The sequence below is a fragment of the Pseudomonas sp. W15Feb34 genome, assembly GCF_023127765.1.
Lineage (GTDB): Bacteria > Pseudomonadota > Gammaproteobacteria > Pseudomonadales > Pseudomonadaceae > Aquipseudomonas > Aquipseudomonas synxantha_A.
Genome location: NZ_SPKN01000044.1, coordinates 173,015 through 230,685, shown reverse-complemented (window position 1 = coordinate 230,685; position 57,671 = coordinate 173,015). Strand labels below are relative to the sequence as shown.

At 58.8% G+C, this 57,671-nt stretch carries 50 protein-coding genes and 2 tRNA genes (2 of these 52 running past the window's edge); 21 read left to right on the top strand and 31 right to left on the bottom strand.

The window, feature by feature from the left end; translation table 11 throughout:
* The 3 genes from E4O97_RS21005 to E4O97_RS20995 form a co-directional block, all read left to right on the top strand.
* Positions 1–1,504, top strand: partial view of an aminotransferase gene (locus E4O97_RS21005; protein WP_248162104.1) — the 3' portion only. 1,406 nt of this gene lie to the left of the window's left edge; 1,504 of the gene's 2,910 nt are visible here — the last part of the coding sequence; the start codon falls outside the window, past its left edge; its stop codon occupies positions 1,502–1,504.
* A gap of 120 nt (positions 1,505–1,624) precedes the next feature.
* Positions 1,625–2,731, top strand: coding sequence for an agmatine deiminase (aguA, locus tag E4O97_RS21000; protein ID WP_248162102.1), 1,107 nt, complete (start codon positions 1,625–1,627; stop codon positions 2,729–2,731).
* Positions 2,732–2,965: 234 nt separating this feature from the next.
* Positions 2,966–3,181, top strand: a complete 216-nt coding sequence (locus E4O97_RS20995) for a hypothetical protein (protein WP_032878386.1) — start codon at positions 2,966–2,968, stop codon at positions 3,179–3,181.
* Positions 3,182–3,214: 33 nt separating this feature from the next.
* Here the strand turns inward: E4O97_RS20995 and E4O97_RS20990 are convergent, their stop codons facing one another.
* On the bottom strand, positions 3,215–5,290 hold the full coding sequence (locus E4O97_RS20990; protein ID WP_248162100.1) for a TonB-dependent siderophore receptor: 2,076 nt from the start codon (positions 5,288–5,290) through the stop codon (positions 3,215–3,217).
* Between the two features lie 408 nt (positions 5,291–5,698).
* On the opposite strand from E4O97_RS20990, the gene E4O97_RS20985 reads away from it, so the two are divergent.
* Positions 5,699–6,985, top strand: a complete 1,287-nt coding sequence (locus tag E4O97_RS20985) for an OprD family porin (RefSeq protein ID WP_032878384.1) — start codon at positions 5,699–5,701, stop codon at positions 6,983–6,985.
* A gap of 91 nt (positions 6,986–7,076) precedes the next feature.
* Here the strand turns inward: E4O97_RS20985 and E4O97_RS20980 are convergent, their stop codons facing one another.
* The 12 genes from E4O97_RS20980 to E4O97_RS20925 form a co-directional block, all read right to left on the bottom strand.
* Positions 7,077–8,654 (bottom strand): M48 family metallopeptidase, encoded by a 1,578-nt coding sequence (locus E4O97_RS20980; protein ID WP_248128490.1) that lies wholly within the window; start codon positions 8,652–8,654, stop codon positions 7,077–7,079.
* 13 nt (positions 8,655–8,667) lie between these two features.
* Positions 8,668–9,033 (bottom strand): hypothetical protein, encoded by a 366-nt coding sequence (locus E4O97_RS20975; protein WP_032878382.1) that lies wholly within the window; start codon positions 9,031–9,033, stop codon positions 8,668–8,670.
* 37 nt (positions 9,034–9,070) lie between these two features.
* Positions 9,071–10,414: a CHASE2 domain-containing protein gene (locus E4O97_RS20970; RefSeq protein WP_248162099.1), complete on the bottom strand. Its 1,344-nt coding sequence runs from the start codon at positions 10,412–10,414 to the stop codon at positions 9,071–9,073.
* A gap of 198 nt (positions 10,415–10,612) precedes the next feature.
* Complete coding sequence (locus E4O97_RS20965; protein WP_216090607.1) at positions 10,613–10,897, bottom strand: DUF3077 domain-containing protein; 285 nt, start codon at positions 10,895–10,897, stop codon at positions 10,613–10,615.
* 657 nt (positions 10,898–11,554) lie between these two features.
* Entirely contained in the window at positions 11,555–13,054 is a 1,500-nt protein-coding gene (locus tag E4O97_RS20960; protein WP_148853106.1) for a hypothetical protein, read from the bottom strand.
* Positions 13,055–13,389: 335 nt separating this feature from the next.
* On the bottom strand, positions 13,390–14,547 hold the full coding sequence (locus E4O97_RS20955) for an AAA family ATPase (protein WP_216090608.1): 1,158 nt from the start codon (positions 14,545–14,547) through the stop codon (positions 13,390–13,392).
* Between the two features lie 190 nt (positions 14,548–14,737).
* A tRNA-Thr gene (locus tag E4O97_RS20950) sits at positions 14,738–14,813 on the bottom strand.
* 464 nt (positions 14,814–15,277) lie between these two features.
* Entirely contained in the window at positions 15,278–16,465 is a 1,188-nt protein-coding gene (locus E4O97_RS20945) for a methyltransferase (protein WP_216090609.1), read from the bottom strand.
* Entirely contained in the window at positions 16,446–17,135 is a 690-nt protein-coding gene (locus E4O97_RS20940) for an ABC transporter permease (protein ID WP_032803763.1), read from the bottom strand. The genes E4O97_RS20945 and E4O97_RS20940 overlap by 20 nt, the downstream gene beginning before the upstream one ends.
* Positions 17,136–17,173: 38 nt before the next feature.
* Entirely contained in the window at positions 17,174–17,869 is a 696-nt protein-coding gene (locus tag E4O97_RS20935) for an ABC transporter permease (RefSeq protein WP_005783890.1), read from the bottom strand.
* A gap of 74 nt (positions 17,870–17,943) precedes the next feature.
* The gene (locus tag E4O97_RS20930; protein WP_005783892.1) at positions 17,944–18,696 is read right to left on the bottom strand and encodes an ABC transporter substrate-binding protein; all 753 of its coding nucleotides are present in this window, start codon (positions 18,694–18,696) and stop codon (positions 17,944–17,946) included.
* 13 nt (positions 18,697–18,709) lie between these two features.
* Positions 18,710–19,483, bottom strand: coding sequence for an ABC transporter ATP-binding protein (locus tag E4O97_RS20925; protein ID WP_003187760.1), 774 nt, complete (start codon positions 19,481–19,483; stop codon positions 18,710–18,712).
* Between the two features lie 556 nt (positions 19,484–20,039).
* On the opposite strand from E4O97_RS20925, the gene gabP reads away from it, so the two are divergent.
* Entirely contained in the window at positions 20,040–21,431 is a 1,392-nt protein-coding gene (gene gabP, locus E4O97_RS20920; protein WP_103733963.1) for a GABA permease, read from the top strand.
* 949 nt (positions 21,432–22,380) lie between these two features.
* Here the strand turns inward: gabP and E4O97_RS20915 are convergent.
* Positions 22,381–22,794 (bottom strand): hypothetical protein, encoded by a 414-nt coding sequence (locus E4O97_RS20915; RefSeq protein WP_005783897.1) that lies wholly within the window; start codon positions 22,792–22,794, stop codon positions 22,381–22,383.
* Positions 22,795–22,951: 157 nt separating this feature from the next.
* On the opposite strand from E4O97_RS20915, the gene E4O97_RS20910 reads away from it, so the two are divergent.
* Both E4O97_RS20910 and E4O97_RS20905 read left to right on the top strand, forming a co-directional pair.
* Positions 22,952–23,917: an arsenic resistance protein gene (locus E4O97_RS20910; protein WP_216090611.1), complete on the top strand. Its 966-nt coding sequence runs from the start codon at positions 22,952–22,954 to the stop codon at positions 23,915–23,917.
* Positions 23,918–24,004: 87 nt separating this feature from the next.
* Positions 24,005–25,612, top strand: a complete 1,608-nt coding sequence (locus tag E4O97_RS20905; protein WP_248133520.1) for a hypothetical protein — start codon at positions 24,005–24,007, stop codon at positions 25,610–25,612.
* A gap of 22 nt (positions 25,613–25,634) precedes the next feature.
* Here the strand turns inward: E4O97_RS20905 and E4O97_RS20900 are convergent, their stop codons facing one another.
* From E4O97_RS20900 to E4O97_RS20870, 7 genes are all read right to left on the bottom strand, one after another.
* On the bottom strand, positions 25,635–26,795 hold the full coding sequence (locus tag E4O97_RS20900; protein ID WP_032878370.1) for a Fic family protein: 1,161 nt from the start codon (positions 26,793–26,795) through the stop codon (positions 25,635–25,637).
* 198 nt (positions 26,796–26,993) lie between these two features.
* Positions 26,994–27,665 carry a hypothetical protein gene (locus E4O97_RS20895; protein WP_005783902.1) on the bottom strand — a complete coding sequence of 224 codons (672 nt, stop codon included), beginning with the start codon at positions 27,663–27,665 and terminating at the stop codon, positions 26,994–26,996.
* Positions 27,666–27,751: 86 nt separating this feature from the next.
* Entirely contained in the window at positions 27,752–28,273 is a 522-nt protein-coding gene (locus E4O97_RS20890; RefSeq protein WP_248130075.1) for a TonB family protein, read from the bottom strand.
* 106 nt (positions 28,274–28,379) lie between these two features.
* Positions 28,380–28,455, bottom strand: a tRNA-Phe gene (locus E4O97_RS20885).
* A gap of 103 nt (positions 28,456–28,558) precedes the next feature.
* Entirely contained in the window at positions 28,559–28,831 is a 273-nt protein-coding gene (locus E4O97_RS20880) for an oxidative damage protection protein (RefSeq protein ID WP_005783905.1), read from the bottom strand.
* Positions 28,828–29,895 (bottom strand): A/G-specific adenine glycosylase, encoded by a 1,068-nt coding sequence (gene mutY / locus E4O97_RS20875; protein WP_248162098.1) that lies wholly within the window; start codon positions 29,893–29,895, stop codon positions 28,828–28,830. The genes E4O97_RS20880 and mutY overlap by 4 nt, the downstream gene beginning before the upstream one ends.
* Positions 29,892–32,108, bottom strand: a complete 2,217-nt coding sequence (locus E4O97_RS20870; RefSeq protein ID WP_248162097.1) for an AsmA family protein — start codon at positions 32,106–32,108, stop codon at positions 29,892–29,894. The genes mutY and E4O97_RS20870 overlap by 4 nt, the downstream gene beginning before the upstream one ends.
* Before the next feature lie 326 nt (positions 32,109–32,434).
* Here E4O97_RS20870 and E4O97_RS20865 point away from each other — a divergent pair, with 326 nt between their 5' ends.
* The 7 genes from E4O97_RS20865 (at position 32,435) to E4O97_RS20835 (ending at position 38,200) form a co-directional block, all read left to right on the top strand.
* On the top strand, positions 32,435–34,096 hold the full coding sequence (locus tag E4O97_RS20865) for an OFA family MFS transporter (protein ID WP_005783912.1): 1,662 nt from the start codon (positions 32,435–32,437) through the stop codon (positions 34,094–34,096).
* Between the two features lie 232 nt (positions 34,097–34,328).
* Complete coding sequence (gene hisB, locus E4O97_RS20860) at positions 34,329–34,925, top strand: imidazoleglycerol-phosphate dehydratase HisB (protein WP_003187781.1); 597 nt, start codon at positions 34,329–34,331, stop codon at positions 34,923–34,925.
* On the top strand, positions 34,925–35,563 hold the full coding sequence (gene hisH / locus E4O97_RS20855; protein WP_248162096.1) for an imidazole glycerol phosphate synthase subunit HisH: 639 nt from the start codon (positions 34,925–34,927) through the stop codon (positions 35,561–35,563). Before hisB ends, hisH begins: the two co-directional genes overlap by 1 nt.
* Positions 35,564–35,821, top strand: coding sequence for a DUF2164 domain-containing protein (locus E4O97_RS20850; RefSeq protein WP_032878360.1), 258 nt, complete (start codon positions 35,564–35,566; stop codon positions 35,819–35,821).
* Positions 35,822–35,860: 39 nt separating this feature from the next.
* Positions 35,861–36,598: a 1-(5-phosphoribosyl)-5-[(5-phosphoribosylamino)methylideneamino]imidazole-4-carboxamide isomerase gene (gene hisA, locus E4O97_RS20845; RefSeq protein WP_003171106.1), complete on the top strand. Its 738-nt coding sequence runs from the start codon at positions 35,861–35,863 to the stop codon at positions 36,596–36,598.
* A 9-nt stretch (positions 36,599–36,607) separates the two neighbouring features.
* Positions 36,608–37,378 carry an imidazole glycerol phosphate synthase subunit HisF gene (hisF, locus tag E4O97_RS20840; protein ID WP_003171107.1) on the top strand — a complete coding sequence of 257 codons (771 nt, stop codon included), beginning with the start codon at positions 36,608–36,610 and terminating at the stop codon, positions 37,376–37,378.
* Between the two features lie 66 nt (positions 37,379–37,444).
* A complete protein-coding gene (locus tag E4O97_RS20835; protein WP_248162082.1) occupies positions 37,445–38,200 on the top strand; it encodes an ABC transporter substrate-binding protein in 756 nt (251 codons plus the stop codon).
* A gap of 143 nt (positions 38,201–38,343) precedes the next feature.
* Here the strand turns inward: E4O97_RS20835 and E4O97_RS20830 are convergent, their stop codons facing one another.
* The 4 genes from E4O97_RS20830 to gpmI all read right to left on the bottom strand — a co-directional run bounded on the left by E4O97_RS20830 (position 38,344) and on the right by gpmI (position 43,537).
* Positions 38,344–39,117, bottom strand: a complete 774-nt coding sequence (locus tag E4O97_RS20830) for a divergent polysaccharide deacetylase family protein (protein WP_005783923.1) — start codon at positions 39,115–39,117, stop codon at positions 38,344–38,346.
* Between the two features lie 2 nt (positions 39,118–39,119).
* A complete protein-coding gene (locus E4O97_RS20825; protein WP_005783925.1) occupies positions 39,120–40,427 on the bottom strand; it encodes a S41 family peptidase in 1,308 nt (435 codons plus the stop codon).
* A gap of 30 nt (positions 40,428–40,457) precedes the next feature.
* The gene (locus E4O97_RS20820) at positions 40,458–41,753 is read right to left on the bottom strand and encodes a murein hydrolase activator EnvC (protein ID WP_005783927.1); all 1,296 of its coding nucleotides are present in this window, start codon (positions 41,751–41,753) and stop codon (positions 40,458–40,460) included.
* A gap of 257 nt (positions 41,754–42,010) precedes the next feature.
* On the bottom strand, positions 42,011–43,537 hold the full coding sequence (gpmI, locus tag E4O97_RS20815; protein WP_248162080.1) for a 2,3-bisphosphoglycerate-independent phosphoglycerate mutase: 1,527 nt from the start codon (positions 43,535–43,537) through the stop codon (positions 42,011–42,013).
* 151 nt (positions 43,538–43,688) lie between these two features.
* On the opposite strand from gpmI, the gene E4O97_RS20810 reads away from it, so the two are divergent.
* Genes E4O97_RS20810 through secB form a run of 3 tightly spaced genes read left to right on the top strand, consistent with a single transcriptional unit; the run spans position 43,689 to position 44,880 of the window.
* Positions 43,689–44,102 (top strand): rhodanese-like domain-containing protein, encoded by a 414-nt coding sequence (locus E4O97_RS20810; RefSeq protein ID WP_003187796.1) that lies wholly within the window; start codon positions 43,689–43,691, stop codon positions 44,100–44,102.
* Between the two features lies 1 nt (position 44,103).
* Positions 44,104–44,358 carry a glutaredoxin 3 gene (gene grxC, locus E4O97_RS20805; protein WP_248162078.1) on the top strand — a complete coding sequence of 85 codons (255 nt, stop codon included), beginning with the start codon at positions 44,104–44,106 and terminating at the stop codon, positions 44,356–44,358.
* A 42-nt stretch (positions 44,359–44,400) separates the two neighbouring features.
* Complete coding sequence (secB, locus tag E4O97_RS20800) at positions 44,401–44,880, top strand: protein-export chaperone SecB (RefSeq protein WP_005783933.1); 480 nt, start codon at positions 44,401–44,403, stop codon at positions 44,878–44,880.
* A 126-nt stretch (positions 44,881–45,006) separates the two neighbouring features.
* Here the strand turns inward: secB and E4O97_RS20795 are convergent, their stop codons facing one another.
* Positions 45,007–45,462 (bottom strand): tRNA (cytidine(34)-2'-O)-methyltransferase, encoded by a 456-nt coding sequence (locus tag E4O97_RS20795; protein WP_003171120.1) that lies wholly within the window; start codon positions 45,460–45,462, stop codon positions 45,007–45,009.
* Between E4O97_RS20795 and E4O97_RS20790 the strand changes: the two genes are divergently transcribed.
* Positions 45,461–45,901, top strand: coding sequence for a hypothetical protein (locus E4O97_RS20790; RefSeq protein ID WP_078820069.1), 441 nt, complete (start codon positions 45,461–45,463; stop codon positions 45,899–45,901). The genes E4O97_RS20795 and E4O97_RS20790 overlap by 2 nt on opposite strands.
* 449 nt (positions 45,902–46,350) lie before the next feature.
* On the opposite strand, the gene ntrC is transcribed toward E4O97_RS20790, so the two are convergent.
* From ntrC to glnA, 4 genes are all read right to left on the bottom strand, one after another.
* The gene (gene ntrC / locus E4O97_RS20785) at positions 46,351–47,787 is read right to left on the bottom strand and encodes a nitrogen regulation protein NR(I) (RefSeq protein WP_003187806.1); all 1,437 of its coding nucleotides are present in this window, start codon (positions 47,785–47,787) and stop codon (positions 46,351–46,353) included.
* Positions 47,784–48,869 carry a nitrogen regulation protein NR(II) gene (glnL, locus tag E4O97_RS20780; protein WP_005783937.1) on the bottom strand — a complete coding sequence of 362 codons (1,086 nt, stop codon included), beginning with the start codon at positions 48,867–48,869 and terminating at the stop codon, positions 47,784–47,786. Before glnL ends, ntrC begins: the two co-directional genes overlap by 4 nt.
* A 320-nt stretch (positions 48,870–49,189) precedes the next feature.
* Entirely contained in the window at positions 49,190–49,726 is a 537-nt protein-coding gene (locus tag E4O97_RS20775) for a chorismate mutase (RefSeq protein ID WP_248162076.1), read from the bottom strand.
* A gap of 205 nt (positions 49,727–49,931) precedes the next feature.
* Positions 49,932–51,338 carry a type I glutamate--ammonia ligase gene (gene glnA, locus E4O97_RS20770; protein WP_005783941.1) on the bottom strand — a complete coding sequence of 469 codons (1,407 nt, stop codon included), beginning with the start codon at positions 51,336–51,338 and terminating at the stop codon, positions 49,932–49,934.
* Between the two features lie 334 nt (positions 51,339–51,672).
* Between glnA and thiI the strand changes: the two genes are divergently transcribed.
* Positions 51,673–53,127, top strand: a complete 1,455-nt coding sequence (gene thiI / locus E4O97_RS20765; protein ID WP_005783943.1) for a tRNA uracil 4-sulfurtransferase ThiI — start codon at positions 51,673–51,675, stop codon at positions 53,125–53,127.
* A gap of 139 nt (positions 53,128–53,266) precedes the next feature.
* A complete protein-coding gene (gene typA / locus E4O97_RS20760) occupies positions 53,267–55,087 on the top strand; it encodes a translational GTPase TypA (protein WP_005783945.1) in 1,821 nt (606 codons plus the stop codon).
* Positions 55,088–55,280: 193 nt separating this feature from the next.
* Here the strand turns inward: typA and E4O97_RS20755 are convergent, their stop codons facing one another.
* Positions 55,281–55,715 carry a YkgJ family cysteine cluster protein gene (locus E4O97_RS20755; RefSeq protein ID WP_003187815.1) on the bottom strand — a complete coding sequence of 145 codons (435 nt, stop codon included), beginning with the start codon at positions 55,713–55,715 and terminating at the stop codon, positions 55,281–55,283.
* A gap of 237 nt (positions 55,716–55,952) precedes the next feature.
* Between E4O97_RS20755 and E4O97_RS20750 the strand changes: the two genes are divergently transcribed.
* Positions 55,953–57,671, top strand: partial view of a glycogen/starch/alpha-glucan phosphorylase gene (locus tag E4O97_RS20750; protein ID WP_078820070.1) — the 5' portion only. Its footprint extends 732 nt past the window's final position; the window shows 1,719 of its 2,451 coding nt (coding positions 1–1,719); it begins with the start codon at positions 55,953–55,955; its stop codon lies beyond the right edge, outside the window.

The window sequence follows — 57,671 nt, the reverse complement described above, 5'->3', positions numbered from 1 at the left end:
GCGTGTGTGGGGCTTAAAAACGTCACTCACGCCTGGAGCGTTGGTGGTGAAAGGGCAAGTAATGGGGGAGGTTCACGCGCCGTTGACTGTGCAGTTATGCAGCGCCGACCTTGAACCGCCACTGTTCTGCACGCCCTCCCGAGCCTCGGCCTGGCAGGCGTTGTGCCCGTCACCGGCGGCGCTGTTGGGGCTGGCCTGCGATGCCGAGCCGGAACTGGACCCGCAGGCTCTGCTGGCCCGGCGTGATGCCAGCTTCGCCCGCTCCCAGAAGCATTACTACGTGGACCCGCCACGTATCGAGCGGGGCTGGCGCAACCACCTGATCGACATGCAGGGCCGATCCTACCTGGACATGCTCAACAACGTAGCCGTGCTGGGCCATGGTCACCCGCGCATGGCCGCGGTGGCAGCGCGGCAGTGGTCGCTGCTCAACACCAACTCGCGGTTTCACTATGCTGCGATTGCCGAGTTTTCCGAACGGTTGCTGGCGCTGGCGCCCAAGGGCATGGACCGCGTGTTCCTGGTCAACAGCGGCACCGAAGCCAATGACCTGGCGATTCGCCTGGCCTGGGCCTACAGCGGTGGGCGCGACATGCTCAGCGTGCTGGAGGCGTACCACGGTTGGTCAGTGGCGGCAGACGCCGTGTCCACATCAATTGCCGATAACCCCCAGGCATTGAGCAGCCGCCCGGACTGGGTGCACCCGGTGACAGCACCCAATACCTACCGCGGCGAATTCCGCGGGCCGGACAGCGCACCGGACTACGTGCGAAGCGTGGAACACAACCTGGCGAAAATTGCCGCAAGCCAGCGCCAATTGGCCGGATTTATCTGTGAGCCGGTATACGGCAATGCCGGGGGCATCTCTCTGCCGCCGGGTTATTTACAGCAGGTTTATGGCTTGGTCCGTGCCCAGGGGGGCGTGTGCATCGCCGATGAGGTGCAGGTAGGGTACGGCCGCATGGGCCACTTCTTCTGGGGCTTTGAAGAGCAGGGCGTGGTGCCCGACATCATCACCATGGCCAAAGGCATGGGCAACGGCCAGCCTTTAGGTGCGGTGATCACCCGTCGAGAAATTGCCGAGGCGCTGGAGGCCGAAGGATATTTCTTCTCGTCATCGGGGGGCAGCCCGGTCAGTTGCCAAATCGGCATGGCGGTGCTGGACGTGATGGAAGAAGAGAAACTCTGGGAAAACGCCCAGGTGGTTGGCGGGCATTTCAAGGCTCGGCTGCAAGCGCTGATCGACCGCCATCCGCTGGTCGGAGCGGTACACGGTTCGGGCTTCTATCTGGGCCTGGAACTGGTGCGTGACCGACACACCCTGGAACCAGCGACGCAAGAGACGGCGCTGTTATGTGATCGTCTTCGGGAATTAGGGATTTTCATGCAGCCTACCGGCGACTACCTGAATATTCTCAAGATCAAACCGCCGATGGTGACCACCCGGCAAAGCGTGGACTTCTTTGTCGACATGTTGTCGAAAGTACTGGATGAGCAGCTGTGATAGATCGATTGTTATCGGCTATTTTGTGTAATATTCGGGATCTATAATCGTTAAGCGCTTCCAAAGCCGATTTTTATCCATATCAAGTCGGTCGTCACCCCATTCGGAGTTTTGAACGCCATGACCACCCTGCACAGTACACCTCGCGCCGATGGCTTCCATATGCCTGCCGAATGGGCGCCACAGACCCAAACCTGGATGATCTGGCCCGAGCGCCCCGACAACTGGCGTCTGGGCGGCAAGCCTGCGCAGGCCGCCCACGTGGCTGTGGCCAAGGCCATCGCCCGCTTTGAGCCCGTGACCGTTGCGGTTTCCGCCGGCCAGTACGAGAACGCCCGTGCGCGCCTGGATGTACCCAATATTCGCTTGGTGGAAATGTCTTCCGACGATGCCTGGGTCCGCGATACGGGCCCCACGTTCGTGATCAACGACAACGGCGAGGTGCGGGGCGTGAATTGGGATTTCAATGCCTGGGGTGGTTTTGACGGCGGCCTGTATGCACCGTGGAACCGTGACTCCCAGGTAGGCGGCAAGATCCTCGAGATCGAGCGCGCGCCGCGCTATCGCACCCAAGGCTTCGTGCTTGAAGGGGGTTCGATCCATGTGGATGGCGAAGGCACCCTGATCACCACCGAAGAGTGCCTGTTGAACCGTAATCGCAACCCGCACCTGGATCGTGCGGCCATTGAAGCTGTACTGGCTGATCACCTCGCGGTGGATAAGATCATCTGGTTGCCGGATGGCCTGTTCAACGATGAAACCGATGGCCATGTGGATAACTTCTGCTGCTATGTGCGCCCGGGCGAAGTGTTGCTGGCCTGGACCGATGACCCGCAAGATCCGAACTACCCACGCTGCCACGCAGCCATGGATGTGCTGCAAAACAGCACCGACGCCAAGGGGCGCGCGTTCATCGTGCATAAAATGCCAATCCCGGGACCGCTGTATGCCACCGAGGAAGAATGCGCCGGTGTCGACCCGGTGGACGGCAGCCAGGAACGTAACCCGAGCGTGCGGTTGGCCGGGTCCTACGTCAACTTCCTGATCGTCAACGGCGGCATCATCGCGCCGAGTTTCGATGACCCGCTGGACCACCAGGCCAAACAAATCCTGCAGAGCCTGTTCCCGCAGCACGAAGTGGTGATGGTGCCGGGCCGCGAACTGTTACTGGGGGGAGGCAATATTCATTGCCTGACCCAACAGCAGCCCGCACCGCACAGAAATTGAGTGCAGTTGTAACGGTGCTTTGAGGGCGCGTGTGCGCTGCGCAACCGCAGTGTTCCAGCCAAGCCCGCGACCCAGCCAGGTCGCGGGCTTTTTTGTATCTGAATGCCAAGGCGGACGGCACATTGGCATAGCTCTTGTATCGCTGTCGGCACAGTGAATCTGTGCGATGACTGCGCAGTTCTGTCACAAACCTTGAGTAAGTTAGCCGCTCACGCAGCAGGAGAGAGCGCTGAAATGAATGCCGATATCGACCTGATGAACATGCGCACGTTTCACCCCTTGCGAGTCAACGGCGATGCGATCCATGCGTTGGCGCTGTGGTTGAAGGCAAACCGCTCGCGCCAGGTCAGGCAGGTGCCTGACTTGCGCAGGGTGATGAGAGAACGCTACCCGGTGGGGTTGTTCACGGAGGATGAAGTGCAGGCGTTATGCGAGTTGATGAGTAAGTGAAGGCACACTGCAGTCAGTGTGCCAGATGAAATATTAGAAACTGTAGGTACCGGTGACCACCAGGCTACGCGGCTCCCCTGGTTGAATCTGCGCCGCACTGGTCGCCGAGGCGTAGTAATTTTTGTCGGCAATATTGTTCAGCGCCGCCCTCACGTCCCACTCTTTCTGACGGAACCCGGCCAGCGCGTCCCAGCGCCCGTATCCCGGCAGTACCACGGTGTTGAGGTTGTCGGCGTAGCGATCACCCACCAGGGTCAAACCGGTTTCGGCGTACCAGCCCATTTCCGGTTTCCAGGTGATGAACACGCTGGCATTGCGCTTGGCCACGTCGCTGATACGTTTGCCTTCAAAGCCGTTGTTGTCCTTCTCCACCTTGGCGTCCTGCAGGCCTACACCACCGCGTACGTACCAGTTGTCGATGATCTTGCCGGTAGCCGTCAGCTCCACGCCGCGTGAGCGTTGCTCGCCGGTGAGCAGGGTGATGGTGCGGTCCAGCGGGTCGCTGGTGCGGCGGTTGTAGAGTTCCAGCTCGTACACGGCGAGCGTGGTGCTCAGGCGGTCGTCGAACCAGTCGCTCTTCACGCCGATTTCCTTCTGCTTGGTCAGCTCCGGGCTAAGGTCGTTGACGTTCCCGGCGGCGTTCGGCGTGATACCGATCAGGCCGCCGCCCGCTGGCGAGAAGGTCTTGCTCCACGAGGCATAGAACGAATGATGCTCCAGCGGCGTCCACACCAGGCCGACGCGCGGGCTGGTGCTGTGGCTCTTCACGTTCTCCTGGGTGTTGAGCACCTTGCTGGTGGTGTCCACTTCAAAGCGGTCATAACGCAGCCCGCCCAAAAGTTGCCACTGGTCGTTCAGGCGCAGTTGATCCTGCACGTACAGCGCGCTGCTTTCGACTTCAGTGTGGTTGTAGCTCGACAGTCGCATTCCCCCGGTGTGGCTCAGGCGGCGATTGGGTTGGTTGAGGTCCAGGCTGGGGACCGTCCTGGCATCCCGAGCCGAGTACAGCTTCGGGTCGCGCCGCTGGCTGCCCAGCTCGATGCCGGTGAGCAGGCGATGCTCCAGGCCAAATGTGTCGAAACCACCCTCCAGCTCAAGGTTGTTGAACACATTGCGGGTGGTCAGGTCCTGCTGCCAGTGTTGGCGGCTGACGCTGTTGGTTTTCGCGTCGTAGCCGGTCTGGTAGGTGTTGTCGAAATCGCTGTCGAGCTTGAACACACCGAGGGTGTGGCGCAGTTGCCAGTTGGCGTTGAGCTCGTAGGCGAGCTTGGAGCGCAGTGACTGGGATTTATCGTCGATGTAGTCGCCGTGATCGAAATAAGTGGTGCTGCGGCTCACATCCGCCGGGCGCCCGTTGACCCCGGGAATGCCACGGTCCGGCGTGCGGTTGTAGCGGCTGTATTCGTATTGCACCAGCCAGTTCAGGTCGGGCGTGAGCTGCCAGCTCATCGACGGCGCAAACAACTGGCGGTTGCCGCTGACGCCATCGCGAAAGCTGTTGTTGTCCTGGTTGCCCATGTTCAGACGCAGGCTGATGGTGTCGCTCGGGTCAGCGCTCAGGTCGGCATACAGGCTGCGCAAATCGTTGCTGCCACCTTGGGCTTCGATACTCGACTTATGACCCGGCGTGGGCAATTTGCTTACGCGGTTGACGATCCCACCCTGGCCACCTCGCCCGTACAGCACGGCGGCCGGGCCCTTGAGCACTTCGATACGCTCGATGTTGTGCAGGTCGCGCACGTACTGGCTGTCGTCGCGAATGCCGTCCAGATAGAAGTCATTGCTGGCGTCGAAACCGCGTATGCGCAGGCTGTCGAAGCGTGTGTCGGCGCCGCTGCTGACGTTGGGAATACCGCTTAACGCCTGGCCCAGGTCGTTGGTGCCGTAGGACCGCAGATTGTCGGTTTTTACCGAGTCGATCGCCTGGGGCACATAGCGTACGGAGGTCGCGGTGCGCGTGGCGGTGTTGGTCTCTTTGACCCGTGGGTCGTCTTCATCCGCTTCGGCATTGATCGAGGTCTCGGGCAATACCGTAGTCGCGCAGGCAAAACCGGCAGACAGCAGCATGGAGAGCCCAAGGGCGATGGGCGTCAGGCAAGGGGTGGGCATGGGGGTGTATCCAACAAGTTGGGCAGGAAATTTGCACGAATGGTAATGCTTTGCATTTGCGCGTGTTATCTATTCCCTGTCGTGTCGCTGGCAGATTTGTTACTTGATGTGTTATTTACCGGTGCCGTAGGTCATTCAATCGTTTTCAGCGTAGTGCTTTAGCTCGCCCCTTAGACGAATATCGCCTAAATACAGACGATTCACGAAATTGACACATAGTTCAACGCCCGCATAGGATTGCGCCCAACGCCTGTGGCTCACCGCCATGACTTACTCCAATAAAAAAAGGCCCGCGGCAGTTCAGTCGTCCGCGGGCTTTCTTTTTGCGGCAAAGGTCGACACCAGAAATAGCAACATGGAGCCTGGTGTCACAGCGCGTACTCAACCCGTAATAAGGAATATAAGAATATGTTGAAGCAACGGATGAGTCTGATCGCTCTGGGGATTTTGAGCGCATCGACAGCAATGGCAAACGACCAGGAGCAATCCAAGGGGTTTGTTGAAGATAGCCACCTGAACATCGCCGCACGTAACGCCTACATCAGCCGTGACTACAAAAACGGCAAGCAGGACAAAGCTGAATGGGGCCAAGGCTTCATCGGCAAGTTCGAGTCCGGCTTCACCCAAGGCACCGTGGGTGTGGGTGTGGACGTGATTGGCCAATACGCTATCCGCCTGGACGGTGGTAAAGGCCGCAGCGGCGCTGGCGGTATCGACTTCTTCAAGCAAGGTGACAGCGGTGAAGCCGCCAACGACCTGGCCAAAGGCGGCGCGGCCGTGAAGGCGCGTATCTCCAACACCGTGATCAAATACGGCCAGCAAATGCCGGCCGTACCGGTCCTGCAGTACGATAACTCGCGCTTGCTGTCGGAAACCTATGAGGGCACCTCGATTGTTTCCAAAGAGATCGCCGGCCTGCAACTGGACGCCGGTCACTTCACCAAGGAAGCTCGCAAGAGCGCCGAGGGCAGCGACAGCGGCCGCTTGAAGAGCATCAACTACATCGGCGGTAGCTACAAATTCACCGAAAGCCTGTCGGCTGCCCTGTATGCCTCCGACATGCAGGACGTGCTGAAAAAGCAATACGTCAACGTCAACTACGTGCTGGCCCTGCCAGAGAAGCAATCGCTGACGTTTGACTTCAACGGCTACAAAACCAAGCTTGATCGCAGTTTCGCCCTGGAAAACCAAGGTGATGCGGACGCGCGCGACAACAAGATCTGGAGCCTGGGCGCGACCTGGGCCGTTGGTGCGCACAGCTTCACCCTCGCTCACCAGCGCAGCACCGGCGACACTGGCTACCTGTACGGCGGCTACCGCAACGCTGGCGGCATCGGCGACGGCGGCAATACCATCTTGCTGGCCAACTCCTACTGGTCTGACTTCAACGGCAAGGACGAGCGTTCCTGGCAAGCAGGTTACGGCATCGATTTCGCCACCTTCGGCGTACCGGGCCTGACCTACAACATTGCCTACGTGCGTGGCACCAACATCGACGACGGCACAGGCCGTGGCGATGGCACCGAGCGTGAAATCTGGAACCAGTTCAAGTACGTCGTACAGAGCGGCCCAGCCAAAGACCTGAGCCTGCGTGCTCGCGCCTCGTGGCTGCGCGTTTCCAACAACGCCAGCAACTACAACGTAGGCGGTAACGAAATCCGTCTGTTCGCCGACTACCCGATCAACGTTTTCTAATTGATCGAGCGTCGTGCCTGATGCCAGGCAATAAAAAACCCCGACTGGTTCGGGGTTTTTTTATGCCAGGAGCAAATGTTGCCGCCTAGGCCTAGGCCTTGGCCGGTGCGAGCTTCTTGCAGTTTTCCTTGCGTGTCGGGTACTGCTCGCATTTGCGCAACACCGTTTGCACCTGCTGCGCATTCTGCAGTTGCTGGTTGGCCAACAGCTTTTCGGTGATGAACAGCTCCTCCGAGCCCAGATTACGTTCGGCCTTGTCGATCATCGCCAGGGCCGATTGCCCATCACCCCGCTTGAGGTGGTAGCTGATCATCAAGTCATAGGTGGAGGGGCCGGCCAGGGACCAGTCCTTGATCGCCTGCAACTCTTTCACCGCTTCGCTGTTTTTGCCCTGGGCCAGGCGCACGGTATAGGCCGTGCGCCGAATGCTCGGCTGGTCCTTGACCGGTGATGCCAGGGCCTTGCGGATAAACCCTTCAGCATCCGGCACTTTGTTTTTCTCCAGGGCATCGATGGCGAAGTACGCGTCTTTATAACCCTGTAAGGCCTTCGCCACTTGCGGCGTAGTCTTCATCTTCGACCAGCTTTGTGGGTTGACCCGAGCGCGGCGTTCCTGGCGATATTCGCGTTGCAAGTACTGGCGCAGCTCGGTGTCACGGTCCATCGCCGACATGTGCGAGCGGTTGAAGTATTGCGTGGTTGCGTTGATGCCGGTGGTCAAGCCGTCCTTGACCAGCACGTCCAGCTCTTTGGTGAACTGGTTGAGATTGAACTGCTGCAGCGAATCCTGCATGGCATTCTTGCGCGCCGTGAGGAAGCCCGTGAGCAAGGGTTTCTGCTTGCCCTGGAAGTCGTTGAGGCGCTCCAGGCTATGGGTGGCGGCACGCGGGGCGTAACCGGCGCGGATCATCAAGTCGGTGCCCAGCAGGTCGGCCTGGTCTTCCTGGCTGCGGCCCCAGGCGGTGCTCCATACCTGATCGGAAAAGGTATTGGCCAGTGCGGTGTACAGTACGGTGTTACCGATGGTCTTTTGCGTGCCGGCCGGGTCTTTACTGAACAGTTTCATCGTCCCGGAGCTGCGGTCGACGCCCGTATCGGCAGCCATGGTGGCCAAGGCGACCGTGGAGGCGACAGTGGTGAACATGTCTTTCTGCTGCTGGAAGGCGGCCATGCGGTCATGGTGATGCAGCAACACATGGCTCATTTCATGGCCCAGCATCGCCGCGATTTCGTCTTCGCTGGCGACGTTGTCCAGCATACCCAGCGGCACGAACAGGTTGCCGTAAGGGTCTGCCGATGGCCCGAAACCATAACTGTCGGTGATCTTCACCTGCAGCGGCGGCAACTCCCCCGGCCAGCCCTTGGACAAGCGCGTGACAATGCCCTGCAAGTAGGCTTGCAGCATCGGGATATCCACCAGGTTCTGCTGACGCGCCTCGGCAGCCGGCACCGCCCGCCCGTCGTAGCTCAGGCGCTGTTGGCTCTGGCGCTGTGGGTCGAGCTTGTAGTACTGGCGTACGTCAGTGTTGTCCACGTAGTGGCCCTGGACCCGGGATTGGGTCGAAGGCCCCACCAGGTTCAGGAACGCCTGGTCCGCGCCCTTCAAGGTGGCGCAACCGCTGAGCACCGAACTGGCCAATAGGCTGGCCGCGACTAGATATCCCTTCACCGCACCGCTCCTTTTATTGATTGCAACCGGCACCAAAACCAATGGTGGAGTTATTGCGGCTGTCTTTGGCCTGGCTTTTGGTCAGGCCCTGGCAGGGCAGGTCGACGACGTTCAGCGGCGGCTCGATGCGCAGGTCCATGGTGTCCAGCCAGACCTTCTGGCCCGCCAGCTCGACCTGCACCAGGTCCAGCGCCTGGTTGTACTGCAACACCGGTACGGGCTGGGTGGGCGCATCCTTTTTCGCCAACTCACGTTGTTGCTTGCCTTGCTCGTCCAGTACGGTCACCGGGTCGGCCAGGAACGCTTTGATACTGTGAGTTTCCGCCCAGGCACCCTGGGTGAAGAGGGCAGTGAGCAAAACGATGAGACTTCTGTTCATCCTTGAATTCCTTGAGTCAAATGACAAAACGGCACACTCAGCGGTCGCGGTCGAAGAAGGCTTCGATCCGCTCGCTGAACAACACCAACGACAGCAAAATAATACCCAGCACGTTGACCGGGGTGATGTCATTGAGGCTCAGCAACACACTGACCGCCGCCAACATCGACATCACCAACAGCCACGACGGGCACGGCGAGGTAAAAAACCGGATTTCCTGGCGCCGCCACCGGCTCCAGGTGCGCTGGCCCGCAAGGCGACGTGCGTGCAGCGCCTTGAGCACGGCAATCAACGCCAACAGCCCGAGCTCGAGCAGGTCCAGCCAATTGAAGGGCAAGCGGGGAAAGTCGGCCGGTTCATGGTCGTAGTCCATGCCAGAATTGATCAGGTTATCCAGGGCCATGGCGTGCAAGTACACGCCGGGGAGTTGGCCATGTACCGGCGACTCAACCAGATCCCCCGTGGACGCGATATTGGCGCCCACCAGCACCAGGCGGTCGCGCAGCAACTCTGCGATCAGTGCCTGATCGTCGGGGTCGCTGACCTCCAGGTCACTGGCCGACAATGTCAGCGTATAAGGGCACCGTGCCTGGGCCGAGTCATCAAGCTTCCAGAACACGGCCTGAAAGAACTGCGCCACCCCATCCAGCAAGAAATGCCGCGCCGCTGCGCAGTGGCGGATATCAGCAATACGCGCCTGTTCCGCCGCCAGCTTCAGCCCCCATTGCACCGCGATGGGCTGGCGCTGCACAGCGGTCTGCGCATCCACCGGCGGCGGCTTGCAGCCATGCGTGGCACAGAACACCCGGTACAGCGCCAAGGCGGGGGTTTCCATCAGCCCGGCCTGGGTGTGCTTGGCCAGTGGATACTTGTCATCCACCCCTTCCCACACCACCAAGGCTGGGCGGCTGACCTGCATAAAAGGCGCCAGCGTGTTGGCCTGGCCCGCCTCCGCACGCGTCAACCCGGTATTGGCCAACCACAGCGGGATGCCCTGGCGTTGATAACGCTCAAACACATTCGCCAGCAACTGACTGCCCCGCGCCGGGTCGCCCAACGAGTGGTCATGGCTGTACAGCAAATCCACAAACACCGCCGCAGGCTTGTACGCCAGCAAACGCTTGAACAACTTGCTCTGCTCGCCATAGGGCATGGGCCATGAGCTGTCATTGCGCATCAGGTAGGCATCATCAATCAACACCACCGCCACCCGCTGCTGCCCAAGGCTCGGGTAGTGGCTGGCGAACATACGATTGAGCCACTGCGCCGACGCCTTGTCGCTGGAACTGGCCAGGCCGAAAGGATCAAGAATCGCCAGCAACACGATGATGACCGCCAGCCAATAGCGGCGGTATTTGAACAGCGGGGGGTTGGACAACATCCATGTCTCGATAAAAGCGCAAGCAAGGCGGGGTTTTTAAAGGAGTGGGGAGGGGGTGTCAATCGAATAAGTGGCTAAGTGCCATATTGCCTTTGGCTCGTCTTTCGCAAAAAGCCCCGACCTATTCAGGCCAGGGCTTTCCTCTGTGGGAGCCGGGCTTGCCCGCGATGACGTCAGCCCGCGAGCCACACGACTTCTTTATTGCTCAATATTCCCAAGCGACTCCAACACCTTCACCACATCATCAATCACCGCCTTGCTCATCTCCTGCAAAAAATGCGACGCCCAGGCGTAACGGTCCGTGTCCTTCGTCATCGCCGCATCTTCTGCGAGCAGCTTGGCGAGGTGGAGCAGGTCAGAAACGTGATGCAAGGCTTCATGCAGGGAAACACCGCTGTTGACGCGGAACAGAGGTTGGTCGGAGTGAAAGGAAAAGGGGGTGACGCCGAGGGTGGTTAACGCGGACGGATTTGGAGCGGTCATTGGTAGAACTCCCGTATCGAGTGAGAGCTACCACGTTCGTTCTCAGGCGAATGGGTGGCAGCTATGCGCAGGCTGAGAAACCGGAGATACAGGAACCCGGCAGACCCGAAGGTCTCCCACGCACAGCCGCCATTGCACGAATTGTGAGGCGAAAAAAAACGCCTGCAAATCGGGTTTTTGGTGCGCTTGGTGCGCCTGCATCTTGCCGGGTTCTCAGGCCCGGTCGCTGAATTGGCAGCGACAGGAGGGAGGGTAGCGTGGTGGGGCGTGGGGAGCAATCGGGAAAATGGATTGGTTGTGTGCCCTCTGTGTTGAGAGATGAGATTGAAGGGCCGGTTATGAATTTTATAGATTAGGTATTCCGCTTAGGCGCACCGATAGAAAACGTTTCTACACAGCCTCGGCCAGAAGCTGATCCTTAAAGAGTCGCAGAGTAGCGGCGCCTATCTCTTGGGATAAGTCCGAGCGGTCAACGAGTGGGGCCCAAGCAACTAGCTGCCTTTCCTGATGAGCCGAAAGCAAACGCTGAAACGGAATCGGGAGCATAGCATCGCAGATTAGGTAGTGGCTTTTGTGCGGGTTTATGAAGCGCTTACTGATGGTTAAGCGCTCGGCAACGGTCTCGGGAGATATATTTTATATGCTATTCATTAAGCACTATCGTTTGATAAGCCGCTTGACTGCTATGATGGTTTGCCAAATAAGAATACCGAACATTATGTAAAATATTAGACTAATAAATTCCATGTCTGTGCGTAGGAATTGTTTGAATGGTAGAAAGCCAGATGCAAAGCCGTTAAATAAGCTTGAGATGAAACGGATAATGTCATTCGCAGGAGGATAAATTTTGTACAGGATGTTATTTTCTTGGCCTAGGCTCAATAAACTGAAGGTGATAGAAAGAATAATAATGCACGAAGTTGCACGTAGATAGCTTTGGCCAAAATCTGACGTGAGCCCGTTTATTTTGTAGATTAAGCTGTCCCAAAAATTTGTGCTTAACTCTTTTTGAAATTTCTTCATTTCTAAAGCGAAGTATTTGTTTGCTTCTATATGAGAGCCATGAGCATCCAGTGCATGCTTTATTATTCTGAATGTCTCCCTGTTTGTGTGTTCGAAGGAGACTTGGGTGTTGTGAAAGTTTGGCGGCTCAATTGTATTTATTTTTTCTATATTTAATCCCGTTACAAAAACAGCATTTCGAAAGCTTGAGTGCTCAAGAAATGTTACATAGCTGAAGTCTGCGACTATTCGCGAGGCTCGCGCTAGTTTTGTTGCCTTTTTTTCTTCAAGCGGCGTTTGACCAAAGATACAGTTTTCAAATCCTGCAAATGTGCTGAAGATACTTTTGTTTATTTTGAAACGTAGAAATAGACTTCCATGGAAGTCGGCAACTTTTTCGAAGTTGCAGTTGTTAATTATCAATGCTCCGATACGGTTCCGTTTGAATTCAAATTTCCCTTTGAATATGCATGAGCGAAAAACTGCTGCGTCCATTAAATTTTTAATGTTGAGATATGTGCCAGATTGAAAAATGCAGTTTGTTGCAGTAATGCTGTGAAGTGTTGTGGGGTACCGTTGGTCTGGGTCAAATAAATAACCCTCAAGTTCTACATTTCTTAATTTTAAATTTTTTGAGAACGTGCATTTTGAAAATAGAGGGTGTTGAATTATAGTTCTTTCTTTCTCGTCATCAATCCCGCAATGCAGATCTCCATCGAATATGCAGTTTTGATAAATGCAGTCATCATAGCTATGGTCTTTGCGTAGTCTTACATTGAGAACCTCGTGCGTGGCACTAAATCGACATTCGAAAAATGAGATTCTGGGCGACCGTAAATCTATTTTTTTTAGGTAAAATTGGCATTGGGTGAAGCGTATGCTACCGAAGTGTTCTAGGATTTTTATTATTTCCTCACCCTCCCAGTCTCCGGGAAAACCTACGTGATTGATGTGAAGTTCTTTGGTTTTTAAAATACCAAATACCTCCGCTGTCGATTTTAAACGACCGTTCCTGTCGAGCCTGACAGGGCTTGGTAAGTTACTGAAGGACGTGTTGATCAGAAGAACGAGCAGATCTCTGAACTCTGTAAAAAAATAGAAATTTTCGTCTTTGTCCCCTGACAAAATCCTATCGGGGTCTAAATAGCGTTCCATAGCTCACCTACCAGCCTCAGTAGCTGGTTTTCGTCGACCTGGCAAAAGGCCAGTCGTTAATGTTTGCAAAGATGCCGATGCTCATCCACTAAATCAAGTAGTGGGTTAGGGGGGGCTCGATGAGCGGGATGATTTCAAGGTGAACTGCCGTTCATTTTCCGTGTGAATACGGTGTGCTTGTGCCTCTGGCGAATACGACCATTTTCAAGACTCTATTTGCTTCCGCTTGGCAATCGACACCCGCAGACAAACGCCTGCCACCCATCACTGTGCGCATTGACCATGCCGAAGGAAAAAGGTGACGAAAAAGGTGACAGATTTATTTTGAGTGCTCCCTAACTCCCCTCTATCAACGCCCGCTCCTCCAACCAAATCTCCTGAACAAACTGATCCGTAATCGCGTAAATCCCATGCCCGCGCCGCATGATGATGTTCTCCGCCACTAGTGCAATCACTACCGGTTGAATCTCTTCAACCCGCACCTCGCGGCCGACCATTTTTGAATACTCAGCGGCTGCATCAATAGAGAATATCCCGCGGGCATCCCCTTCGGTTGCGGCGATTTTGTTGAAAATCGCCTGAGCGAGGCTGCCCAGTTGCTCGACTTTTTCAAGCTCAATATTCGCTGCCGCCGAGCGTAATGTGCTTGCAATCACGGGGAGGAAAAGGTCGGGATCACCCTCCTGCTGCAAGAGTTGGCGCAGGGCCTTTAGCATTTCCTCAGGTCTATTCCCCAAGGTGTTGAATGCCTCAATGGCAACTTTGAGAGAGGGGAGCTTTTCTTTCTTTACCGTCATCGCAAGACGATTGAGCAGAAACTCGACGTAATCACCTTTTAGCAGCGGATACGCAGCTGACGTGGCGCCGGAAAATGCCTGATTGCGTTTGGCGGTTAGCTCACTTACTTGCGCCCTATGAGAGCCAGTACCAATAAAGAGGAAATATCCTGGCGTATCAGGGCGTGGATTGATCGCATCACGTGCAGCCTTGAGTGCCAGTAGCAGCTGATTCCCGTCATCAGAGGAAATGGCGTGTTGCACTTCGTCGATGATCAGCACTAGATCGGTCTTCGCCTGGTCGACCACCTCTGTCAGTGCTTGAGCCAATGTCGGGCCGTCTGGGTTACCGACGCTGTCGAGCTTGAAACCGAATTTGAATCCCGCTGCACCGAAGTCAACGTTGCTGACGCGCTTGAGCATCTCCAGTGCCGACGAGCCTGGGGTTTGTAGTTCTTTCAAGGTTTTGTAGATGGCGTTGTGTACGAGCGTTGCCGGGTTGGCCAGCGTGTCACTCCAGAGGTCGACGTAGATCACCAGGGCGCCTGCTGCTTCCAAGGCTGGGATCAGGTCATTTCTCAGAAAAGTCGTTTTACCCGTGCGGCGCAGGCCAGACAGAAAAAGGCCTGAGCGCAAGCCTTCATCAAGCACGCCTGGGTTCAGAAGCTGGTTCGCCATCGATTCAGCCAATTCAGGGCGCTGAAATATGCTGCTCATGCAATTATCCCTTTTTATGGATACGCCATAATTATTGCCAGTTCATAATTTAGCATAAAGCTCAAAAAATGAACTTCTGGTACAGCACATCGCAATTTCAGAGGCTTTGAAAGGGTGGCGTCAGAGGTGAGGAATATAGATCCCCAGAAACAACAAAGCCCCCACATTTCTGTGGAGGCTTCGTTTTGTATGGTGCCGGCACCAGGAGTCGAACCCGGGACCTACTGATTACAAGTCAGTTGCTCTACCAACTGAGCTATACCGGCGTGTTAGGGCGACGATTATAGCGATTGGAAAGCTTCTGTAAACCCCTGAATTCTGACTATTTTTGCAAAAACCAAGGTTTCTTGCGATTAGCGTGTTTTCCACACGGCGTGGCAGCATAAAAAGCCGTCACTTCGGCGTCAGGCCAGGTACCCCGCGTACCTGAGCGATCCGACGTCCAACGAGCTTCTCCACCCGCTGAAACCGCCAAAAACCACCCTGCAAAGTCCGCTTTATATATTTAACGTCTGATGCTTATGCACAATCGGTTGGTAACAGCTGTCACGAAACAGCCATTTTGTGCAGCCGTTCTCAACACGCTGCAACTGCCTGTTTTGTGTGCGTTTTATTTTGTGAACAAAAAATGACCAGCCTCGCTTTTGGCGTTCAGCGCCCATTGCTACAGCTTCTGCAAAGATTCCATCAACAGAGTTATCCACAGGGCGCGTGTTGGAAATTTTGCACCTTATTCGCGCTGGGCCAGCACCATCAGGTTGCGTGGGGTGAGCGTTGGTTCGCAGAAGGTGCCGACCTCGACGTTGTAGCCCTTTTCGCTCAAAAAAAGTGCGCGGTCCAGCACCAGCCACATTTCCAGTGGGCGCCGAAACAAACCCCTTACCAATTCCAGGTTTCGCACTTCGGCCAGGCGCTGCCAGCCGTGAGCTTCGAGCGCCGGCCAGTCTTGTTCATCTGTGGATAAATTCTTGAGGTTTGCCAGCTCGCGGCAGTAGTCGGCGAAGGATTTATCCAGCCAACTGGCAGGCAGGGAGGGCGTCGGCAGGTAGTCGTTGGAGCCGCGCAGTTGTCGCTGTAGTCGATCAAAGCCAAGGCGCCGCGCCATGGAGGTGTCTCGTTGCTGGCGCACGCGGTTGCCGGCGGTGACGGTTTCGCTCAGGGGTAATCCCAGATCATCAATCGACAGGGTTAGCAGGGATGCGCGCCCGGCGCCGGACAGTGCCTGGTAGCGCTCGGCATTGATGCGGTTGTAGCAGCAGGGCGCCAGGGCCAATTGTTTGCAGCCAGCGGCGCTGGCCAGTTGCAGCAGGCGCACGTGCAGGTCGCCGCAGGCGTGCAGGGCCACAGGTGTGTGTTCGGGGTCGATCGCTACATCGGCCATCACGTCTTGCAGGCAATGGGCAGCGGGCAAGCCGTGGTGATCGCTCAGGGCTTGGCCGGACGCAATCAGGGCCGGGTCATATTCCAGGCAGGTCAACCGTTGGCCGGGTTGCAGCAGGCGACGGCCAAGATGGCCTTTGCCGGCGCACCAGTCCAGCCAGTGGGCAGGCGTCTGGGCAAAAGTCAGTGCGGCGCCGAAGGCTTCGATCTGTTGCCACTTGCGCCCGGGCACGTCCACATTCATACGGTGGCGAGCGGGGTCCAGTGAGTGGGCGGGTAACTTACCCACAGCACTCAGGCGCAGCGCTTGAGCGGCCAGCTGTGGAAACGGCGCAGGCGCAGGCAGGTTGTGGGGGTGGTTGTGACTGGCTTCAGCTTCGGCCAGCGAACGCCGACGCAGCCACTGGGATAACTCGGGATGCTCGGTTTCCCAGGGCAGCTGCAACTGAGTAAAGGGCCGTGGTCGCCACAGCCCTTGGTACTCGATCAGGAATGCATCCAGTGCCTGGAAGCGTGCCTCAACGTCCTTGGCACGCATCGACGCGCAGCCACTTTTCCAGCAGTTTGAAACCGCGCACCAGCACGTAGGCCATCAGCAGGTAGAACAAGCCCGCGGCGAAGAAAATCTCTACCGGCAGGTAAGTGCGGGCAATGATGGTGCGGGCCATGCCGGTCAGTTCCAGCAGGGTCACGGTACTGGCCAGGGCACTGGCCTTGAGCATCAGGATCACTTCGTTGCTGTAGGCCGGCAGGCCGATGCGTGAGGCGCGGGGCAGGATGATGTAGAACAGCGTTTTCGGTTTGGACATGCCCAATGCCCGCGCTGCTTCGATCTCGCCCGGCGGAATGGCCTGGATTGCACCGCGCAGGATCTCGGCGATATAGGCGGCGGTGTGCAAGGTCATGGTGGCCGTGGCGCACCAGAACGGATCGCGCAGGTACGGCCACATGAAGCTGTTGCGCACGGCATCGAACTGCGCCAGGCCGTAATACACCAGGAACAACTGCACCAGCAACGGCGTGCCACGGAAGAAGAAGATGTAGCCATAGGGCAGGGCGCTCACGTACCAGCGGCGCGAAGAGCGCGCGATACCCAGTGGAATCGCCAGCAGCAGGCCAGCGATCACGGCGATTGCCACCAGCTCCAGGGTCAGGGTTGCACCCTGGGCCAACTTCGGCAGCCACTTGATGATCACGGCCCAGTTCAGGCCCAGGTCAAAGTGCGATAGCCAGCTGTAGTCGCCGCTCATTGGGTGCTCCTTGCAAAGCCGCGGGCGGCGCGTTTTTCCAGGAAGTGCATGCTGGTCATCGCCAGTACGGTCAGGCCCAGGTACATGAACGCCGCGACCATGAAGAAGGTGAATGGCTGTTTGGTCACTGTCACGCCGATTTGCGCGTGGCGCATGATTTCTTCAAGGCCGATCACCGACACCAGTGCGGTGTCTTTCATCAGGATCATGAACAAATTGCCCAGGCCCGGCAGGGCGATACGCCACATCTGCGGCATGATCAACCGGGTGAAAATCCGAAATTTCGACAGCCCCAATGCCACACCGGCTTCGCGGTGGCCCTTGGGAATGGCGAGGATCGCGCCGCGAAACACTTCGGTGGCGTAGGCGCCGAAGCACAGGCCCAGGGCGATGACGCCGGCGGCGAAGGCACTCAGCGACAGGTCGGGGTTGCCAAAAAACTCACCCAGGGCGCGCATCAGGTTGACGGTGCCGAAGTAAATCAGCAGCACCCACAGTAATTCGGGAATACCGCGAACGATGGTCGAATACGCACCGCCCAGCCATTGCAGCGGCTTGTACGGCGAAGTCTTGGCCAAGGCGCCGGCAAGGCCGAGCACCAGCCCCAGGCACAGGGCCGTGAGCGCCAGTTTGACGGTCATCAGCGCGCCGGCGGCGAGGGCCGGGCCGAATCCGTAGAGATCGAAATTCATGGTGTTTTCATATCGCGGCAGGCATTGCTAAAAGCCGACGCGCTCCCAGGAGCGCGCCGGGCAGGTCGTTCAGATCATTCGATGCTGAACGGGAAGTACTTGTCGTTGATCTTTTTGTAGGTGCCGTCTGCCTTGATCTCTGCCAGGGCTTTGTTCAGGCGCTCGCGCAATGGGTCGCCTTTGCGCACGGCGATACCGATCTTGTCGCTTTCTACCACCGGGTCGCCTTTGAATTCATAGGCCGAACCGTCTTTGCTCTTGAGCCATTCGTACTGCACGTATTTGTCAGCCAGGATGCCGTCGAGGCGACCGGAGGTCAGGTCGAGGTAGGCGTTTTCCTGGGTGTCGTAGAGCTTGGCTTCGGTGTCCGGCAGCTTGTCTTCCAGGTAGGTACCGGCCAGCGTTGCGCGCTGTGCACCGATCACCTTGCCCTTCAGGTAAGCGGCGTCAGTCTTGAAGTCTGCCGTGGCTTTTGGCGCAATGAACTGCAGCTTGTTCGAGTAGTACGGGTCGGTGAAGTCAACCGCTTGCTTGCGCTCATCGGTGATCGACAGCGAAGACACCAGGAAGTCGAACTTCTTGGCGTTCAAGGCCGGGATGATGCCGTCCCAGTCGGACACATACACTTCGCACTTCTCGACTTTCATCTTGGCGCACAGGGCGTCGCCGATGTCCTTGTCGAAGCCCACTACGTTGCCGCTGGCGTCTTTATTGTTGAACGGCGGGTAAGCCGCTTCGATCCCCATTTTCAAGGTTTCTGCCATGGCCGTGGCGCTGAACGCCATCGAGACGGCCGCGGCCAGAAGGAATTTCTTATAGGTCTGCATGCATGTTGCTCCGTTAGCGGTTGCTGGACATGAATTGTTTGCAGCGCGCCGAAAGCGGGTTTTCAAACACCTGCTGTGGCGATCCTTGCTCTTCGACCAGGCCCTGGTGCAAAAACACCACTTCGCTGGATACCTGGCGGGCGAAGCCCATTTCGTGGGTGACCAGCAGCATGGTGCGGCCTTCTTCGGCCAGTGCGCGGATCACATTAAGTACTTCCTGAACCATTTCCGGGTCAAGCGCCGACGTGGGTTCATCGAACAGGATGACCTTGGGTTGCATCGCCAGGGTGCGCGCAATCGCCGCCCGTTGTTGCTGGCCGCCGGAGAGTTGTGCAGGGTAGGCGTGACGCTTGTCGGCAATACCGACCTTGGCCAGCAAGGCCTCGGCCACTTCTATTGCTTCAGCCTTGCTTTGGCCGAGCACGCGACGAGGGGCCTCGATGATGTTGTCGAGGATGCTCATGTGCGGCCACAGGTTAAAGTTTTGAAACACAAAACCAATTTCGCTGCGCAGGCGGTTGATCTGCTTGCCGTCGGCGGCCATCAGCTCGCCGTTTTTTGCGGCCTTGAGCTTGAGCTCTTCGCCGGCCACCAGGATCTGGCCCTGATGCGGGTTTTCCAGCAGGTTGATGCAACGCAGGAAGGTGGACTTGCCGGAACCGGAGGAACCCAGGATCGAGATCACATCGCCGTCGCGAGCGGTCAGCGAGATACCCTTGAGTACCTCAAGCTCACCATAGCGTTTGTGCAAGTTGCGGATTTCAAGCGCGGGCGTGGCCTGGGCCATGTGCGGTCCTCATTGTGTTCGTTGCGATCTTCGCTGTTGGGCCGCCTTCCTGGCGAGGCGCCAAGCTAGCATAGCGTTTGGATGACAGCCAACAGCGCTGCGGACGGTTAACTGGTGGTCTGCGGCAGTGTGTCGCATCGGCGCAGTAGCGTGTCGCGCCATCAACAACCTACAGACGTTTGAACCGGAAAGATCCACAGGCTTCGCGTAAAAAAGGGCGCGATGGTGCCAGCTTTGGCCGGGTGTTGGAAGGGTTAACCGGGCAAACGGTCCATATCAGCCCTTTTATGGGGCGTCACGTACTTTTTGTGTGTGTTTTTGGTGCGCCTGATTGGCTTGAAGGTGAGTCGCACGGTAACGCTATAGCGGAATGCCATGATTCTCAAAGACTTGCGAGCGCTGATGAATTGTCCTACAGCCCGCGTCAATGGCGGCTCTGTTACATTTTGGCGCAAATCTTGCGTAAAAAATAAAGAACGCCCTGTTGGATTCTTTTCACGAGAAAGGCTGCAGGCCGGGCGAACCCGTTTTCGCAATTCCTCGCAAAGGTGTGTCAATGAGTAGTACTCAAAGCTCCAATGACCTCGAACAGGGGCTCAAGCCGCGGCATGTCACCATGCTGTCGATTGCCGGCGTAATCGGCGCAGGTTTGTTTGTCGGCTCTGGCCATGCGATTGCTGCCGCCGGCCCCGCCGTGCTGCTGGCCTACGCGGCCGCCGGTACGTTGGTGGTGCTGGTGATGCGGATGCTGGCCGAGATGGCTGTTGCGTCACCCGATACCGGTTCGTTCTCTACCTATGCCGACCGCGCAATTGGTCACTGGGCTGGGTTTACCATTGGTTGGTTGTACTGGTGGTTCTGGGTGCTGGTGATTCCGTTGGAAGCCAACGCGGCGGCGACTATCCTGCACGCCTGGTTCCCCGACGTGGCGATTTGGGTGTTTACCCTGGTCATTACGTTGTTGCTGACTGCAACCAACCTGTTCAGCGTGAAGAACTACGGTGAGTTCGAGTTCTGGTTTGCGTTGATCAAAGTCGTGGCCATCGTCGGCTTTGTAATCCTCGGCCTGGCCGCGATTTTCGGCTTTTTGCCCACCAGCCAGGTCAGCGGTGTTTCGCACCTGTTCGATACCCAGGGCTTTATGCCTAATGGGATGGGCGCGGTTCTGGCAGCGATCCTGACCACCATGTTCTCGTTCATGGGCACTGAGATCGTGACCATCGCTGCAGCGGAATCCAAGAACCCCGGCCAGCAAATCACCAAGGCCACCAACTCGGTCATCTGGCGGATTGGTTTGTTCTACCTGCTGTCGATCTTCATTGTCGTGTCGCTGGTGCCTTGGAACGATCCGACCCTGGCCGCCGTAGGTTCCTACCAGACGGTACTTGAGCGCATGGGCATCCCGAATGCCAAACTGATCGTCGACCTGGTGGTACTGGTGGCTGTTACCAGTTGCCTCAACTCGGCGCTCTACACCGCCTCGCGTATGTTGTTCTCCCTCGGGCGTCGCGGTGATGCACCAGCGGTGGCCAAGCGCACCAACAAAAGTGGTACACCTTATTGGGCGGTGTTGCTGTCCACCGGCGCGGCGTTCCTCGCGGTATTTGCCAACTACGTGGCCCCGGCGGCCGTGTTCGAATTCCTGCTGGCCAGCTCCGGCGCCATTGCGTTGCTGGTGTACCTGGTGATTGCCGTGTCGCAACTGCGCATGCGTCAAAAGCGTGCGGCGGCGGGCGAGCAGATCGTGTTCAAGATGTGGCTGTTTCCTGGACTGACCTACGCGGTGATGGTGTTTATCGTCGGCACCTTGACCATCATGCTGTTCCAGGAAGCGCACCGGGTCGAGATCATCGCCACCGGGATCCTGAGCTTGCTGGTAGTGCTGGCGGGGTTGTTCGTGGCGAGCCGCCGCAAGGCCCAGAAGCTAGGCGCAGCAGTGCTCAACTGACGGAATGTGGTGCAAATGTGGGAGGGGGCTTGCTCCCGATGGCGGTGTGTCAGTCACTGAGATGTCGAGTGAGACTCTGCCATCGGGAGCAAGCCCCCTCCCACATTTTGATACGCGTCAGTCTGCTGAGGTTGTCAGCGACTGAGATGCTGAGCTTGCAGGAGGTATTGGTAGTGGCGAGCTGCGGCAAGGCCCAGAAATCAGGTGCAGCAGTGCTCAACTGACGGAATGTGATGCAAGTGTGGGAGGGGGCTTGCCCCCGATGCAGTGTGTCAGTCACTGAGATGTCGACTGAGACTCTGCCATCGGGAGCAAGCCCCCTCCCACATTTTGATACGCGTCAGTCTGCTGAGGTTGTCAGCGACTGAGATGCTGAGCTTGCAGGTGGTATTGGTAGTGGCGAGCTGCGACAAGGCCCAGAAATCAGGTGCAGCAGTGCTCAACTGACGGAATGTGGTGCAAATGTGGGAGGGGGCTTGCCCCCGATGCAGTGTGTCAGTCACTGAGATGTCGACTGAGACTCTGCCATCGGGAGCAAGCCCCCTCCCACATTTTGATACGCGTCAGTCTGCTGAGGTTGTCAGCGACTGAGATGCTGAGCTTGCAGGTGGTATTGGTAGTGGCGAGCTGCGGCAAGGCCCAGAAATCAGGCGCAGCAGTGCTCAACTGACGGAATGTGATGCAAATGTGGGAGGGGGCTTGCTCTCGATGCAGTGTGTCAGTCACTGAGATGTCGACTGAGACTCTGCCATCGGGAGCAAGCCCCCTCCCACATTTTGATACGCGTCAGTCTGCTGAGGTTGTCAGCGACTGAGATGCTGAGCTTGCAGGTGGTATTGGTAGTGGCGAGCTGCGGCAAGGCCCAGAAATCGGGTGCAGCAGTGCTCAACTGACGGAATGTGGTGCAAATGTGGGAGGGAGCAAGCCCCCTCCCACATTTTGATATGTGTCAGTCTGTTGAGGCTGTCAGCGCCTGGGATGCTGCTACATAGTCCGCCTGGAACTGCGGCGATTCGATCCACGCCAACGCAGCGGCCTCGTCATCGCTGTCAGTGGCCCACTGCCGATATTCAATCAGCGCCGCCAGGATAAAGTCGGTCGCTTCCTCTTCGCCTTCCTGCTCCAGCACCAGCGCCAACAGCGGGTGTGCGAGGAATACCGCGCACAGTGCCTGCTGGCTGATCTCGCCTGCGGTGCGCATCTCGACGAACAGTTCGGTCAAGTCCACCGATTCAAGATCGATGCGGCTGTCGTCGCCGGCGAACGCATCCGGCTTGGCCGCGACGGCGCGCTGGGTGCGGTTTTGCTTGGCCTTGGTCTTTGCCCGCTGGGCGCGTTTTTGCTGCTTGTTCGGCGAAGCCATGGGCTCAACATCCTTGGGTTCTGGATCGGGGTGGAGTATTGAAGCGCAGGTTGGGGCAAATCCCAAGGAAATCCGGGCGGGTTTGGTCGTTCATCGCGCTCGACCACCAGGCCATAGATCAATAGGCTATGCCTTTGTCATCTGCCAGAGCGTCTTCATGACCCGCGATGCCCTTGAGCATAACCAGATCCCATTCTATTTTGTCGCCATCCTGCTGGCCGCTGCCTGTGGTGTGTTCGCGCCTCTAGTGGCTCACGGCTTGAGCGTATTGATCACGCCCGCCATCGCGGTATTGATGTACGCGATGTTCCTGCAGATTCCTTTCCTCGATCTGCGCCAGGGTTTGGGCAATATTCGCTTTGTCTCGGCGTTGTTGCTGGCCAACTTTGTTCTGGTGCCATTGCTGGTGTGGGCGCTGACCCGTGGCCTGCTGGGGCATCCCGGGCTGTTGGTGGGGGCCTTGCTGGTGTTGTTGACGCCCTGTATTGATTACGTGGTGGTGTTCACCCACATCGGCAAGGGCGATTCGCGGTTGATGCTGGCGGCCACACCGTTGCTGTTGCTGTTGCAGTTGGCACTGCTGCCGGTGTACCTGGGTTTTATGCTGGGCGCACACTCGGGTGTGGTGGTTGAGATCGGCCCATTTATCGAGGCATTCCTGTTGTTGATCGTGGTGCCGTTGCTGCTGGCTGTGCTGACGGCCTACCTGGCGCGACGATCAAGGCTGGTCGACAAATGGAGCAGTGCGTGGGCCTGGTTGCCGGTGCCGGCGATGGCCCTGGTGTTGTTCGTGGTGATCGGGTCGCAAATCACATCGGTCATGCGCGACTTCGACCTGTTGCTGCCAGTGCTTGCGATCTACCTGGGCTTCGTACTGCTGGCGCCGTTGATGGGGATCCTGGCTGCGCGACTGTTTGCGCTGCCTGCGCCAAGTGCACGGGCGGTGACGTTCAGTGCTTCGACGCGCAACTCGCTGGTGGTATTGCCATTGGCGCTGGCCTTGCCGGAGGACATGCGCGGGTTGGCTGCCGCGGCGGTGATCCTGCAAACCCTCGTCGAGTTGGTGGCCGAGTTGGTCTACGTTCGCCTGATCCCGGCAGTGGTGTGGCCCGCAAGTCGATAAAAGCGTGAATGTTCAGGTTTGTTCAGGCGCTATTCAGGGCAGTGCTCGGCACCATACGCCAGCGCTTCCCACCTGACAGGTCACCCGATGGATCATCGCAACCGTTTTCGCCTGGAGTCCTTGGGCCTCTTTCTGATCGCCCTGTTGTTGTTCACGTTGGGGATCTGGGATCAGCAGCCTCAGGGCTTTGATGGGCGCTGGGCGCTGTTCATGCAGGAAATGTTTCGCCACGGCGCAAGTTTTTTCCCCACTACTTACGGTCAGCCTTACGCGGACTACCCAGGCACCGCGACCTTCTTCAGTTTTGTATTCGCTCGCTGGTTTGATGCGCCGAACCATCTGGCGAATGTGCTGCCCACCGCGCTTGCATCGGCCGGTGTGATCGCACTGATGTACCGCCTGCTGGCGCCGTTCAGTCGCCCATGGGCATTTTTGACGGTGCTGCTGACGCTGCTCACCACCCAGTTGCTCGAAAAATCGCGCTCGGTCTGCCTGGACCAGATGATCGCGCTGCTGTGTGTCGGCAGTTTCTATCTGCTGCACAGTGGCGAGCGCCTGGGGTCGCGGCTGCGGCAATTGGCGGTGTTCCCGTTGTTCGTCCTGGCCTTTGCCATTCGTGGCCCCCTGGGGTTGATTGAGGTCTGTGGGGTGGTGTGCGTGTATTGGGCGCTGGGCAGGCCGGGCGAACGCGTCCGGCAAGTCCTGATCCACGGCGTTATCGGCCTGGTGCTGCTAACAGTGTGCTGGTGGCTGCTGATGAAGCTTGCGCGATTGAGTGGCGGTGATGCCTTTGCTGATGAAGTGTTCAGGATGCAGGTCGGCGGGCGCCTGGATGAGTCCGGTGAGCCGTTCTATTTCTATTTCCAGCTGAGTTTGTACCGTTACTTCCCGGTGGTGCCGCTGGCGTTAGCCACTCTAGTCGCGCTGCGCCATCGCTGGCCGGAGCGCTGGGTCGACGGGCAGCTGCAACTGCTGGTGCGCCTCGGGGCGTGTGGCTTGATGATTCTGCTCGGGTTGTCGGTGCCGCACTTCAAGCGCGCTTATTACATCTTGCCGATGGTGCCGATGTTTGCGGCTGTCGCGGCCTATGGGCTGCTCCAGGCGCAAGGCTGGCTGTTGGGCGTGCGCCGTTGTTACGAAGGGCTTGTCGCAGCGTTACCGGCGTTGTGCGTGGTTGTGTTGTTTGTGTGTCGGAACGCCTGGCACAAGCAGGGCTATTGGCCGGATATTTCCCTGCCGCTGATGATTGGTGTGTTGGTGGTGTTGCAACTCGCGGCGTTGATTGCCTGGCGCCGGCCGTTGCGTCTGGTATGGCTCAGCGTGATCGCACTGGCGGCGCAATGGTTGTTGCTGGTCGCGGTGATAGAACCGGCCAAGGACCTGCAATTCGACACCCGACGGTTTGTCAGCCAGGTGGAGGCACTGCGTGAGTCGCAGCCGGGCCCTTTGGTATTTGTCGACCTGGCCCGAGACACCTGGGCGGTGCGCTACATGATGAATCTGGATCACGATGAGCAGCCACTGTTTGTCGGGCGTCACCAGCTTGAGAAACTGAGTGAGCTGCCCCGGCCATCCTGGGTGATTGTGCCGCGCAAGGAGACTGCGCTGTTGAAGGGCTCGCCGGTGGAGCAATTGGCGCCAAGCTTTGCGGGGCGGCTGAATGACAATCCGTTGATGGTGTTTTTGCTGAAGTGAGGGGGCAACTTGGCGGGCCTCCTCATGGATAAGGTTTGTCCAGCTGCTCAGGGATAAAGCCTTCTTCGCGCAGGGATTTGATAACCCCTCTGATCAAATAATTATTTGAGAACCCGATTGTGTACTGCCGAGCGCCTGGACTGATGGGAAGCAGCATCCCTTGGTCGACCAGTTTTTTTATTTGATAGGTTCTTTGGGCGGCGGACAGTGTCGGTAGAGCGTCAGCGATATCGCCCGACTTGACCACCTTCAGTTGGATCGCCGTGCTCAGAATTTTCTCTTCAAGAGGCGTTATCCATGCGCGGTCTTTCGCCAATGCAATGGTGGGGGCAAGAATGTGCCTGGTCAGGTAGCGGTAGTCCGTCAGCCTGCTGACTTTCTCTAATTCATCTCTAATGCCTGCCAGCACATACGTACACCAAGCCTCAAGGCCTTCCTTGGTGCCTGTGTCAGCGGTGGAAAGCATCGAGTAATACTTTTCGCGGTCGATACAGAAGACTGCCGTCGGATTCAGGACTCGGCCGCCAGCGCTCACGTTGAAGCCGTACTTCATCAACATTGCGTACGTCAGAAGGCGCACGACGCGGCCATTGCCGTTGCCAAATGGGTGGATCCAGCCAAACCGGTGGTGGGCCAGCGCGACTTTCATCAGATCGTACTTGGGGGCATCCTGCTTATTCACAAAGGCGACGAGTTCTTGCATGTAGCCTGGCACCATCACCGCCTCGGGCGGGAGGTGATCGGACTGGGCAATGCTGACCCCGGACTCGCGGTAAGCACCTGGCGTACGATCACCTTCGCGTTGCAGTCCCTGGACGGTGATTGAGTGAAGCTCTCGAATCGCAAACTCCGTGAGATCAGCGCCGGTCTGCATGATGCTTTCGACGTAGTCCATGGCCTTTTCGATATTCGCAATTTCCCGCAACGGATCTGAAGCCTCGGCTGCCCCTTCGACTTTGCTTTCGATGTAGTCGGCCAGTGTCGTGTGGTTGCCCTCGATACGTGCAGAGCCCAGGCTTTCCAGCGTATGAAACAGGGCTTTCAACTGGAAAAAAACAGCAGGCGGTGTATCGCCACCCAGTTGCAGGCGGCGCAGGTGTTCCAGCTCGCTCAGAACATCAACCAGGCCCGAGTCGAACGAGGGGTTCAATAGCTCCAGATCGTGATGAGCAAACTCGGGCATATGGAAAGTATCTCCAATTGATATTTTGATTATCTCGAAAGCAGGCTGATTTGATGCCCGTAGGGAAGGCGTTAGGGGCCTGATGAGGCCCTACACTATCTCAAAAAAACAGTTCGGATAAGTGAAAAACATCCCCAATGAAACTAGGTCCGGTTGACTTTGGTCAGGGTGCCCAAGCTGTATCCGGACGGGAGCAAGCTATTTGCAGCGATACCCCTCAGGCATCGTCACCGTGTAATTGCGCTGCACGCGGTCCTGGAAGTTCAGGTTCTGCAGGCCCTGCTGTACCAGGAAGGCTTCGACCTTCGCCGCCTGGCAATCGTCGTTATAGGACGATACTCGAAGCACATACACCGCGCGCCTGCTCGCCTCGTCCCGAGCGGTAGCCCGGAAGGTGGTGAGGGTGGTGTAGCCGGTGCGTTCCGATGTGCCTACCGGGCCATAGGAGGTGTTCGGGGTGCTGGTGCAGGTCAGTTGATCGGTCTTTTTCTTGTTCTTCTTGCACTGTGTGGTGGTGCTGTTTGCTACCTGGCCATACTCGGTAGCGGTGTAGCGGTAAGTGACCTGCTTGCTTTCGACATCAAGGGTGATGGTCATTTTGATCGGTGCATGGTTCTTGGGCAGCGTGGTGTCGGTAAAGACATTGCGAAAGCCCTGGTCCTTCATGGCGCTGACCATGTCGCGCAGGTAGTACCGGGCATTGAGTGCGTTTTCGTCGCTGCCCCCGACAGACGTCACCAGTACGGTTGCCTGGCGATCGAAGTGATAGTCCGGATCGGGTGTCGCGTTGATCGCTACGTCCATTTGCGTGGCGCATCCACTGAGTAGTGCAGTCAGCAGTAATAGCGAGCAGAGCAAGAGGCGTGTCATGAAAGAAACCTTACAGCTGTGAATGGGGTAAAGGGTGGACGATTGAAGCCAGTGAAAAACAAGCCTCAATCGCTCTGGGGCTTAGCTTAGCCTGCGCAGGATGGGGTCACGCAAAACACAAAGGGTGCGCGCACCTCGACTTCACCATCCTTGAGAACTGACGCAGGCGGAGCAGGCATTGGCGATGCTGCTGGAAGAGATGCCTGCACGGCAGCAACAAAAAGCTCAGAGCCTGAGTGACTGATCACGCGCTGACGCAACAAGTTGCCGTGGGCATCGATGATGAATTCAATATTGACCTGGCCTTCCAGCCCCTGCGCCTGAGCGTTTGCCGGGTAAAATTTGAACAGTTGTATATGGCTTATCAACTGTTGTTCCCATAGCTGCTGTTCTGCCAGTTGCTCTGGGGAAGGGGTTCTTGCGCAGGCGCCAAGCAGCAGGGCAAGTGCGATCCAGCAATACTTCATACATATTTCCTTGAGCATTTTTTGCGTCCGTACTATCTGGCGCCACAGAGTATTCAAATCCAGGCGCTTGGAAGGCTCACTCCCTCGACGGCTCTCTCGATGGGCCTGATCGGTGCCGGTATCGTGATTGCCTTTATTCAAGGCGCTCCTGCTCGGCATCCGGGTCCAAGGTGATCCAGAGCACATTAAATCGCAGGCAATAAAAAACCCCAAGGAACACATTGTTCCTTGGGGTTTCTCGGTATTTTGGTGCCCAGAGACGGAATCGAACCGCCGACACGGGGATTTTCAATCCCCTGCTCTACCGACTGAGCTATCTGGGCAACGGGGCGCATTAAACGGGTTTTTCAGGGGGTCGTCAAGCAAGTTTTCAAAAAATATTTAATTATTACCGTCGCTTACGTGCCGACCCCGGTTTTTGATCAATTATTGAGCAGGTGGCACGTAACCTTCGGCTTGGGCGTATTCCTCGCCGGAAAAGAACTTATCCATTTCGCCGGCCAGGTATTTGCGGTCTTCGGCGTTCATCATGTTCAGGCGTTTTTCGTTGATCAGCAGGGTCTGGTGTTTCAACCAGTCACCCCAGGCTTTGGCGGAGACGTGGTCGTAGATGTCCTGGCCCTTGGCACCTGGGTACGGAGGGCGTTCCAGGGCTGGCAGTTCTTCTTTGTACTTGCGGCAGATAACGGTGCGGGTCATGACGAAACTCCTGCGTTCAATGCTTGCGCCGCGCGCTTCAGCAGTTTTTTCACCGGGGCGGCAAGGCCCAGGCGCGGCGGGGTGGCGAGGTTATACCAAAGCCAGTCGGCCTCGGCCACGTGATGGGCGGATTCCTCGACCTGGACCAGCCAGGGTTCGATAGCCAGCTGGAAGTGGCTGAAGGTGTGGATCAGCCCCGGCAGTTCCTGATGCTTGCCCAGTGCGAGGGCGTGCTGGTTGGCCAGGTGGTCGAGGTCGCTCAGGTCATCCAGCTCGGGCAAGCTCCACAAACCGCCCCACAGGCCCGTGGAAGGGCGACGGTAAAGCAGGATCGCGCCCTCGGCGTTCGCCAGCATGGGCATCAGCGTGCGCTTTTGCGGGATGGTCTTGCGTGGCTTGGGGATCGGGTAACGCGTCTCCAGGCCGAGCATGTGGGCTTCGCAGCCTTTTTCCAGCGGGCACAGCAAGCAACTGGGCTTGCTGCGGGTGCAGAGCGTGGCGCCCATGTCCATCATCGCCTGGGTGTAGGCGTTGACGCGCTCAAAGGGTGTAAAGCGCTCTGCGGTGGCCCACAGTTGTTTGGCCACCTTGGGCTCGCCCGGGTAGCCCTCCTGCGCGGTAAAGCGTGCCAGCACGCGCTTGACGTTGCCGTCGAGGATCGGCGCGCGCAGGCCCATGCTCAGGCTGGCTATCGCACCGGCAGTCGATAGGCCGATGCCCGGCAGTTCGGTGAGCTTTTCGACGTCGCGGGGGAATTCGCCGCCGTACTCGGCCACCACGATCCTGGCGGTCTTCTGCAGGTTGCGCGCCCGGGTGTAGTAGCCCAGGCCGGTCCACAGGTGCAGCACTTCGTCTTCCGGTGCGGCGGCCAGGGCTTCGACCGTCGGCAGGGATGCCATGAACCGGTCGAAGTAATTGAGCACAGTGCTCACCTGGGTCTGTTGCAGCATGATCTCCGACACCCACACCCGGTACGGGGTGATGCCCTGTTGCCAGGGCAGGTCATGGCGGCCGTGACGGTCGTACCAATCCAGCACCGCCTCTGAAAACTGCTCGTTTCTCATCGGTTGAACAGGCCTTTCAATGCGTCTTTGAGCTTGGGATTAACCTTGTCGAGCTTCTCCTCCAGCTTCTCGTTCAGGCGATTGCCGGCAGCCTTGAGGGCGACCTGGCCCAGGCCGTCCTTGTCCAGACGGCAGGCCTTGGCGCCAAGCTCCAGCGGGCCACGGCAGCGCAGCGGCACTTCAATGCCCTGGAAGTTGGCGCCGACCTGGCAGGCCGGGTCCGGCACCTCGCGCTTGTCGCCTTCGACAATGATGCCGACGCGGTAGTCCATGCCCAGCACGCGCAAGTCGACATCGCCGTTGCCATTGACCGTCAGCCCTGGGATACGCACTTTCAGGTCAGGGTTGCTGGCCACGCCGTTACGCAACGTCAGGTTGCCGCGCAGTTCCTGGAAGGGGGTGTCCTTGCCCGGTGGCGTGCTGGCCAGGGTCTTGCGGTTGAGCAGGGCGATACCGGTGCAGACCTGTTGCTCGATATTGGCGTTGAGCAACACACCGTTATTGATCACAAAGCTGGCGGTGCCGTTGAGGCTGTCGATCAGTGCCTTCTGGCTGTTGCCACGCCCGGTCAGGTTGCTGTCCAGGGTGACCTGGCCTTTGACCGGCGGGTTTTTCCCTTGGGCCTGCAGGATTTTCTCAACCGGTACTTGCTTGATATGGGTTTGCATGGCCAGAAACGGGAGATCCTGGCGCACATCGAGCGTGCCATTGGCCTGGAAGGTACCGTTGTAGAGACCACCGCTCAGGGTGTCGAGCTTGAGCTGGCCGTCGATGCCGGAGGCTTTCAGCGCCGCGTTCTGGATCGGCAGCTGGCTCAGGGTCAATTGTCCGAACGCAAGGTCGGCGTCGATATCCAGGCTGCGCAGGCGGGTCAGCGGCAGCAGCTTGTCGGTGCTCCAGGCGCCTTTGGTCGGGGCGTCCGGCAGTGGCGTGTTGCCGCCGGCTGCCATCGCACCGGCCTCGCTGTTCTGCACTTCGGCCTGGCGAGCGGCGGTTGCGCCTTTGGCGGCTTCTGATTTGGCCGGCAAGTAGTTGTCGGCATTGAAGGTATCGGCCTTGAGCTGTACGCGCAGCGACTGCTTGGCGAAATCATCGACAGCGACACGGCCGCTGAAGGTGCTTTCGTCGAGTTTCAGGTTCAGATTTTCCAGGGCGACGCTGGTGGGCGTGCCCTTGAGGCGACTCACCAGCTCGACCTTGCTCAGGCTGCCAGGGGCCATGGCCGGCAGCGGGTGGCCGACGCTCTCAAGGAACTTGGCCAGATCGAACTGGGCCACAGACAACGCACCACTGACCTGCGGGGTCTTGTCCAGGTCGTTGACCTTCAGTTCGCCCAAGGCGCGCAACTGGTTGGCCGACAGTTTCAGGTTGGTCCATTCGGCGACGTTGGCCGCCAGATCCACCAACAATTGGCCCTGGGTGGAGAAACTCACGGTCTTGCCTTGCAGCGGCTCGCCGGTGGCTTCGCCGCTCAGGCGCATGTCTTCGAACTGGTAGCGCTTGAGGGCACGCTGGATGCGCAAGTTGCCGTTCAGCTCGGTCTTGACGCGCATCAGTGGCTGGTTGCTGCCCAGGAACGCGGTGAGTTTGAGCGGAATGCTGGCGCCCTCGTGGATGGCCCCGGCGCTCAACTGGATGCTCTCGGCACTCAATTGCTTGCCGGTCTGTTCATCGGTGTATTCAACGCGAGCGTTGTTGATGGTCAGGCTGTCGATGTCCAGGCGGATCGGCTGCGGGGGTTTTTCCGGTTTGGTTTCAGCCACCGGTTCGACGGGGGCCGGCGCAGGGGTATCCGTGGTTTCGTCGGGCAGGTTCTTGCCGATGTCTTCCCAGTTGCCATGGCCTTGCTTGTCGCGGTTCAGGCGCAGGTTCAGGCCCTCGACACGCACATCGCTCATCTGCACTTCGCGGCGAAGCAGCGGCAGTACGCGTACCGACAGGCCCAGCATCTGCAAATCGGCGAAAGGTTGAGTCGGTGCGGTCAGGGTCGCGACGCTGGCCTCGTGCAACTCCAGGCCCAGCCAGGGGAACAGGCTCCAGCCGATATCGCCATTGAGCGTCAGCTCGATGTGGGCCTTGTCGCGGGCTATCTGGCGAATTTCTTCTTTGTAGTCGTTGGGATCGAAGAGGTGGGTCAGGGCAAAGCCGAGCGCCACAATGATCAGCAACAGCCCGAGAAGTACCAGACCCAGGATTTTGCCGAACGCTTTCATGGGCGAGTCCTTGTATGTCGATTTCAAAATTTAGCCGAAGAGTATAACGCCCGACGGCCTGCGTCAGTTCACGGATCGTTACATTGTATCCAGGAGCTCGGAAATGGGATTTTGACGTCAGAAAAGTACAGATAATCCAAAAAAGGTAGTGGCAGTTTGATTTTTCTGTCATCCACTGATGCTAATCTCTGCACGTTCGTCCGCCTTCTGCGACGTATCGTCGCGCTTTAAATGGAGCTTCACTCAAAAAAACGGCCACGCTTTGCGTGCAAGGCCGAGGAGGAGAGCGCCTGACGGACGCATACCAATAACTGGGGGAAACACCAATGAGCACTAGCACTGTGGCCGGCACCGCCGCCGCACAGCCTGCGTTCCTGTCCAAGGAGCGCATCATCGCCAAGCCGGGGTTCAACCGCTGGCTGGTTCCACCGGCCGCCCTGGCCATCCACCTGTGCATCGGCATGGCCTACGGCTTCTCGGTGTTTTGGCTGCCGTTGTCCAAAGCGCTGGGTATCACCGCACCGGTCGCCTGCGCGCCAGACATGAGCTTTATCGCCCAGGTCTTCTCGTCCCAATGCGACTGGCCCATCTCCATGCTGGGCTGGATCTACACCTTGTTCTTCATCTTTCTGGGCTGCTCGGCCGCGATCTGGGGCGGCTGGCTCGAACATGCCGGGCCACGCAAGGCCGGTGTGGTCTCGGCGTTGTGCTGGTGCGGTGGTCTGCTGATCTCGGCGCTGGGCATCTATACCCACCAGATCTGGCTGATGTGGATCGGCTCCGGTGTCATTGGCGGTATCGGCCTGGGCCTGGGCTATATCTCGCCCGTTTCGACCTTGATCAAGTGGTTCCCGGACAAGCGCGGCATGGCTACCGGCATGGCGATCATGGGCTTTGGCGGCGGCGCGATGGTGGGTGCGCCCCTGGCTGCGGCACTGATGGGCCATTTCTCTTCGCCGACCAGCGTAGGTGTATGGCAGAGCTTTGTGGTCATGGCGGCGATTTACTTCGTGTTCATGATCGGTGGCGCACTGCTGTATCGCGTTCCGCCGACCGGCTGGAAGCCTGAGGGCTGGACCGCGCCGGCGAAAAAAGCCAGCAACGCGATGATCACTCACCGTCACGTGCATGTGAATGTCGCGTGGAAAACCCCGCAATTCCGCCTGGTATGGCTGGTGCTGTGCCTGAACGTATCGGCCGGTATCGGCATCCTCGGCATGGCCTCGCCACTGTTGCAGGAAGTGTTCGGCGGCAAGTTGCTGGGTGTTGATGTGCCATTTGGCCAGCTGGATGCCGGTCAGCTTGCCTCCATTGCAGCCATTGCCGCTGGTTTTACCGGCCTGTTGAGCCTGTTCAACATCGGTGGCCGGTTCTTCTGGGCGTCGTTCTCCGACTACCTGGGACGTAAGAATACCTACTTTGTGTTCTTCGCCCTGGGCTTTGCCCTGTACGCGCTGATCCCGAACCTGGGGCATCTGGGCAACGTGGCGCTGTTCGTGGCGGCGTTCTGCATCATCCTGTCGATGTACGGCGGTGGTTTTGCGACGGTTCCGGCTTACCTGGCCGACTTGTTCGGTACCCAGATGGTCGGTGCTATTCACGGTCGCCTGTTGACCGCCTGGGCTGCTGCGGGCGTGTTGGGGCCGGTACTGGTGAACTACCTGCGTGAATATCAGCTGAGCATCGGCGTTGAACGCGCCGCGGCGTATGACATCACCTTGTACATCCTTGCCGGTCTGCTGGTGCTGGGTTTCATCTGCAACCTGCTGGTACGCCCGGTGGCCGACAAGTACTTCATGACCGATGCCGAACTGGCCGCCGAACAGGCGCTCGGGCATGACAAGGGTGCCGATGCGTCCACCGTGCTGGAGTGGAAGGCCTCCGCCGCCAGCAAGCCGTTGGCGATCGCCGCCTGGCTGGTGGTGGGTATTCCGTTGGCGTGGGGTGTGTGGGTGACCCTGCAGAAGACCGCGGTACTGTTCCACTAACACTGCAAAACCCTTGTGGGAGGGGGCTTGCTCCCGATGGCGGCGCATCAGTCAGTGCATTGTTGACTGATCTACCGCTATCGGGAGCAAGCCCCCTCCCACATTGGTTATGCATGTATGCACATGTCTAACCCCGACACGCCGTCAGTCTTATCCCCTTCGATGTTTCTGTTTGGCGCCCGCGCCCCTATAATGGCTGCCTTTTTCGCCCAATGATTTTGCGGAGCTGGTGATGGCCGAACGTAAGGCGTCTGTCGAGCGCGACACTCTGGAAACCCAGATCAAAGCCTCGATCAACCTGGATGGCACCGGAAAGGCCCGATTTGATATCGGTGTCCCTTTTCTTGAGCACATGCTGGACCAGATCGCCCGTCATGGGCTGATCGACCTGGATATCGTCGGCAAGGGCGACCTGCACATCGACGACCACCACATGGTGGAAGACGTGGGCATAACCCTCGGCCAGGCATTTGCCAAGGCCATCGGCGACAAGAAAGGCATCCGTCGCTACGGTCATGCCTATGTTCCGCTGGATGAAGCGCTGTCGCGTGTGGTGATCGACTTCTCCGGGCGCCCAGGCCTGCAGATGCACGTGCCCTACACCCGCGCCAACGTGGGCCGTGGCTTTGATGTGGACCTGTTCCAGGAATTCTTCCAGGGCTTCGTCAACCACGCACTTGTCAGCCTGCATATCGACAACCTGCGCGGCACCAACACCCACCACCAGATCGAAACCGTGTTCAAGGCTTTCGGCCGCGCGTTGCGCATGGCTGTGGAAGTCGATGAGCGCATGGGCGGGCAAATGCCGTCGACCAAGGGCGTCCTGTAATGCAGACGGTCGCGGTTATCGACTACGGCATGGGCAACCTGCACTCGGTGGCCAAGGCCCTCGAGCACGTAGGCGCCGGCAAGGTGCTGATCACCAGCGATGCCAACGTGATTCGCGAAGCCGACCGTGTGGTGTTCCCCGGTGTTGGCGCGATTCGCGATTGCATGGCCGAAATCCGCCGCCTGGGCTTTGACAGCCTGGTGCGCGAGGTCAGCCAGGATCGTCCATTCCTCGGTATCTGCGTCGGCATGCAAGCCTTGCTCGACAGCAGTGAGGAGAACGGCGGCGTCGATTGCATCGGTATGTTTCCCGGCCAGGTGAAGTTCTTCGGCAAAGACTTGCATGAAGACGGTGAGCATTTGAAGGTCCCGCACATGGGCTGGAACGAGGTGCGCCGCACCGTCGACCACCCGCTGTGGCACGAAATCCCGGACATGGCGCGTTTCTACTTCGTGCACAGCTACTGCATCGCTGCCGGTAACCCGCGCCAGGTGGTGGGTGGCGGGCACTATGGTGTCGACTTCGCCGCAGCGCTGGCCGAAGGTTCGCGTTTTGCCGTGCAATTCCACCCGGAAAAGAGCCATACCCATGGCCTGCAATTGCTGCAGAACTTCGCCGCGTGGGATGGTCGCTGGTAAATGGCCAGGAAACCGAAGCCGCCGATCTTGAACCTCACGCCCGAGCAGGAGCGTGAGGCAACCGACAAGATCAAGCGTTTCATGGAAGACCGCTTCGAGCTCAAGCTGGGCTCGTTCGAGGTCGCTGAGATTCTTGAGCTGTTCACCACCGAAGTGGCACCGCACTATTACAACAGGGCGATTTTCGACACGCAGACGCTCCTTAAGGAAAGGTTCGAAAGCATCGAAAGCGACTTGTGGTCGCTTGAGAAGCCCTGATTTCCCAAGCATTGCTGAATATCGAATAAGGTTTGCCAGATGCTGATTATCCCCGCTATCGATCTCAAGGACGGCGCTTGTGTACGCCTGCGCCAGGGCCGCATGGAAGATTCCACGGTGTTCTCCGACGACCCGGTGAGCATGGCCGCCAAATGGGTGGAAGGTGGCTGCCGTCGTTTGCATCTGGTGGACTTGAACGGTGCCTTCGAAGGTCAGCCGGTCAATGGTGAGGTGGTCACCGCGATTGCCAAGCGCTACCCGAACCTGCCGATCCAGATCGGCGGCGGCATTCGCTCCCTGGAAACCATCGAGCATTACGTCAAAGCTGGCGTGAGCTACGTGATCATCGGCACCAAGGCCGTGAAAGACCCGGCCTTCGTCGCCGAAGCCTGCCGTGCGTTCCCTGGCAAGGTCATCGTTGGCCTGGATGCCAAAGACGGCTTCGTGGCTACCGACGGCTGGGCTGAGATCAGCACCGTGCAGGTGATCGACCTGGCCAGGCAGTTCGAAGCCGACGGCGTGTCCGCCATTGTTTATACCGATATCGCCAAAGACGGCATGATGCAGGGCTGCAATGTGCCGTTCACCGCAGCCTTGGCAGCTGCTACGAAGATTCCGGTGATCGCTTCCGGCGGCATTCACAACCTGGGCGATATCAAGTCGCTGCTGGACGCCAAGGCGCCTGGCATCATCGGCGCCATCACTGGCCGTGCGATTTACGAAGGCACCCTGGACGTTGCGCAAGCCCAGGCTTACTGCGACGCCTACAACGGCTGAGGACTGACCATGGCGCTGGCCAAACGCATCATCCCTTGCCTGGACGTCGACAACGGTCGGGTGGTCAAGGGCGTCAAGTTCGAGAACATCCGCGATGCCGGCGACCCGGTGGAAATCGCCCGTCGCTACGATGAGCAAGGTGCCGACGAGATTACCTTTCTCGACATTACCGCCAGCGTCGATGGCCGCGACACCACATTGCATACCGTCGAGCGCATGGCCAGCCAGGTGTTCATCCCGTTGACTGTGGGCGGTGGCGTGCGCACTGTGCAAGACATCCGCAACCTGCTCAATGCCGGCGCGGACAAGGTCTCGATCAATACTGCCGCGGTATTCAACCCCGAGTTCGTCGGTGAAGCCGCGCAACACTTTGGCTCGCAGTGCATCGTGGTTGCCATCGACGCCAAGAAGGTCTCCGGCCCGGGCGAAACCCCGCGCTGGGAGATCTTCACCCACGGCGGGCGCAAACCTACCGGGCTGGACGCGGTGGAGTGGGCGATGAAGATGGAAGGCTTGGGCGCCGGTGAAATCCTGCTGACCAGCATGGACCAGGACGGCATGAAAAACGGCTTCGACCTGGGCGTGACCCGCGCTATCAGCGATGCACTGGGTATCCCGGTGATCGCCTCCGGTGGCGTCGGTAACTTGCAGCATTTGGCCGACGGTGTTATCGAAGGCCATGCCAGCGCAGTGCTGGCGGCGAGTATTTTCCACTTTGGTGAATACACCGTACCTGAGGCCAAGGCCTACATGGCAGCGCGCGGTATCGTCGTTCGCTAAACGCTGCTGGACACCATGGCAGGCTCGCGGCACTCTCTGCGCTTGCCATGGATTCCGGTAGCCTTCATGTTCAAACACCTGCTGCTCGCCCTCGCCAGTACCTCCATGCTCATGGCTGGTACGGCCCAAGCCGAAGAGCCGTCTGACGCCTCCCTGGTGCTGCTGACGGAAAATTTCCCGCCCTACAACATGGCGAAAAACGGCAAGAACTTCGCCAAGGACGAGAACATCGAAGGCATCGCCGTGGACATTGTGCGCGAAACCTTCCAGCGCGCCGGCATTTCCTACAACCTTACGTTGCGTTTTCCTTGGGAGCGAATCTACAAGCTCGCCCTGGAAAAGCCTGGTTACGGTGTATTTGTGATGGCGCGGCTGCCGGACCGTGAAGCCTTGTTCAAATGGGTCGGCCCCATCGGGCCGGACGATTGGGTATTACTGGCCAAGGCCGACAGCACGATCCAGCTCAACGAGCTTGAGCAAGCCCGCCGCTACAGGATCGGCGCTTACAAGGGCGACGCGATTGCGGAAACCTTGGGAAAACAGGGGCTCAATCCGGTTGTCGCTCTGCGCGATCAGGACAATGCGCAAAAGCTCATGGACGGCCAGATCGACCTGTGGGCCACCGGCGATCCCGCCGGGCGTTACCTGGCGCGCCAGGTTGGTGTGAGCGGGCTCAAGACGGTGTTGCGGTTCAACAGTGCGCAGCTTTATTTGGCGTTGAACAGGGAAGTGCCTGATGAGGTGGTCGCCAAGCTCCAGGCGGCGCTGGATGAGTTGCGCAAGAGCGGTCGTGTAGACGAAATCATGGCGCGTTACCTCTGAAGTTGGCAGTTGCGCAGAATAAACGCGGTCAAAATGTGGGAGGGGGCTTGCCCCGATAGCAGTAGATCAGCCAATACATTTACAGCTGACACACCGCCATCGGGGGCAAGCCCCCTCCCACATTGAATCTTCGCTGCCTTCATTTAGCGGTAAATGCCGTTTTTGCCGTGGGCACTCATGGCCCGATTACTGCGCACGCTGATCATCAGCTTGATATCGATCCAGTCGATACCCTGGGCCTTGAGCTTGGGCAGCTCGCGCTCCAGCACCGCCAGGGTCTGTGGGTAAGGGTGCCCGATCATCACCGCCGAACCCTGCTTATGCGCCAGCTTGATTGCGGTTTGCAGTTGGGTGGTAATTGCTGCCTCGGTGCGTTCGTCATCGAGGAACACATCCCGCGAAACATGCGCCAAGCCGATTTTCTGCGCCTCGGCGGCGGCGACGGTCTGCGCGCTGGTGCGGCTGTCCACGAAGAACTTGTGGCGCCGTTGTAGCTCGGCCATCAACCACGCCATGGCCTGCGGTTGCGCGGTCATGCGGCTGCCCATGTGGTTGTTGATGCCGGCGGTATAGGGCACAGCCTGGAACGCGGCGTCCAGGCGCTTGCCGAGTTCCTCCACCGGTAACTCGGGGTGCCAGGCGAAGGGGCCGGTGGCCGGGTCCATGGGCATGTGCAGGATCACGATCTTGCCGGCCTTGTGCGCCTCGCGGGCGAATTCGGCGGCATGGGGCGTGTCGGGCATGATCGCGGCGGTCACCGGGCCGGGCAGCGCAAGTACACGGCGATCGCGCGGCAGGTTTTGCCCCAGGTCGTCGATGATGAGAGTCAGGTAGGCTTTGTGGGGTTCGCCGGCAGGGGCCGCGTGAGCGACCCCTGCCAGGCTGCACAGCACAGCGATGATCAGGGCAAAACGCATGATCAACGGCTGCGCGTGATGCTCAGGCCCTTGAGCAGGCTCAGTGCCTGGGCCAGTTGGTAGTCATCGTCCTGCGGCATCGGCTTGGCCTTGGCGCCACTGCCGGTAGGCTGGTCGGCGCCGCCGTTGCCATTGCCCAGGTGACCCTGCAGGTCGGCCTCCTTGTAGTACTCGCCGTCGATCTCGTTGGTGATCTTGGCCCTGCGCACTTCGATGTCCGGCACGATGCCTTGGGCCTGGATCGAGCGGCCGTTCGGTGTGTAATACAGCGCTGTGGTGATTTTCAATGCGCGTTCGTTGTTCAACGGCAACACCGTCTGCACCGAACCTTTGCCAAAACTGGTGGTGCCCATCAGCACGCCGCGCTTGAGGTCTTGCAGCGCGCCGGCGACGATTTCCGACGCTGAGGCACTGCCGCCGTTGATCAGCACCGCCAGTGGCACGTTTTCGCTCAGGTCGTTGCCGGTGGCCGAGAAGCGCAGTTCGGAATTGGCGATACGGCCTTTGGTATAAACGATCAGGCCCTTGGTGACAAAGTGGTCGACCACCTCAACTGCCGACTGCAATACGCCGCCGGGGTTGTTGCGCAGGTCGAGCACGATGCCGTTGAGTTTCTTGCCATTGTCTTTGCGCAGCTTGGCCAGGGCCTTGGCCACTTCGTCGCCGGTCTTGACCTGGAACTGGGTGATACGGATGTAGCCGTAGCCCGACTCCAGCAACTGGCTCTTCACGCTCTTGACCGTGATGGTCGCGCGGGCCAGGGTCACGTCAAACGGGTTGCCGCCGTCGCGTACCAGGGTCAGGGTGATTTTCTGGCCGAGCTTGCCGCGCATCTTGTCGACGGCCTCGGTCATGCTCTGGCCACGGGTCGGCTGGCCGTTGATCTTCACGATCAGGTCGCCAGCCTGGATACCGGCCTTGGACGCAGGGGTATCATCGATGGGCGAGACCACTTTGATCTGGCCGTCTTCGGAGCCCACTTCGATGCCCAGGCCGCCGAACTCACCGCTGGTGCTTTCCTGCAGCTCGGCGAAATCTTCCGGGCCCAGGTAGGCGGAGTGCGGGTCGAGGTTGCTGAGCATGCCCTTGATGGCATTTTCCAGCAGGGCCTTGTCGTCTACGGGTTCGACATACGCTGCCTTGATCCGGTCCATGACCTCGGCAAAGGTGCGCAGCTCATCCAGCGGCAACGGCGCCTTGGTGGTCGCGGCCATTGCAGCGGGTGCAGCCTGGTCGGCAAAAGCCAGAGGCGCGCCGATCACCAGGGCGATCGTCAGGGCCAGCGAAGTGAGGCGGGACAAATGCAGCATGTCGAACGAACTCCTAATGTAGATGCGGCCCTATCCTTGGGAACGGCACCATTGTGCGGGATCGCTCGGGCGACCCTGCTGACGAATAGCGAAGTACAGCGCCGGTGTGTCCTGGCCGCCACTGTTACCGACAGTGGAGATGGATTCACCGGCTTTTACAACATCACCTGCCGACTTGAGTAATGTCTGATTGTGGCCGTAAAGGCTCAAATAGCCATTTCCATGGTCGAGAATCACCAGTAAACCGGCGCCCCGCAGCCAATCGGCAAACACCACGCGCCCACCGTGAACGGCATGGACCTGGCTGCCGGCTGAGGCGCTGATCATCACCCCATCCCACTTGGCGCGGGTGTCATCGCCACGGGTTTCCCCAAAGCGTGCCAATAGTCGACCATCAACCGGCCATGGAAGTTTGCCCCGTGCCGAAGCAAAAGGGCCGCCGAACGACTCGCCGCTGCTGGAAACCAGCGGGCCGGGGCTGGCGCGCGCGGGTTTGCGCGGTGCTGGCGCGTCGCTGGTGGCAGCCAGTTCGGCCTCACGCTGGCGCTTTTTTTCCGCTTCCTGCTGGGCGATCAGCGCTTTTTGCCGCGCTTCTTCGGCCTCGCGTGCCTGGCGGGCCAGGGTTTCTTCGATGGTCTTGAGCACTTTGGCCAGGTCGGCCTGATCCTGCTCGCGGGCCTGGAGCTTGGCGTCGCGGGCCTTTACATCGCTGTTGAGCTTGGCCAGGGCCTGCTGGCGCTCCTTGCGCACCTTGTCCAACTGGTCGCGCTGAACGTCGAGGGCGCTTTTCTGGTCGAGCAGTTGCGATTGCTGGTCGGCAATTTCCTGCTCGACATTGGCCAATTGGCGCAGGGTTTCATTGAAACCCTTCAATTGCGCCAGGCGCGCCTGGCTCAGGTAATCGTAATAGGTGAGGGTGCGGGCGAATTTTTCCGGGTTCTGCTGGTTGAGCAGCAGCTTGAGGTATTCCTGGCGACCGCTCTGGTAGGCGGCACGGGCCTGGATCGCGATCAGGCGTTGCTGTTCAACGCGTGCGCTCTGGAGTTTTTTTTTCTCAGCGTCGAGTCGCTCCAGTTCCGACTCGCTCTTCTTTAGTTCTTTTTGCAGCTCCTGGACCTGCTTCTCAAGCTTGCCCATTTCGGTTTCGGTGCCGCGCAGGTCTTTTTGCACCCCGGATTTTTCTTCCTGGAGCTTGCCGAGCAGCTTTTTCAGCTCGGTAATGTCCTGACGCGTAGCGTCCAACTGTTGTTGGGTTTGTGCGCGCTCATCGGCAAACGCCGGTTGAAGCAGGCAGACAAGAGCAAGGGTTATCAAGGCGCGAAGCATAGAGGCGGGCGACACCAGGGGAAAAGGACGGCCTAGTATGCCCGCCAAGCGCTGCAAAAAAAACGCCCAATTGGGGAGTTACGGCAAGATAGGTGCCGAGTGGCGGTGGTATGGCAAAAAGACATCTATCAAACACCACAAAACCAATGTGGGAGGGGCGGTGCGACGATTCGACTTGCTCCCGATTGCGGTGGGTCAGCTACCTATGAGCTGACTGATAAACCGCTATCGGGAGCAAGCCCCCTCCCACATTTAGATCAGACCAGGATCGAGGTCCCAGTCATCTGTTCAGGCTTCTCCAGCCCCATCAGCATCAGCATGGTCGGCGCCACATCCGCCAGCACGCCACCTTCACGCACTTTCAGGTCACGTTTGCCGACATAGATGAACGGCACCGGCTCGGTGGTGTGGGCGGTGTGTGCCTGGCCGGTGGACTCGTCGGACATCTGCTCGCAGTTGCCATGGTCTGCGGTGATCAGCGCTTCGCCGCCGACTTTGTCCAGGGCGTCGACAATGCGGCCAACGCACAGGTCCAGGCATTCAACGGCCTTGACCGCCGCTTCCAGGTTACCGCTATGGCCGACCATGTCGCCGTTGGCGTAGTTGACGACGATCACGTCGTAACGCTGGTTGTCGATGGCATCGACGATTTTGTCGGTCACTTCCGGCGCACTCATTTCCGGCTGCAGGTCGTAGGTGGCGACTTTTGGCGATGGGATCAGGATGCGCTCTTCGCCCGGGAACGGTTCTTCACGGCCACCGGAGAAGAAGAACGTCACGTGGGCGTACTTCTCGGTCTCGGCGATGCGCAGCTGGGTCTTGCCGTTTTTCGCCAGGTAATCACCCAGCACGTTTTCCAGGCTGCCCGGGGCGAACGCCGACGGGGCCGGGATGTTGGCGGCGTACTGGGTGAGCATGACGAACTCGATTTTCGGCTGGCGTGCGCGCTCGAAGTCCTTGAAACCTTCATCGACGAACACATGGCTCAGCTCGCGGGCACGGTCGGCACGGAAGTTCATGAATACTACGGCGTCGCCGTCTTCGACCTTCACCGGCTCGCCGATGGTGGTGGCCTTGACGAACTCATCGCTCTCGCCACGGGCGTAGGCCGCTTCCAGGCCTTCCTGGGCCGTGGCGGCATTGAATTCGGCCTGGCCGTCGACGATCAGGTTGTAGGCCTGGGACACGCGGTCCCAGCGGTTGTCGCGGTCCATGGCGAAGTAACGGCCCACCAGGCTGGCGATGCGGCCCTTGCCGAGGGCGGCGAAGGTGGTGTCGAGCAGTTCGATGGACGATTGCGCGCTTTTCGGCGGGGTGTCGCGACCGTCGAGGAAGGCGTGCAGGTAGATCTTGTCGGCGCCGCGCTTGAAGGCCAGTTCGGCCATTGCCACCAGATGATCCTGATGGCTGTGTACGCCGCCGTCCGACAGCAGGCCCATGAAATGCACGGCCTTGCCGGCGGCCACGGCTTTATCGACCGCGGCGCAGATGGTCGGGTTCTCGAAGAACTCGCCATCGCGGATCGCTTTGGTGACGCGGGTGAAGTCCTGGTATACCACTCGTCCGGCGCCGAGGTTCATGTGGCCGACTTCCGAGTTGCCCATCTGGCCGTCCGGCAGGCCCACGTCCATGCCGGAACCGGAGATCAATCCGTTGGGGACGGTAGCGCTCAGGCGGTCCAGCACGGGCTTGTTGGCCGAGTACACGGCGTTGTCGTGGTGGCTTTCACTGTGTCCGAAGCCATCGAGAATTATCAGGACCAAAGGTTTAGGCGTGGTAGTCATAGATCCTCTCGCGGCGGTAATAAAGGAAGACAATGGAAAAGGGAGTGGCAGTTTAAAGCGAAGTTCCGAGCGCGTCACCGCTTTACGGGGGTTGGCCCTCCTTGGCGGCTGTGTATACTTACCGCCATTTTAACGCCCTGGAACCTCCTTGATGGTTGATCACCTGATTGCATTTGCCACTGCCCACTACCTGCTCGTGGGTGCCTTCGTCATCCTGCTGGCGTTGCTGATCGCACATGAACTGAGCCGCGGTGGTCGCAGCCTGAGCACGTCGGAGCTGACCGCGCTGGTCAACAAGGATGAGGCCGTTGTCGTCGATATTCGCCCGGCCAAGGATTATGCCGCCGGCCATATCGTTGGTGCCCTTAACATCCCGCAGGATAAGCTGATTGCACGCTTGGCCGAGCTGGAAAAATACAAGGCCAAGACCATCATTCTGGTCGACGCCCAAGGCCAGCACTCCGGCACCCACGCCCGCGAGATGCTCAAGACCGGCTTCACCGCCGCCAAGCTGTCGGGTGGTATCAGCAGCTGGCGTGGCGATAACCTGCCGTTGGTGAAGTGAAATGAATAAGGTTGTCGTGTATTCCAGCGATTGGTGCCCTTACTGCATGCGGGCCAAGGCCCTGCTTGAGAAAAAGGGTGTTGCCTTCGAAGAGATCAAGGTCGATGGCAAGCCCCAAGTGCGCGCCGAAATGGCCCAGAAGGCCGGCCGCACGTCGGTCCCGCAGATCTGGATCGGCACCCGGCATATCGGTGGTTGCGATGACCTGTTCGCTCTGGAGCGCGCCGGTAAACTTGATGCGCTGCTGTCCGTCTGACTGCTAACCCCTTAAGAACCCCAAGATAAAGAAGGATCTGCGATGACTGATCAACAGAACACCGAAGCAGCGCAAGACCAAGGCCCACAGTTTTCGCTGCAGCGCATCTACGTGCGTGACCTGTCGTTCGAAGCGCCGAAAAGCCCGGCGATCTTCCGTCAGGAATGGACCCCAAGCGTTGCCTTGGACTTGAACACCCGTCAGAAAGCCCTGGAAGGCGACTTCCACGAAGTGGTGCTGACCCTGTCGGTCACCGTCAAGAACGGCGAAGAAGTGGCCTTCATCGCTGAAGTGCAACAGGCCGGTATCTTCCTGATCCAGGGCCTGGACGAAGCGTCCATGAGCCACACACTGGGCGCGTTCTGCCCGAACATCCTGTTCCCGTACGCCCGTGAGACCCTGGACAGCCTGGTCACCCGTGGCTCGTTCCCGGCACTGATGCTGGCTCCGGTGAACTTCGATGCCCTGTACGCCCAAGAGCTGCAGCGCATGCAACAGGAAGGCGCGCCGACGGTTCAGTAATCTCGAACCCGACGCAGCACTCAATGTGGGAGGGGGCTTGCTCCCGATAGCGGTGGAACAGTCACTTAGATGTCGACTGACACTCCGCCATCGGGAGCAAGCCCCCTCCCACATTTGTTTTGCGTGCTACTTGAAACCGAGTTGGCGCCAGCCTTCATAGACGGCCACTGCGACGGTGTTGGACAGGTTCAGGCTGCGGCAGCCTTCACGCATCGGCAAACGCAGGCGATGGCCATCGGGCAGGGCGTCGAGCACCTCGGCCGGCAGGCCACGGCTTTCCGGGCCGAACAGGAAGGCATCGCCCTCGGCAAAGCTGGCATCGTGAAATGGTCGCGAACCCTTGGTGGTGAATGCGAACAGGCGCGGATGGCCCAGGCTTTCCAGGCAACTGGCCAGGTCTGCATGGCGCTTGAGGGTGGCGTACTCGTGGTAGTCCAGCCCAGCGCGGCGCAGGCGCTTGTCGTCCATGTCGAAGCCCAGCGGCTCGATCAAATGCAGGTGGCAGCCACTGTTGGCGCACAGCCTGATAACGTTGCCGGTATTCGGCGGAATTTCTGGTTGAAAAAGGATGACGTGAAACATGCACGGCTCCGAAGGCAAAGATGCGCTGCATTCTACCCCTGAAGAAGACCCGAGGCCGAAGCTATTGCCGAGGGTTTTGGGCTCGTTGGCGATTGTCGGCTTGATGGTGGGTTTGATGATCGGTCGCCTGACCACGCCAGACCCAGTCCAGTTACTGGAGGTGGTGCCTGCTGTCGACGGTGTAGCGGTGTGGTTCAACCGTGAGCCCAAGCTGCACGGTGAGCATATCGACGGCACCGTGGCGCTGCTGTTTGACGCCCAGGGCAAGGCGGCCAGCGGGCAACTGAAGGTCAATGACAAGGACGTGAACTGGCGTGTGCGCAAGACCGATGGTGGTTTGCTGCTGAACCTGGTGGCGGCGCGACCGTTGCGTGGGGAGTGGAAAGGCGAGCAGGTCGATGACCGCTGGCGGCTGGAGGTCCATCTCCAGGAGCAATAAAAGAGGGAGTTCCCGGCCTGCCTGTACCAGGGCTCCCAAAACGGGGTGAAGCCTAAGGCTTCGGTGTTAAAGAGGGGATTCTCGGCCTGCCTGTACCAAGGTCCCCGAAACTGGGTTGTACGAGGGTTATTGCAGGGCGCGTGCCAGAGTTTGCAATTTCACCCATAAAATTTTTCCAAAAAGCGCAAAGCCCCGGAATACGGGGCTTTGGTGGTTTCAGCTTGCGAGAGTTGTCCCGCGATAACGGTCTTCCACGTATCCAGCCCGTGCCCGATGCCGGTTCATGGTGCATTGAAGCGGTGCACAGTCGTGGAATTGCAGAGATCCAAATGTGGGAGGGGGCTTGCTCCCGATAGCGGTGGGTCAGACACAGATGTGGTGACTGAACTACTGCTATCGGGAGCAAGCCCCCTCCCACATTAGACTTTCAGTGGAACTGGGAGGTGTGATCAGGCCTCATCACCCTCATCATCATCCCCACCATCTACCTTCATCCCCAATTCCTTGATCTTGCGCGTCAGGGTATTGCGCCCCCAACCCAGTAGCACGGCCGCATCGCGACGACGGCCGGCGGTATGCTTCAACGCGGTCTCGATCATGATCCGCTCGAATGCCGGCACGGCGCTGTCCAGCAGGTTCGACTGGCCGCGCGCCAACGCCTGGTCGGCCCATTGGCGCAGCGCTTGTTCCCAGTTGGTTACCGGTGCCGAATCCTGCGGCAGGCTCAGCAGCTCAGGCGGCAGGTCGCTGATATGCACTTCACGCCCGGAGGCCATTACGGTGATCCAGCGGCACGTGTTCTCCAGCTGGCGCACGTTGCCGGGCCACGGCAGGTTCTTGAGGTATTCCTCGGTCTCGCTTTTGAGCAGCTTGGGCTCCACCGCCAGCTCCAAGGCGGCGCGGCTGAGGAAGTGGCGGGCGAGGGTGGGGATGTCTTCGCGGCGGTCCGACATGCGCGGGATATGGATGCGGATCACATTGAGGCGGTGGAACAAGTCCTCACGGAACTTGCCCGCGTGTACCAGGGTTTCGAGATTCTGGTGGGTGGCCGCAATGATGCGCACATCAACCTTGACCGGTGTGTGCCCGCCGACACGATAGAACTCACCGTCCGCCAACACCCGTAGCAAGCGGGTCTGGGTATCGGCCGGCATGTCGCCGATCTCATCGAGAAACAGCGTGCCGCCGTCGGCCTGTTCAAAGCGCCCGCGCCGCAGGTTGGCCGCGCCGGTAAACGCGCCTTTCTCATGGCCGAACAGCTCGGACTCCATCAGGTCCTTGGGGATCGCCGCCATGTTCAGCGCGATAAACGGCGAGGCCGCACGCGGGCTGTGGCGGTGCAGAGCATGGGCCACCAGCTCTTTACCGGTGCCCGACTCGCCATTGATCAGCACAGTGATGTTGGAGTGGCTCAAGCGCCCGATGGCGCGAAACACTTCCTGCATCGCTGGCGCTTCACCGATGATTTCCGGGGTGCGGGTCAGGGTTGGCGGGGCTTCCTGGTTCTGTTGTTCCTGGGCGTGCTGGTTGGCGCGCTTGACCAGCGCCACCGCCTCATCCACGTCGAATGGCTTGGGCAGGTATTCAAAGGCGCCGCCCTGGTAGGACGCGACAGCGCTGTCCAGGTCCGAGTGCGCAGTCATGATGATCACCGGCAAGCGCGGGTGCTGCTCGCGGATGCGCGCCAGCAAGTCCAGGCCGCTTGCGCCGGGCATACGAATGTCGGAGATGATCACGTCCGGCTGCTGGCGTGCCAGGCGGCTCATCACTCCGTCGGCGCTGTCGAAGCTCTGGGTGGTCATGCCTTCCTGTTGCAAGGCTTTTTCCAGGACCCAACGGATAGAACGGTCGTCATCGACGATCCAGACAGTTTCACTACGGCTCATGTCGTGGGGGCTCCTTGTTCCAATGGCAGGAAGATCGAGAACGTGGTGTGGCCGGGATGGCTCTCACATTCGATCAGGCCCTGGTGCTGGCTGATGATGTTCTGGGTAATGGCCAGGCCCAGCCCGGTACCGTCCGGGCGGCCACTGACCATGGGGAAGAAGATGGTTTCCTGCAGTTCGGCGGGAATGCCGGGGCCGTTGTCGATGATCTCGACCTTGGTCACCAGGCGATGGCGCACATGGCCGATGGTGAACTGGCGCAGGGCGCGGGTGCGCAAACTGATGCGGCCCAGGCGCAGCTCGTTTTGGCTGCTGATGGCCTGCATGGCGTTGCGCACGATATTGAGCACCGCCTGGATCATCTGCTCGCGGTCGATCAATACATCGGGAATGCTTGGGTCATAGTCGCGTACCAGGGTGATACAGCCCTGGCTTTCGGCCTCGACCAGTTGGCAGACGCGCTCCAGCACCTCATGCACGTTGGTCATCGCCAATGACGGCAACTTGTTGGAGCCGAGCATCCGGTCCACCAGGTTACGCAGGCGGTCGGCTTCTTCGATGATGACGTTGGTGTAGTCCTTGAGATGCTCCTCGGGCAGCTCGCGGGCCAGCAGCTGCGCGGCGCCGCGAATCCCGCCGAGCGGGTTCTTGATCTCGTGAGCCAGGCCGCGCACCAGCATCTTGCTGGTTTCCTGCTTGGACAGCTGCGCCTCTTCCTTGGTGATGCGCAGCAGGCGGTCGCGGGGGTGTACTTCGAGCAATAGCAGCGTGGCGCCATTGCTCAGAATGGGGGTTACGGCGTAATCGACCGTCAGGGTCTGGCCGGTGAGGGCGGTGAGCATCGCTTCGCGCTTGGTGAACGGATGTGCCTGCTCCACGGCCTGGCGCAACGAGCTCAAGGCTTCGGCCGACTCGGTGAACAGCTCGCTGATGAACTGCCCATGGCTGCGCTGGCCGCTGATGGCCAGGAGCATCTCCGCCGCCGGGTTCATGTACTCAAGGCGCAGGTCGGCATTGAGCAGGATGGTCGCGGTGGTCAGGTTGTCGAGTAACAAACGGTGCAGTGCATCGCTGATGGTCATCGGGACCTCTTTTGGAGCAAGGCGCAGGCTTGAGGCACACGCTGATACGAGGAAAATGCAAAAACCAAACCAAGGCTCCGAAAAGAAGCGTTAAAGCCCTGAAATAGGGGTTTGTGGCGCGAAACTGTGGCGTTCTGCCAGCTTTTTCGGGAAGATTCGAACCAAAATGGGCTGTGGCTGGAGTAAGGGTGCAACCTATCGCACCAATATAGTGCGGTTTTGTGAAGGTTGTTCAGGAAGCTGCCAGAGATGGCCCTGAATGGATACAGTCCAAATGTGGGAGGGGGCTTGCTCCCACATTTTTACCGGGTTTGCAGTCATTAACCTTTGTAGATGCAGAGTTCGGCGGTGGCGCGGATCATTGCCAGTTGGCGCAGCGGATCATTCAGCGGCTCATGCACGGCGGTGGCCAGCCATTGGGGGCACTGTGGATCGGCACGGTGCGGGGTGAAGTCGGCCAGTTGTTGCAGCAGGCGTTTTTGCAGCTCATCCAGCTGCGGGCGAATCTGCTTGATCAGGTCCGGGCGCGGCTCGTCTGGGGCTTTGCCCTGGAACTGCCAGTCGGACAGGTGGGTGTATTGCACCAGTTTGTTGGCTTCGATCTGCGCCGAGAAAAACTGCTCGGCGGCGGCGGGCTCAAGCTTGTAGCTCGGGGCTTGGGCGACGACGCTGGCGATCACTTCCTGCTCGCGGTTTTTGTCTTCGACGGGTTTGTGGCTGTCCCATTTGCTCAAGGCCACCTGATCGGCAATCTCCAGGCGTTCGGCGATGCTGTTGAGCAGTGGCTCCAAGGTAGGTGGGGCGGCGTAAACACCGGCGCTGACGAACAGCAGGGCGAACACGAATTTATGTTTCAACGCAGATCTCCTTGTGGGAGGGGGCTTGCTCCCGATGGCGGTGTGTCAGTAACACACATATTGCCTGACACTCTGCCATCGGGAGCAAGCCCCCTCCCACCTTTTTGATTGGGTTTGCAGATTTGAAGCTGCATAACGCCCAGGCAAAAAAAAGACCTCCCGAAGGAGGTCTTTTTCATCACGCTACCTTAGCAACGCTACCGGATCAGCAGCTGTAGTACAGCTCGTATTCCAGTGGGTGTACGAAGGTGCGCACCTTGATTTCTTCTTCGCTTTTCAGGGCGATGTAAGCGTCGATGAAGTCGTCGCTGAACACGCCGCCTTTGGTCAGGAACGCACGGCCCTTGTCCAGCTCTTCCAGGGCTTCTTTCAGGCTGCCGCACACTTGTGGGATCTCTTTGGCCTCTTCAGGCGGCAGGTCGTACAAGTTCTTGTCGGCGGCGTCGCCAGGGTGGATCTTGTTCTGGATACCGTCCAGGCCGGCCATGACCAGTGCAGCGAAGGCCAGGTATGGGTTGGCTGCCGGGTCCGGGAAGCGAGCTTCGATACGGCGAGCGCGCGGGCTGGACACGTAAGGAATACGGATCGAGGCAGAGCGGTTACGCGCCGAGTAGGCCAGCATTACCGGAGCTTCGAAACCTGGGACCAGACGCTTGTAGGAGTTGGTCGACGGGTTGGTGAAGCCGTTCAGGGCCTTACCGTGCTTGATGATGCCGCCGATGAAGTACAGGGCGGTGTCGGACAGGCCGGCATAACCTTCACCTGCGAAGGTGTTCTTGCCTTCTTTGGCGATGGACAGGTGAACGTGCATACCCGAACCGTTATCGCCGTACAGAGGCTTGGGCATGAAGGTAGCGGTACGGCCGTAAGCGACGGCAGTGTTGTGTACGCAGTACTTCAGGGTCTGAACTTCGTCAGCCTTGGCCACCAGGGTGTTGAACTTCACACCGATTTCGTTCTGGCCGGCAGTCGCCACTTCGTGGTGATGCACTTCGATGACCAGGCCCATGTCTTCCATGGCGTTGCACATGGAGGTACGGATTTCGTGGTCGTGGTCGAACGGTGGAACCGGGAAGTAGCCGCCTTTGATGCCTGGACGGTGGCCATGGTTGCCGCCTTCCACGTCCTGGTCGGACATCCACGAACCTTGTTCGGAGTAGATCTTGAACATGGAGCCGGAGATGTCGGACTTGAACTTCACTTGGTCGAAGATGAAGAACTCTGGCTCCGGGCCCACGAATACAGTGTCACCAATACCGGTGGACTTCAGGTATTCCTCGGCACGCTTGGCGATCGCACGTGGGTCGCGGTCGTAGCCTTGCATGGTCGACGGCTCGATCACGTCGCAGACCAGGATCAGGGTCGGCTCTTCGGTGAACGGGTCCAGCACGGCAGTGCTGTCGTCCGGCATCAGGATCATGTCGGAAGCTTCAATGCCTTTCCAGCCGGCGATGGAGGAACCGTCGAACATTTTGCCTTCTTCGAAGAAAGCATCATCCAGCGCGTCGCGAGCCGGCATGGTCACGTGGTGCTGAGTGCCTTTTGTGTCCGTGAAGCGCAGATCAATCCATTTAACGTCATGATCTTTGATGAGTTGAACCGACTTCGACATGGTGTCCTCCGGGTGGCTTCGGGCTTGGGTAGTGGAGTTAGCCCTTAAAATGTGGGTGATGCCGGCGCGGATACTCCGCCAAGGCAACCTGCCTCACAAGAGAGCAAATTACATGCCAGTGCGCCAACATGGTCTTTTTGCCTCAAAATGGCCCCTATAGCGGTGCAATAGGCCAAAGCGCGAGAAATAGCGCACTGCAATGTAGCGTTTATTTGTGTAAATGACCCGTTTTGGTGCGTTGCACGTTCGATGCATATTAACTGGTTAAACCTTGAGCGATTTCCGCTATAATCCGCGCCCCCCTTTTTCAGCAGGCCCGGCGCGCGCTGTTTCCATGAAATTAATCGTTAAAGTCTTCCCCGAGATCACCATCAAAAGCCGACCGGTACGGACGCGTTTCATCCGTCAGTTGGCCAAGAACATCCGTGCCGTGCTCCGTGACCTGGACCCGGCTGTGGTGGTGAACGGTGTGTGGGACAACCTCGAGCTGGAAACCCGCATTACCGACGCCAAAGCCTTGAAGGACATGACCGAGCGCCTGAGCTGCATGCCGGGCATCGCGCATTTCCTGCAGGTGGATGAGTACCCGCTGGGCGACTTCGACGACATCACCGAAAAGTGCAAGCAGCACTACGGCAGTGCACTTGAAGGGAAGATTTTTTCGGTGCGCTGCAAGCGTGCCGGCAAGCACACCTTCAGCTCCATGGATGTAGAGAAATACGTCGGCAGCAAGCTGCGTCGCGAGTGCGGCGCCGCTGGAATTTCCCTTAAAGCGCCGCAAATTGAAGTGCGCATGGAAATTCGCGACCAACGGTTGTTTGTGATCCACAGCCAGCACAACAGCATCGGCGGCTACCCGCTGGGCGCCCTGGAGCAGACCCTGGTATTGATGTCCGGCGGTTTCGATTCCACGGTGGCGGCCTACCAGATCATGCGTCGCGGCCTGATGAGCCACTTCTGCTTCTTTAACCTGGGCGGGCGTGCCCATGAATTGGGCGTGATGGAAGTTGCGCACTTTATCTGGAAGAAGTACGGCAGCTCCCAGCGCGTGCTATTTGTAAGCGTGCCGTTCGAGGAAGTGCTGGGCGAAATTCTCGGCAAAGTCGATAACAGTCATATGGGCGTGGTATTGAAGCGTATGATGTTGCGCGCCGCGTCCCGAATCGCCGATCAATTGCAGATCGACGCGCTGGTGACCGGCGAGGCGATTTCCCAGGTGTCCAGCCAGACGCTGCCAAACCTGTCGATCATCGACTGCGTCACCGAGAAGCTGGTGTTGCGCCCGCTGATCGCCAGCCACAAGCAGGACATCATCGACCTGGCAGAGCAAATCGGCACCGCCGACTTTGCCAAGCACATGCCCGAGTACTGTGGGGTCATCTCGGTGAACCCCAAGACCCACGCCAAGCGTCACCGCGTGGAGCATGAAGAGAAAGAATTCGACATGGCGATTCTGGAGCGTGCGCTCGAGAACGCCAAGCTGGTCCCAATCGATCGGGTGATCGACGAGTTGGGCCAGGATGTAAAAATCGAAGAAGTCAGCGAAGCCCTGGCCGGCCAGATCGTCATCGACATCCGTCACCCGGATGCCGCTGAGGATGAGCCGCTGGAAATCGCCGGCATCGACGTGCAAACGCTGCCGTTCTACGCACTGAACGCGCGTTTCAAGGAACTGGATAACAGCCGTCAGTACCTGTTGTATTGCGACAAAGGCGTGATGAGTCGCCTGCATGCCCACCATTTGCTCAGTGAGGGGCATGCCAATGTGCGCGTTTATCGACCGAGCTAAGAGCCCGGGGCTGTTTGCCTGTGGCCTGCGTCACCGGCCCCCCGACTCTGCCGTCAAGCTGTAACGGCAAGGCCTGACTCTACTGTTAATCGCTGCCACGACCTGTCAGCACACCGAATCCTCTGATCGAGATACACAAGTGATCGAAAATCTACGTAACATCGCCATCATTGCTCACGTTGACCATGGTAAAACCACCCTGGTAGACAAACTCCTGCGTCAATCCGGCACCCTGGAGCGCAACGAGCTCAACGACGAGCGCGTGATGGACTCCAACGACCAGGAAAAAGAGCGCGGTATTACCATCCTGGCAAAAAACACCGCCATCAACTGGAACGGCTACCACATCAACATCGTGGACACCCCGGGCCACGCCGACTTCGGCGGCGAAGTAGAACGCGTAATGTCGATGGTTGACTCCGTTCTGCTGCTGGTTGACGCTCAAGACGGCCCTATGCCGCAAACCCGTTTCGTGACCAAGAAGGCCTTCGAAGCCGGCCTGCGTCCGATCGTGTGCATCAACAAGGTTGACCGTCCAGGCGCGCGTCCGGACTGGGTTCTGGACCAGATCTTCGACCTGTTCGACAACCTGGGTGCCACCGAAGAACAGCTGGACTTCCAGGTCATCTACGCCTCGGCCCTGAACGGTATTGCTGGTCTTGACCACACCGACATGGCTGAAGACATGACCCCGCTGTACCAGTCGATCGTCGACAACGTACCCGCGCCGAAAGTTGACCGTGACGGCCCGTTCCAGATGCAAATCTCGGCACTGGACTACAACAGCTTCCTGGGTGTTATCGGCGTTGGCCGTATCGCTCGTGGTAGCGTCAAGCCGAACACCCCGGTTGTCGCTATCGGCGCCGACGGCAAGAAGCGTAACGGTCGTATCCTGAAGCTGATGGGTCACCACGGTCTGCACCGTATCGACGTTGAAGAAGCTTTCGCTGGCGACATCGTATGCGTAAGCGGCATGGACTCGCTGTTCATCTCCGACACCCTGTGCCAGCCGGACAACGTTGAGGCGATGAAGCCTCTGACCGTTGACGAGCCAACCGTTTCCATGACCTTCCAGGTAAACGACTCGCCGTTCTGCGGTAAAGAAGGCAAGTTCGTGACCTCCCGTAACATCAAGGAGCGTCTGGACAAGGAGCTGCTGTACAACGTTGCTCTGCGCGTTGAAGAAGGCGACTCGGCTGACAAGTTCAAGGTCTCCGGCCGTGGTGAGCTGCACCTCTCGGTACTGATCGAAACCATGCGTCGCGAAGGTTTCGAAATGGGTGTTGGTCGTCCGGAAGTGATCATCCGTACTGTTGACGGCGTGAAGCAGGAACCGTTCGAAAACGTCACCATCGACACCCCTGAGGAATCCCAGGGCAAGGTCATGGAAGAGATGGGTCTGCGTAAGGGCGACCTGACCAACATGGTGCCGGATGGCAAAGGCCGTGTACGTCTGGAATACAACATCCCTGCGCGTGGTCTGATCGGTTTCCGTAACCAGTTCCTGACCCTGACCAACGGTGCTGGCATCCTGACCTCGATCTTCGATCGCTACGACACCATGAAGTCCGGCGACATGTCCGGCCGTCAGAACGGTGTTCTGGTATCGGTAGAAACCGGCAAGGCGCTGACCTACTCCCTGGAAACCCTCCAGGCGCGTGGCAAGCTGTTCGTTGAACACGGTCAAGAGATCTACAACGGCCAGATCGTTGGTCTGAACAGCCGTGACAACGACATGGGCGTCAACCCAACCAAAGGCAAGAAGCTCGACAACATGCGTGCTTCGGGCAAAGACGAAACCATCGCTCTGGTTCCACCTGTTCGCTTCACCCTGGAACAGGCCCTGGAATTCATCCAGGACGACGAGCTGTGCGAAGTCACGCCTAAGTCGATCCGCCTGCGTAAGAAGATCCTGGACGAAGGCGAGCGTACCCGCGCTGCCAAGAAAGCCAAGAACTGAGTTAACTCAGGCTGAATGAAAAACGCCCCCGGTCGAAAGGCCGGGGGCGTTTTTTTGTGCCCGCAGTTTGTGTGTCGTCTTTACTGGCCCCATCGCAGGCAAGCCAGCTCCCACATTTGAATGTGTTCCCAAATCAAAATGTGGGAGGGGGCTTGCCCCCGATGAGGCCCTTCAGAACACTACAAAACCCGAGTCAGAATTTATCGAGAGTCTTGAAGTTGGTCTCGCGTACCACTTCCTTGGGCTTGTAAGCGCAATACCCCGGCCGCGGCCCGATTTTCGGGTGGTTGCGGCAAGTATCCGGGCGCTTGTCATAAATAGTGCAGAAGCGCGTCTTACGATCCAGATACAGGCAGTCGTTGTTGCTCATGCGCTGCAGGGTAAAAATCTCGGATTTATTGTTGTAGCGCTCGACGATGCCTTCTTTCTGCAAACGCTTGGCGATGTTCTTCGGCGGGTCGCCGCGCTCGAACTCGTCGACGATGCCAATGCGGATCAGGTCCTTGATCTTCACCTCAACCGGCAGGGTGCAACAGCTGGACACGCAGCCGCCGCACATGTGGGCGGAATATTTCTGCCACGTTTCGAGACGGTCGAGTTCCGCGGCGGCGATCAGTTGAGGCTTCATCAGGGTTCCAGGGTGGGGCGGTATACGGGCGCGGGATCATACCGGGATTGGTGGTTTTTTGAACAATATTTTGCAGGTTTCAGCTCAAAGGCTTCGCCGCGGCCTGATCGGGCACGACCCCTGCATCAAATTCAGCCAATGGTGAATGAGTTAAAAAACTGCCGAACCAGCACGTCTACCGTCTGTCAGACCGACTAGGCTCTAGCAACTCCTTCAATCTCGCCCGAGGTCGCACCGATGTCTCAGGAACCGCTTGCACGAGAAGCAGAGGTAGCCGCATTCCGCGATGCTGTCTTGACCAAACTCACCTACGCGGTGGGCAAAGACCCGGATCACGCCTTTGACCATGACTGGTTCGAAGCCATTGCCCTGGCCGCCCGCGACCAGATGGTCGATCACTGGATGGACCACACGCGGCGTATTTATCGCAAAGGCCAGAAGCGCGTTTATTACCTCTCGCTGGAATTTCTCATTGGCCGTCTGTTGTACGACAGCCTGAGCAATCTGGGCGTGTTGGAGATCGCCCGTGAAGCGCTGTCGGAGTTGGGCGTCGATCTGGAGCGCATCCGCCTGCTTGAGCCCGACGCGGCGCTCGGCAATGGTGGCCTGGGCCGTCTGGCGGCGTGCTTTATGGAAAGCATGTCGACCTTGGGGATTGCCGGGCATGGCTATGGCATTCGCTATGAGCACGGCTTGTTCCGCCAGGCCATCGTTGATGGCTGGCAGCAGGAGCAGACCGAACGCTGGCTGGATTTTGGTAACCCTTGGGAGTTCGAACGCGCCGAAGTGATTTACCCGATCGGCTTTGGCGGCAGCGTCGAAACCCTGGCGGACGCCTCCGGCAAGATGATCCAGGTGTGGTCGCCCAACGAAACTGTCAGGGCTGTTGCCTATGACACCCCGGTAGTCGGCTGGCGTGGCGCCAGCGTCAACACCCTGCGCCTTTGGCGTGCACGGGCAGTGGAAGACTTGCACCTGGAGCGCTTCAATGCCGGTGACCACTTGGGCGCCGTCGCCGAAGTAGCCCGTGCCGAAAGCATCTCTCGCGTGCTTTACCCGGCCGACAGCACCGAAGCGGGGCAGGAACTGCGCCTGCGCCAGGAGTACTTCTTCGTTTCGGCGTCTTTGCAGGATTTGCTGCGCCGCCACAAGAACATGCACGGTTCGGTGCTGAGCCTGGGCGAACACGCCGCGATCCAGCTCAACGACACCCATCCGTCCATCGCCGTGGCCGAGCTGATGCGCCAACTGGTCGACCTGCATGACGTGCCGTGGGAAGCCGCGTGGGATGTCACCGTCGAAACCCTGTCGTACACCAACCACACCTTGCTGCCCGAAGCGCTGGAAACCTGGCCCGTAGGTCTGATGGAGCGCATGTTGCCCCGGCACATGCAGATCATCTACCTGATCAACGCCCAACACATCGACTCGCTGCGCGCCAAGGGCATCCACGACTTCGACGTACTGCGCGCCGTCTCGCTGATCGAAGAGGACAACGGCCGCCGCGTGCGCATGGGCAACCTGGCATTCCTCGGCTCCCATAGCGTCAACGGTGTATCGGGCCTGCATACCCAGTTGATGCGCAGCACGGTGTTCTCCGAGCTGCACAAGCTGTATCCCGAGCGCATCAACAACAAAACCAACGGCATCACCTTCCGCCGCTGGTTGTACCAGGCCAACCCCAAGCTGACCGATATGCTGGTGGAAGCCCTGGGGCCGGATATTCTCGACCAGCCCGAGCAGCGTTTGATCGAATTGGAGCCGTTCGCCGAGAAGCAGGCTTTCCGCAAGTCCTTCGCTGAACAGCGCCTGCACAGCAAGCGTGCACTGGCCCAGATCATCCATGAGCGCCTGGGTATCGCGATCAACCCGGCGGCGATGTTCGATGTGCAGGTCAAGCGCATTCATGAGTACAAGCGCCAACTGCTCAACCTGCTGCACACCGTGGCGCTGTAC

Excerpts from the sequence above, each read along its gene's own strand:
- aguA (WP_248162102.1), top strand. The coding sequence starts at position 1,625 with ATGACCACCCTGCACAGTACACCTCGCGCCGATGGCTTCCATATGCCT.
- E4O97_RS20995 (WP_032878386.1), top strand. The coding sequence starts at position 2,966 with ATGAATGCCGATATCGACCTGATGAACATGCGCACGTTTCACCCCTTG.
- E4O97_RS20990 (WP_248162100.1), bottom strand. The coding sequence starts at position 5,290 with ATGCCCACCCCTTGCCTGACGCCCATCGCCCTTGGGCTCTCCATGCTG.
- E4O97_RS20985 (WP_032878384.1), top strand. The coding sequence starts at position 5,699 with ATGTTGAAGCAACGGATGAGTCTGATCGCTCTGGGGATTTTGAGCGCA.
- E4O97_RS20975 (WP_032878382.1), bottom strand. The coding sequence starts at position 9,033 with ATGAACAGAAGTCTCATCGTTTTGCTCACTGCCCTCTTCACCCAGGGT.
- E4O97_RS20970 (WP_248162099.1), bottom strand. The coding sequence starts at position 10,414 with ATGTTGTCCAACCCCCCGCTGTTCAAATACCGCCGCTATTGGCTGGCG.
- E4O97_RS20965 (WP_216090607.1), bottom strand. The coding sequence starts at position 10,897 with ATGACCGCTCCAAATCCGTCCGCGTTAACCACCCTCGGCGTCACCCCC.
- E4O97_RS20960 (WP_148853106.1), bottom strand. The coding sequence starts at position 13,054 with ATGGAACGCTATTTAGACCCCGATAGGATTTTGTCAGGGGACAAAGAC.
- E4O97_RS20955 (WP_216090608.1), bottom strand. The coding sequence starts at position 14,547 with ATGAGCAGCATATTTCAGCGCCCTGAATTGGCTGAATCGATGGCGAAC.
- E4O97_RS20945 (WP_216090609.1), bottom strand. The coding sequence starts at position 16,465 with ATGCGTGCCAAGGACGTTGAGGCACGCTTCCAGGCACTGGATGCATTC.
- E4O97_RS20935 (WP_005783890.1), bottom strand. The coding sequence starts at position 17,869 with ATGAATTTCGATCTCTACGGATTCGGCCCGGCCCTCGCCGCCGGCGCG.
- E4O97_RS20930 (WP_005783892.1), bottom strand. The coding sequence starts at position 18,696 with ATGCAGACCTATAAGAAATTCCTTCTGGCCGCGGCCGTCTCGATGGCG.
- E4O97_RS20925 (WP_003187760.1), bottom strand. The coding sequence starts at position 19,483 with ATGGCCCAGGCCACGCCCGCGCTTGAAATCCGCAACTTGCACAAACGC.
- gabP (WP_103733963.1), top strand. The coding sequence starts at position 20,040 with ATGAGTAGTACTCAAAGCTCCAATGACCTCGAACAGGGGCTCAAGCCG.
- E4O97_RS20915 (WP_005783897.1), bottom strand. The coding sequence starts at position 22,794 with ATGGCTTCGCCGAACAAGCAGCAAAAACGCGCCCAGCGGGCAAAGACC.
- E4O97_RS20910 (WP_216090611.1), top strand. The coding sequence starts at position 22,952 with ATGACCCGCGATGCCCTTGAGCATAACCAGATCCCATTCTATTTTGTC.
- E4O97_RS20905 (WP_248133520.1), top strand. The coding sequence starts at position 24,005 with ATGGATCATCGCAACCGTTTTCGCCTGGAGTCCTTGGGCCTCTTTCTG.
- E4O97_RS20900 (WP_032878370.1), bottom strand. The coding sequence starts at position 26,795 with ATGCCCGAGTTTGCTCATCACGATCTGGAGCTATTGAACCCCTCGTTC.
- E4O97_RS20895 (WP_005783902.1), bottom strand. The coding sequence starts at position 27,665 with ATGACACGCCTCTTGCTCTGCTCGCTATTACTGCTGACTGCACTACTC.
- E4O97_RS20880 (WP_005783905.1), bottom strand. The coding sequence starts at position 28,831 with ATGACCCGCACCGTTATCTGCCGCAAGTACAAAGAAGAACTGCCAGCC.
- mutY (WP_248162098.1), bottom strand. The coding sequence starts at position 29,895 with ATGAGAAACGAGCAGTTTTCAGAGGCGGTGCTGGATTGGTACGACCGT.
- E4O97_RS20870 (WP_248162097.1), bottom strand. The coding sequence starts at position 32,108 with ATGAAAGCGTTCGGCAAAATCCTGGGTCTGGTACTTCTCGGGCTGTTG.
- E4O97_RS20865 (WP_005783912.1), top strand. The coding sequence starts at position 32,435 with ATGAGCACTAGCACTGTGGCCGGCACCGCCGCCGCACAGCCTGCGTTC.
- hisB (WP_003187781.1), top strand. The coding sequence starts at position 34,329 with ATGGCCGAACGTAAGGCGTCTGTCGAGCGCGACACTCTGGAAACCCAG.
- hisH (WP_248162096.1), top strand. The coding sequence starts at position 34,925 with ATGCAGACGGTCGCGGTTATCGACTACGGCATGGGCAACCTGCACTCG.
- E4O97_RS20850 (WP_032878360.1), top strand. The coding sequence starts at position 35,564 with ATGGCCAGGAAACCGAAGCCGCCGATCTTGAACCTCACGCCCGAGCAG.
- hisA (WP_003171106.1), top strand. The coding sequence starts at position 35,861 with ATGCTGATTATCCCCGCTATCGATCTCAAGGACGGCGCTTGTGTACGC.
- hisF (WP_003171107.1), top strand. The coding sequence starts at position 36,608 with ATGGCGCTGGCCAAACGCATCATCCCTTGCCTGGACGTCGACAACGGT.
- E4O97_RS20835 (WP_248162082.1), top strand. The coding sequence starts at position 37,445 with ATGTTCAAACACCTGCTGCTCGCCCTCGCCAGTACCTCCATGCTCATG.
- E4O97_RS20830 (WP_005783923.1), bottom strand. The coding sequence starts at position 39,117 with ATGCGTTTTGCCCTGATCATCGCTGTGCTGTGCAGCCTGGCAGGGGTC.
- E4O97_RS20825 (WP_005783925.1), bottom strand. The coding sequence starts at position 40,427 with ATGCTGCATTTGTCCCGCCTCACTTCGCTGGCCCTGACGATCGCCCTG.
- E4O97_RS20820 (WP_005783927.1), bottom strand. The coding sequence starts at position 41,753 with ATGCTTCGCGCCTTGATAACCCTTGCTCTTGTCTGCCTGCTTCAACCG.
- gpmI (WP_248162080.1), bottom strand. The coding sequence starts at position 43,537 with ATGACTACCACGCCTAAACCTTTGGTCCTGATAATTCTCGATGGCTTC.
- E4O97_RS20810 (WP_003187796.1), top strand. The coding sequence starts at position 43,689 with ATGGTTGATCACCTGATTGCATTTGCCACTGCCCACTACCTGCTCGTG.
- grxC (WP_248162078.1), top strand. The coding sequence starts at position 44,104 with ATGAATAAGGTTGTCGTGTATTCCAGCGATTGGTGCCCTTACTGCATG.
- secB (WP_005783933.1), top strand. The coding sequence starts at position 44,401 with ATGACTGATCAACAGAACACCGAAGCAGCGCAAGACCAAGGCCCACAG.
- E4O97_RS20790 (WP_078820069.1), top strand. The coding sequence starts at position 45,461 with ATGCACGGCTCCGAAGGCAAAGATGCGCTGCATTCTACCCCTGAAGAA.
- E4O97_RS20795 (WP_003171120.1), bottom strand. The coding sequence starts at position 45,462 with ATGTTTCACGTCATCCTTTTTCAACCAGAAATTCCGCCGAATACCGGC.
- ntrC (WP_003187806.1), bottom strand. The coding sequence starts at position 47,787 with ATGAGCCGTAGTGAAACTGTCTGGATCGTCGATGACGACCGTTCTATC.
- glnL (WP_005783937.1), bottom strand. The coding sequence starts at position 48,869 with ATGACCATCAGCGATGCACTGCACCGTTTGTTACTCGACAACCTGACC.
- glnA (WP_005783941.1), bottom strand. The coding sequence starts at position 51,338 with ATGTCGAAGTCGGTTCAACTCATCAAAGATCATGACGTTAAATGGATT.
- thiI (WP_005783943.1), top strand. The coding sequence starts at position 51,673 with ATGAAATTAATCGTTAAAGTCTTCCCCGAGATCACCATCAAAAGCCGA.
- E4O97_RS20755 (WP_003187815.1), bottom strand. The coding sequence starts at position 55,715 with ATGAAGCCTCAACTGATCGCCGCCGCGGAACTCGACCGTCTCGAAACG.